We start from the raw sequence: 57,671 nt of genomic DNA, 5'->3' as shown, positions 1-57,671 counted from the left end.
AAAATTCACCAATATCACCACCTCCCCCAACGATATTGTCGTGACAACATCGTTTTTGATAGAGATTGGTAACACCATTGGTGAACTCAGTATCTGTATCCCGATAGCTATGATTGAACCTATCCGCGAACGGCTGATTAATCCGCCGATGGAACACGGTAATCAGGAAAATGAAGCCTGGGTGTCAAACCTGGTTACACAGGTAAAACATTCTGAGCTGGAGCTGGTGGCTAATTTCGCGGAAATGCCGATGCGCATCTCTAAATTACTGCAATTGCAAAAAGGGGATGTGATCCCTGTAGATAAACCGGATCGCCTGATTGTCAGTGTTGACGGCGTACCTGTATTGACCAGTCAGTATGGCACCCGTGATGGCCAATATGCGTTGCGTGTAGAACATTTGATTAACCCTGTATTAAACACTCTGGACGAGGAAAAAACCAATGAGTGAGGCGAATAACACTCCGGCTGTGAACCCTGAAAATAATGATGAATCTCTGTGGGCTGAAGCGATGGAGCAACAAAAAAAAGCAGAATCCGGAACTCAGAATCCGTTTGATAATCTTGACAGCCAGAATCCGCTGAGTCAGTTGTCTGATATCAATCTGATTATGGATATTCCGGTCCGTCTCTCTGTTGAACTGGGCCGGACAAAAATGACCATCAAAAAACTCCTGAATTTATCACAGGGGTCAGTGGTCGCACTTGACGGACTGGCCGGTGAGCCGCTGGATATCCTGATCAACGGCTATCTGATTGCCCAGGGCGAAGTCGTGGTTGTCTCTGATAACTACGGTATCCGCATCACGGATATTATTACCCCGTCTGAACGTATGCGTCGTCTGAGCCGCTGATATGACAGCAAACAGCGCCGGGCACGCCGCGTTACCGGCAACAGAAAAAACGGCAGACTCTGCCGTTTTTTCTCCGGTAATCACACAATCTGCTGTACCGGGCACACCGGCGGTCAGCAATACAGACAGTCTGATACAGGTTTCCGGGGCGCTCGGCGGAATTATCCTGCTGATCCTCGCATTAACCTGGCTTGTCAGAAAATTGGGATTTTCCGCAAAACTTGCGGGAAAAACAGCACTGCTGACAGTAAAAAGCAGCTGTTCCTTAGGTAATAAAGAACGGCTGGTGGTTGTGGAGATTCAGGATGAGTGGCTTATCCTGGGTGTCACTGCGCAATCAGTTAATTTACTCCACCGCTGCCCGGCAGACCCGGATGCGGTAACAAATACACCCTCTGCCTTTCATGCATTGCTGAAAACCAAACGGGCCGCGCCTGTTGATAAGCCAATCTGAGAATCCAAGATGTTATTTCACAAACGTGTAATCCCCGTACTGATGCTGCTTTTGCTTCTTCCGCAGGCGGCACAGGCATCTCTGCCCGGTGTTGTCAGCCATGTACTGCCGGATGGCAGTCAGAGTTGGTCGCTGCCGGTTCAGACACTGCTGTTTTTAACATTGCTGGGGTTTATCCCTGCGCTGTTACTGATGATGACCGGCTTTACCCGCATCATTATTGTACTGGGATTGTTACGTAATGCGCTGGGTACGCCTTCCGCACCGCCAAACCAGGTTCTGCTCGGGCTGGCGCTGTTTCTCACCTTTTTTGTGATGTCACCGGTCATCGATAAAGTGTATCAGGAAGCGTATCAGCCGTTCAGTGAAGATAAAATCAGCCTGGAAACGGCACTTGAACGGGGAACCGCGCCTTTCCGTACCTTTATGCTGGGTCAGACACGTGAAAGCGATCTGGCGCTGTTTGCCCGTATTGCCAAAACAGAGGATATTCAGGAAGCAAAAGATGTGCCGATGCGCATTTTAATTCCTGCCTTTATTACCAGCGAACTGAAAACCGCATTTCAGATTGGCTTTACACTGTTTATTCCGTTTCTGATTATCGATCTTGTCGTCGCCAGCGTGCTGATGGCACTGGGGATGATGATGGTGCCGCCTGCCACTGTCTCCCTGCCCTTTAAGCTGATGCTCTTTGTGCTGGTGGATGGCTGGCAATTGCTGCTCGGCTCTCTGTCACAAAGCTTTTTTAACTAGGAGACGTCATGACACCTGAATCCGTTATGGCTCTGGGTATTGAAGCCATGAAAGTGGCTCTGATGCTGGCAGCACCTTTGCTGCTTGCCGCTCTTGCGGCGGGTCTGCTGATCAGTTTATTGCAGGCCGCCACCCAGGTAAATGAAATGACATTGTCATTTATCCCGAAAATTCTGTCAGTTATCAGTGTCATCGTGATTGCCGGTCCGTGGATGCTCAACCTGCTCATCGACTATATGCGCAACCTGTTAAATAATCTGCCGTTTATTATCGGTTAATCTATGTTAACCATCACCAGCGAAACGCTCACTCTATGGCTGAGCCAGGGGTTTTATCCGTTTATCCGGATCCTGGCACTGCTGAGTACCGCACCCTTTTTTAATGAAAAACAGTCCATCGGTAAAGTCAGGGTAATGCTTGCCTTTTTTACGGTACTGATTGTTTCGCCACAGTTACCGGTTGTGAATATTCCGCTTTTTTCCGCGTCCGGTTTATGGGTTATTCTGCAACAGGTGGTGATTGGTGTGACCATGGGGCTGGCGATGCAGATGGCATTTGCCGCGGTGCGACATGCAGGTGAAGTGATTGGTTTGCAGATGGGGTTATCTTTCGCGACCTTTTTTGATCCGAGCGGTGGCCCGAATATGCCGATTATCGCGCGCATATTTAACCTGATCGTTGTGTTGCTGTTTCTCTCTTTTGACGGGCATCTGTGGCTGATTCATATTGTGGTTAACTCATTTGATCTGCTTCCCATACAGATACTTCCGCTGAACCGTGATGGTTTCTGGATCCTGGTGCAATCTGCCAACCATATATTTTTAAACGGACTGATGCTGGCACTGCCGTTTATTACCTTATTTTTGATTCTTAACCTGGCGTTAGGTATCTTAAATCGCATGACACCTCAGTTATCTGTTTTCGTGGTTGGTTTCCCGCTGACGCTGACTGTCGGGATAAGCATGCTCGGTCTGATTATTTCCGTTCTTCCGGGCTATACTGAGCGGGTGATTAATCAGGCGTTTGAACAGTTATCACTGATTTTTACGCTCTATGCCGGATGATGACAAAGCCTGAAAAGAAAAAACCGGTAACCACTGAGAAAGTGATTACCGGCTCCGGTAATTGGCGTAAAAAATAGCTTGCTGTGTATAATCCGGAAAACGACTTGAGAAATAACGCTGTTACCAATTTCCCGCTGAATAACCACCATCAACCGGCATAATCGTGCCGTTGATATAATCTGATGTCAGCAGAAAACGAATACTGTCTATAATATCTTTAATTGTTCCGACTTTATCTGCCGGAGAAACTAAATTAATAAAATCTTTATTCAGGCCGGCACATGCCGGTGACTCAATATACCCGGGAGCCACGGCATTAATCCGGATATTCTTTTTTGCATATTCCAGTGCCAGTGCCCGGACCAGGCCATGAACGCCTTCTTTCACTAAAACACTCAGTGCGGCAGGAATTTTCTGGGATGGTTGCAGCGCAATAGATGACGTAACTACAATAATTTTTCCACCGCCATTTTTCAACATGTTTTTAATTGCTAATTGACTCAGATTAAATAAACTATAAATATTACTGCTGACCAGATGCTGAAGATCATCTGATGTTGTTGTTTCAAATGATTTACTGACAAAGGCTCCGGAATTATGAATTACAACATCGATATTTCCGAAATGTATTATTCCCTGCTGGATAACTTCATTCGCAAAACCAGCTGAATGACTGTTACAGACGATGGGCAAAAATGCCGATTTGTTATCCGGCTCCTGCATAAAAGCCTGCATAGCCTGCTCATTGCTGAATATCCCAATCACTCTATAATGTTCATCAAGCAGTGTTCTGGCTAATTGTTTTCCCAGACAACCTTCTGCATCTGTGATGACGGCAGTACGTTGGTGTGGATTCATAAATAACCTGCGCTTATGCTTTTTATTAAATAATTGATGGTAGTTATTATAGATTTGACCTACGTAAAATAAACTACTCTCACGTTACTTCATTATTAACCCGAGGTTAACAATGCCGCGTCATTTTGATGATTTAATGCTGGGGACTCTGGAGTTATTTTGCCGTGCCGCAGAGTTGCAGAGTTTTTCACAGGCAGCAGCAGCGCTGAATATTTCTCCCGCTGCCGTCAGTAAAACAATCCAGCGGCTGGAGCATAAACTCGGTTGCACTTTATTTGTCCGCACGACCCGCCATGTCCGGCTGACAGAAGCCGGGGAGCATTATCTGAGCTATTGCAAAACCGCCCTGGGCGCCATGTATGATGCAGAAAATGCATTGCTGGATCTGAAAACGATCCCGGCGGGAAAAATCCGCGTCTGCCTGCCAAATGACTATGCTTACCTGAAAGTGTTTCCGCTGATGCCGAAATTTCGCCGGCGCTATCCACAGATTGAAATCGATTTCAGTCTCCGGTTTCGTATCCCGCGCCAGGAAAGCACTGATTGTGATGTGGTGCTGACCAGTTGGCTGAACTATCTGCCCGACTGGGTAGCAACAAAAATTGACTATTCTTTCTTTTGGGTGGTTGCGTCACCGGATTATCTGAAAAATGCACCGCCGCTGAATACGTTAGATGACCTGCGTAATCATAACTGCCTGCAAATGCATCTGCCTGAAAATACACATCCGCTGCGCTGGCCGTTTGTGCTGAACAATGACGTTGTGCATATTGAGACACATGGCAATATGGCATACTTTGAAGATGTCATGGCCGCTTACTATATGGCAATAAATGGTAACGGGCTGGCAATGATGCACGATTTCATCGCACAAAAAGCGGTGGATAACGGGCAGTTGGTCAGAGTGCTGGAACCCCTGACCAGGGTTTCACATTTCAATTATATTGCCAGTCCGTCAGATAGCCTGAAATCACCGCGTATCCGCGCCTTTACCGACTTTTTGGTCCGTGAACTGAAGCCTGAAAACAGCTTCCCGGAAAATGCGGTGATTATACCTGTCCGCTGATCCCGTAAGAATATCGCTATAAAAAAAGGCCGTCATAATGACGGCCCCGGAGAGGAATATAGCTATCAATAAATTAACGATTAAACAGCGACATACTGTTAAGATCTTTAAAAATGCTCTGGGATGCCTGGAACATTGACATCTCTTTCTGATAATCAGAAATCGTGCCGGTCCAGTCTGTCTCCATCAATTCGCTCATGCGGCTGTCATTCTGGATTTTCCGGGTATCTGACAGAAAATTCAGGCTGTCAATTTCCTGGAGCTGCAAGCCCTGCTTCGCTTCAATATTAGAGATTTTATCCATCCCGGCTTTAATACCGCGATTAGCTTCCCCCATCGCGGCAGTCGCTCTGTCCAGATCGGCCTGAGAGGCGTTTTGCTGTGGGATCTTCAGGCCTTCCAGCCCTTTATTGATCGCCGTAAACATATCCGCGACCTTTTCACCTTTTGCGTTTGTCGTGGTGGCAAATACCTCAGAGCCGGCAAAATAACTGATCATTTCGCGGTCACTGCCCACATTTTGGGTAATGGATTTATCACCGCCACTGTAGATAACTTCACCGGTCACCGGATCTTCTGCAAACGGAGGGGTATCTGATTTATAACCACCGAAAATATAACGTCCGTTACCATCCGTTGTGTTACCCAGGGAGACCAGTTGGTCTTTCAGTCCCTGTAACTGTGATGCCAGTGAATCGCGATCGACATCACTCAGTGTGCCTTGGTTGGACGCCTGAATAACGGTGGTATCCATCTGTGTGGAGACCTGATTCATCTGGCTGAGGATGCTCATTTGCAGCGTCATGCCTGTTTTTGCAAAGCCACGGGTGGATGCATACTGCTGATTACGGTTTTCAGACTGACTGACACGTACCGCCTGCGCCGATGCCTGTGCATCATCAGACGGTTTATTAACACGTTTGCCTGATGCCAGTTTAGATCCTGCTTCCATCCAGCGGGCAGTTGATTCATTCATGTCACTTACCCGCTGACTGAACATTAAATTGGTACTAAAACGCATGATAAATTCCCTTATTTACGCAATAAAAATCAGAATGCACGCATCAGTGTGTTAAATAATTCATCAACGGTTGACAACACTTTGGCATTGGCATTAAAGAATTGCTGCATTTTCTGCATCTGAACACTTTCTTCGTTAGTATTAACACCCGAAATACTCTGCTGAGATTCATACAAGCTGATTGTCAGTTTATTTTGTGTTTCAGAATTAATCTGAGCATCTTTGGTCTTACTACCCACATCATTGACCAGGGACGCATAGAAATCAGACAGTGTTGATGTTCCGCCCACCAGTTTTTGATCCTGCAGTTTCACCAACTCTTTAATGTTTTCGTTATTGCTTGCGCCGCCCGTACTATCAGCCGCTGCAAAGTCAGCCGGGTTATTGATCAGGGTATTCATACCGCCGATAACATTATCCACCGGTTTTAACAGGAAGCGATCCCCTGCCTGTGCAGTGTTATTGCTGATTTTGATGTCCATACCATCAAATTTTAAGGTTCCGGTTGCACTGTCAAAATTGGCATTAACTACTGTGCCTTCCGGTAAACGGGTGACATTCCAGTCAGTACCGTCAAAGCTGACATCATAATTATTGCCGGTGACATTGGAGACATCGCTGTATTTGATGTCAAAGTCCGCTTTTCCGTTGTTATGGGTATTACTCACCATGCTACCGCTGCCGACAGCAAAGAAATCGTTACCGGTCTTGCCGTTCGCATCATAGCCTTTGCGGTGAACTTCATTGAATTTTTCAGCAAAAACCAGCGCCATCTGATTTAATTTTTGTCTTGCCGGATCAATGATTTCACGACGTGAACGCAGAATACCGCTTAACTCACCACCGCGGATCTGCTCATCTTTAATTTCACGGACATTGCCTGCGGAATCGACAAATCCGATACTCAGACGGCTGTCATCACTGCCCGACGGAACCGCTTCCAACCGGTTTGCCCGGCTTCCGGTAACCAACGGCAGGCCATTCGCAAAAGAGAGATTGAAATTCCCGTTCTGCTCAATGACTTTGATGCCGATGACGGAATTCAATTCATTGACCAGACGGTCACGCACATCCAGTAAATCATTCGGCTCTGCGCCGTTTATAGAGCGGGAATTACTGATTTGCTCATTGAGCTTTGCGACTTTCTCAGCGTACGTATTAATGTCTTTGATTTTATTATCGAGCTGATGATTAATATCGTTGTCCATATCACGCAGACGACGGTCTGATTCTTTCAACTGACTGACCATGGATTTTGCTTTGCCGAGAAATACATCAACCAGGGTTTTATCACTCGCATCCGTCGCGGCCTGGTCCAGTGCGGTAAAGAAGTTACCCAACATACCGGCGATATCATCGGTACTGTTTGACAGTAAATTATCAACCCCGCTCGCATTTTTCAGATAGGCTTCATGATCACCGCTGAGCGAACGTGCACCGTTATATTGCGCATTCACAAATTCATCAAATTCACGGCGGACATGGCTGAAATACGTTCCGTTTCCGAAATAGCCATTTGTGCTCATCGTGCCCGGATTCTCACCAAATACTGCGCTCTGGCGGTGATAATAACCGACTCCGGCATTCGCCAGGTTGTTGGAAATAACGCTCAGCCCACCCTGGGCCGCATTAATTCCGGTTAATGCGTTATTCATTACATTATTCAGCATTCGCTTTTTCCTTTCTCTGGTGCCTGCTGTCCCGTCTTTGCGGTTAACTCACTGAAAACCTCAGGGCAGGTATCATCCGTTTAAAATTGTCTCTTACTTAGTTATCGGAAAGACGGCGTAAAAATTTAGTGTTTTATACCCTTATTCATTCAAACTGCAGGTGTGTTGGCTGCGCTCAATCAGCCGGGTCACATACTAATGTATGCTCCCCGTCTGTTTTCCCTTGCCGCCTTCCTGCATCTTGAATGACGTTGGGTATATACCCTTATTTATTCAAACTGCAGGTGTGTTGGCTGCAAACAGATTAGAAAATATCGCTTAAATCGAGGGAATAGGCCTGAACAGCACGGGAAGCAACCGGATTGGCGGGTGAGGTTCCTCTGATCTGGTTAATCAGCGTGATTAATTTGTCTGAATAACCGGGATCCGTCGCGTAACCGGCCTTATGCAGGCGTTGCGCTGCCAGTTCCGGGCTTGCTGCCTGCTTCACGCCGTGGTAGCGCGGATTCTCAGTCAGCAGCCGGGTATAATCCGCTATTGCTTCCTCGTAAGAGCCATAAACACGGAAATTATCGCGCATCTTAATCGTATTACCGTCAATAACTTCCGTGGTCATAATATTCGTGACCGGGCCTTTCCAGCTTTTCCCGGCTTTGATACCAAACAGGTTATGACTGGTTTTACCTTCTGCGGTCAGAATTTCCCGTTTACCCCAGCCACTTTCCAGTGCCGCCTGTGCGAGGATAAGCAGATGCGGCACCCCGCTTTTCTGTGACGCTGATTTTGCCGGTTCCGTCAGTTTTGCAATAAAGTTCTGGCTGTTCAGTCCCAGTTCGCGAACTTTTTTCAGCGGCGCGCCTAATACATCACCGGCCGCGCTGAATTTACGCATCAGTTGTGCCATTGCCTGCTGCGGCATGGATTGCATAACAGTGACATCATCCAGCGACATCATTGATGAATTAAGCGGAACCTCCTGATCCTGTTGGCCGGAAAGCTGCTGATACATCATTTCACCGAACCCCAGTCCCTTCTGTGACAGGTTTTGTGCGATTTGCTGATCGTACATACTGGTCATCATCCGGGTCTGATCACTGGAAAACATGCCGTCCTGCGGCAGTGCGGCACGCATGCTTTTAAGCATCATCTGAACAAAGGTGGCTTCCAGTTGCTGCGTCACCTGACGCAGCCCCTCTTCCGGTTTTTCATTCAGCTGCTGCTTCAGGCTGCCCAGTGACTGCACGTCATAGGCCGCACTCTGCATTAACTGCACGTCACTCATCAGATAATCTCCAGTTTAGCCCGCAGACAACCGGCACTTTCCATTGCCTGTAAAATAGACATCAGGTCAGTGGGTGTTGCGCCTAACGTATTCAGCGCCTGAATAACCTGATTCAGATTTGCCCCGGCATTCACTTTTTTCAGCGTGCCGTCCTGCTCGCGGATCCCGACATTGGTATTACGTGTCACGACGGTCTGACCGCCGGCAAATGGCGTATCCGGCTGGCTGACCTGCGTTTCACGATCGACCGTAACTGCCAGGCTGCCGTGTGCGACGGCACAACTTTCCAGCGTTACCGTGCGGTTAATCACCACCGAGCCGGTACGGGAATTGAGAATAACTTTAGCGTCAGTCTGTGGCGGACGAATATTCAGATCCTGCACCCGTGCCAGAAAACGCACCTGAGCACTGTTGCTTTGCGGAACCAGTAACTGAACCGTGCGTGAATCCAGCGCTGTCGCAGTACCCTGACCGTTCATCCGGTTAATGGCATCCGTGATATCCTGTGCCAGGGCAAAACTGTCTTCATTCAGCTGGAGATTGATAACGCCGCTCTGACCAAAACTGCCCGCCAGTTCCCGCTCAATACTTGCCCCGCCGCTGATGCGACCGCCTGCTAACTGATTGACTTTAATACTGCTGCCACCGGCACTGACACCGGCTCCGCCGACCAGGATATTTCCCTGTGCAAGCGCATAAACCTGTCCGTCCACGCCTTTGAGCGGCGTCATCAGCAGTGTTCCGCCGCGCAAACTTTTGGCGTTACCCATGGAAGAGACAACCACATCAATTGCCTGTCCGGAGCGGCCAAACGGCGGCATTTTTGCCGTAACCATAACGGCCGCCACATTTTTCAGCTGCATATTGGTGCCCGGCGGAACCGTTACCCCCATCTGGGATAACATATTGCTCAGGCTCTGTGTGGTAAACGGTGTCTGCATGGTCTGGTCACCGGTGCCGTCCAGCCCCACCACCAGCCCGTAGCCAATCAGGGCATTTTCACGGATCCCCTGAACCGTCGTCAGGTCTTTGATCCTTTCACTATGAACCGGCGCACTTAATACACCCAGAACCGCAACCAGCAGACCAGCCAGTACTTTTTTCATTATCATTACCTCTGCTCAGTACGGTGATACATTCAGGAAGAAGCGCTGTAACCAGCCCATATTCTGTGATTCATTAATATAGCCATCGCCGACATACTCAATACGGGCGTCTGCGACCTGAGCCGAGCTGACGCTGTTATCCGCACCGATTGTGCGCGGATTGACCACACCGGAGAAACGGATAGATTCCGTTCCCTGATTGATAGCGATCTGTTTTTCACCCACAACATGCAGGTTACCGTTTGCCAGAAGCTGATCCACCGTGACGGTGATCGTTCCTTTAAAGGTGTTTTGTGCATTTGCACCACCTTTGCCGGAAAACTCACTGTTGCCTTTCACATCCAGTTCAGTGTTACCGCCGCCGAGCCAGCCGCTCATAAAACCCGGCAGTATTGAGGCGAGGAATCCGCTTTTTCCGGCACGGTTTGCATTCGCGGAGGAGTTTTTACTGGCGCTGACATTTTCCTGTAAATTAATTGTCAGGATATCCCCGGTATTACGCGGTCGTCTGTCCTCAAACAGAGGCTGATAGCCATAAAAAGCCGGTTGTGCGCTCTGGAAAATCGCACCATTGGGTGCAGGTGCTGTTGGTGCTACCGGTAAGGCGGTTGTTTTCGTATCCACCAGAGGTTTTGGCTTGATGTAAGCACAGCCGCTGAGTGAAACAGCAATCACTGCCGCCGCCACCAGCCCGCGCCCGGAAACAGACATGGCAGGAGAGCTCGCGCAATCCTGCTGCTGTGGAACAATGCCGTTTTCTGTCATCTTTTTACTCTTGCTGTTCTGTGCGTGTCTCGGTAAAAAAGCCCTGCCCGCGATACCGTCGCAGACAGGGCGGGGAATTACAGCTGAGTCAGACGTTGTAACATCTGGTCAGAGGCAGAAACCGCCTTACTGTTAATTTCATACGCGCGCTGAGTCTGGATCATATTCACCAGTTCTTCGGCTACGTTGACGTTGGAAGTCTCTACCATTCCCTGATAAATACGCCCTGCGCCATTGGTTTCGGGCGCACTTTCAGTCGGCGCACCGGAGCTGGCGGTTTCCATATACAAGTTTTCACCCATACTTTCCAGACCGGCGTCATTGATGAAGGTGGTCAGCGTGATTTGTCCAATCTGCTGTGGCTGGCTCTCACCATACATGGTGACAGAGACAGTACCGTCACGACCGATTTCCATCTTCTGAGCCCCTTCCGGGATCATAATGGCAGGCACAACCTGATAGCCGGATGATGTCACCAGCTGACCATTTTGATCAGGATGCAGAGAGCCGTCGCGGGTATAGGCATCAGAGCCGTCCGGCATCTGAACATGGATAAAGCCCTGTCCGCTGATCGCGATATCAGTCGAGGTGCCGGTTTTATTCAGACTCCCCTGTTCATGAATACGCGTGGTCGCCACAGGACGGACACCCGTACCCAGTTGCAGACCGGTCGGCAGAGAGGTTTGTTCGGAACTCAGCGCACCCGGCTGGCGGATGTTCTGATAAAGCAAGTCTTCAAACACAGCGCGCTGGCGTTTAAAACCATTGGTGCTGACGTTTGCCAGGTTGTTGGAAATCACATCCAGGTTAGTCTGCTGGGCTTCAAGCCCGGTTTTTGCAATCCATAATGAACGGATCATGGTAATTCCTTACTGAGTATTAACTTACAGCCAGCAGCTGATTCGCCCGCTGGGCATTTTCATCCGCGCTGTGGACGACTTTCATCTGCATCTCAAAATGGCGTGCGTTGGCAATCATCTCGACCATTGCCTGCGCCGGGTTGACATTACTGCCTTCCAGCACACCTGCCATCACCTTGCCGCGTTCACTCATAGGTAACGTGTTACCGTTGGTGTTACGGGCAAGCGGTGTCAGATGAAACAGTCCGTCTTCACCGCGCAGAACATCCTGCGGTTTGGCTTCCACCACTTTCAGACGACCAATCTGCCCGAGCATCGTCGGCGGATCTGTCGGGATGAGTGCGGTAATCGTACCGTCGGCCCCGATAGTCAGCTGCGAATGTGGCGGAACATCAATCGCGCCGCCGTCGCCCTGTAACAGGTTTTCACCCAGCATCAGCTGACCATCGGCTGAAACCTGAAGATTCCCGTTACGGGTGTAGGCTTCGTCACCGCCGGGCAGTGCAACCGCCAGAAAATGCCCGTCGTTAAGCGCCACATCCATTGATCGCCCGGTATAATTGAGCGGTCCCTGACTCATGTCAGCCCCGGGTGTTGAGGAAACCACCAGTGTCCGGGTTTGTTCCGTGTCACCATTGACAGGTACCGCGCGCATTGCTGATAACTGCGCTTTAAACCCGGACGTTGAGACGTTGGCAATATTGTTCGAGACAATGGCCTGATTTTCCAGCGCATGTTTAGCGCCGCCCATTGCCGTATAAATGACGTGATCCATGACCGCTCCCTATACTCAGCGTAAGTTAACCAGCGTTTGCAGCATCTGATCCTGCGTTTTGATGGTCTGGGAGTTGGACTGATAGTTACGCTGCATAACAATCATATTGATCAGTTCCTGGCTCATATCCACGTTGGATGCTTCGAGCGCGCCACCGGTCAGGTTACCGAACTGACCCGTTCCCGGTACGCCGTCCATCGGGTTACCTGATGCATTGGTTGCTTTCCAGACGTTACCGCCCTGAGAGGCCAGTCCGTTCGGGTTAGCAAATGAAGACAGTGCCATTTTGCCGACAGTACGTTTCTGCTGGTTTGAGTAGCTGGCCGTGATTGTGCCGTCATTTTCGATTTTGAAGTTGGTGTATTCACCAGACTGATAACCATCAACATCAATTTTGCTGACTGATGATTCAGTCACTTTCTGCTGGCGGGTTTTGTTCAGACTCAGATCAATCGTGCCGGGATCAGCACCGTTTAATCCTTTATAAGCGACTGTAAAATCCGCCGTTCCTTTCAGTTTACCGTTACCATCAAACTCCATTGCACCCAGGTCCTGAATTACCGATGTCTTATCAGTGCTGTCCTTTGCCTTGACATCCCACTTGTTATCAGCCGTTTTGACAAAATAAACCGCGACTTCATGGGTATTACCCTGGCTGTCGTAGGTGGTCATCGTGGTACTGAAGTTGTAGCTGTCCGGATTATCAGGGTCGAACGTGGTAACCGCAGGCACTTTGTCATTAGAGTTCAGGTTAATGGTTAATTCACCTTTGGCTGATGCCTTTGCATCCATCATATCCGTCGGGATATTCAGTATCTGCGGTATACCACCGGTCTGGATAGTCGCATTGCCGTTAGCATCCATTCCTGCCGGAAAACCGCTGACCATCATGCCCTGGTTATTAACCAGATTTCCGCTCTTGTCGCGGTGGAATTCACCGTCACGGCTGTAAACCACATCACCGTTGGTATCCAGTAAACGGAAAAAACCGTTACCGGAAATCGCCACGTCTGTTGCGCGGTCAGTACGGGTAATCGAACCATCTTTAAAGTTCTGGGAAATCGCCGCAACGTTTACCCCCAGACCCACACCGGAGCCGGCAAACATATCGGAGAAAGAGGCATGCGCGCCTTTAAAGCCGTTGGTTGCTGAGTTGGCAATATTGTTACCTATCGAGTCAAGCCCCGATGAAGCGGCATTCAGACCGCTGACTGCTTGTGAAAAAGACATGTCACCTCCATGACAATTGGGTTTGCTTATTAATTAGACGGATACACTTTAAATATTTCAGATAACAGCACACTGTGGCCGATGCCCACATCCAGCAGCGGTGCATCCGCCCCCGGGGTTACTCCGTTAACTTTCGCGTATTTCAGCCGGATAAGATTGCTTTCTGCGATCTCTTCGCCTTTCATGCTGGCTTTGATTTCAAAGGTATATTTGCCTTTTGTATCAGCAACCAGTTCACCATTATCATTGCGGCCATCCCAGGTCCGGTCATAAAGATCCGGTTTGGTTTCGCCCTCAATCGTAATGGTCCGGACAATGGATTTGTTTTTATCACGGATAGTGATGTCAATTTTGTCGGCTGTTTTAGCGAGGAAGAAACCGAATGGTGAGGACTCATAGCCTGTGTTGCTGCCTTCGTCATCCGGTTTATCATCAGCAAACGGCAGAACAGATTCATCAGTACCTGCCAACGGATTGGTTGGTTTCACTAATTTCTGCGTACCGTCAGTATTCAGCGGAGTCAGAACTAAATCACTGCCCGGGATCAGCACATTTTTCCCGACCAGATTCGTCGCCTGCAATGACTGACCGGAATTAATCTGCTTAGAAATACCCGATACACTGTCATTGAGCTTGTTCATGCTCTCAAGTGATGCGATTTGTGCCAGCTGGCTGGTGAGATCCGTGTTATCCATTGGTTTGGTCGGATCCTGGTTCTGCATCTGCGTGACGATCATCTGTAAAAACGTATCCCGCATATCATCGCTCTGGCTTTTCTGCGGCTTTTTCTGAGCGTCGATATCGTTATTCGTTGATTCGTTGTTCGTGGCATTAATTCCCATGATTTACTCCGTTACTGCCCCAGTGTTAGTGTTTTCTGCAACAGGGTTTTCGCGGTATTCATCACTTCCAGGTTCGCCTGGTAGCTGCGGGATGCTGAAATGGTGTTGATCATTTCGCCGACCGTATCCACATTCGGCATACGCACATAGCCTTTTTCATCTGCCAGCGGGTGCCCGGGTTTATACTCAAGGCGGGGTTCTGACGGGTCTTCAATCAGTTGACTGACTTTTACACCACCGATGTCATAACGCCCCTGCGGAGAAGTCTGAAACACCACCTGCTTCGCGCGGTACGGCTCACCATCCGGGCCCGCCACGCTTTCGGCATTCGCCATATTGCTCGCACTGACATTAAGACGCTGAGATTGCGCGGTTAATGCTGAAGCGGAGATATCAAAAATACTCAGTAATCCCATGCGGATTATCCTTGCTGTAAGACAGCCAGCATGCTTTTCACGCGACTGTTTATAAAGGTCAGGTCGGCCTGATATTTCAGGGTGTTGTCAGCAAACTGGCTGCGCTCAACATCCATATCCACGGTATTGCCGTCCATAGATGTCTGATACGGAACGCGGTATTTCAGATCAACAGCCGAAGGCACCGCGGCACTCTGTCCGCTGATGTGCCCTTTTGCCGTGACCGCCATCGTCAGGCCGCCGCTTTTGACTGTGCCGTTATTCATTGCCTGTTTCAGCTGATGGCTGAAATCAATATCCCGCGCCTGATAACCCGGGGTATCCGCATTTGCGATATTGGATGCCAGAACAGTCTGACGCGTTTCCCGCAATGAGAGCGCCTGCTGCTGGAATGCAAACGTGGCATTTAACTTATCAAGCATGTCTGTCCTCAATTGATATGGAACGCCTGTTTTAGTGGTAGCTATATTAGCTGCCCCTGAAAAATTCTAATGGCAGGATAAACGTGAAATAACCGGGCTATTTACCGGATTCAATGGTATTGAAAGTGCGTAAACTGCGGACATCAGAAATGGGCTGGTTTACTGTACCCGACGTCATTCAGGATGCAGGCGGGCTTTGCCGGCCAACGTACCTGCCGTTTGAAGAAATAAGGGTATATGAGGAAAAAGTATGTCCCCCTGCCACCGTAAATTACTCATCAGCGGCTTACTGGTCTTTTCCGCCTCTGTGCAAGCCGCATTGCCGGAAGATATCAACCAGTATTTCCGTCAGTTGCACCCGGAACCGCTGAAAGTGTCAATAGAGATAAAAACACCTATCGACCGCTGGCCAGAATGTAAAAAACCGGTGTTACAATTGCCTGCCGGCGGGCGTAATACGGGCAATGTGTCACTGCCTGTACTGTGCGGAAAGAAACGCACCTTTATTCAGTTGACCGTCAATGTCACCGGACAATATTACGTTGCCACCCGGCAAATAATGCGTGGTGAAACTATTCAGTTTGTGGATATCGGTGCAAAACGGGGCTTATTACATAAGTTACCTGCGGGTGCGATAACAGATAAAATGGCACTGCGCGGAGGCGTTGCGCTGCGTAGTATTGAGGCCGGACAGACATACATCAGTTCAATGTACCGTCAGCCCTGGGCAATTAAATCAGGACAAAATGTATTTGTTGTGGCGGACGGTGACAATTTCTCGGTAAAATACGAAGGCCGCGCCATCAATAACGCGGCAACAGGTGCCACAATCCGGGTGCGTCTGGTTAACGGACAAATCGTCAGCGGCGAAGCACTTGAGAACGGCAGTGTAAAAGTATCACTTTAGTTATATACCCCGCGTCATTCAGGATGCAGCCAATGAGCCTGTCCTCTGAATGAATAAGGGTATAAATTTAGTTATAAAGTTTCAGGTAAAATTGCCGATATGTAGTGGGTATAAGGGAGAGACCCTCTATCACCGCAGATCGGGAATAAGGAAAACAGATATGGCAATTGAGCAAACATCCGCGATTTCAGCACTGACTAAAGTGACCAACCGCGACCCGAAAGAAATGACCGCGGCACCGCGTGATAAAAAAATTCAGACGGCTGAAGCCGTCCGCGAAAGTGCATTTTCACCAAGTGAAATTCAGAAACAACTGCTGGCACCGAATAAGAATGACATCAATACGGTAAAAGTGGCTGAAATAAAGCAAGCCCTGAAAGACGGAACACTGCGAATGGATGCCGGTAAAATTGCGGACGGTCTTCTGCGTGATGCACATGAATGCATGTTATCAATAAACAGTGCTGATAAAGATGACTGAACAACTTCTTCCGCTGCTTGAGCAACAACTCTCTCATTTACAATCACTGCATCAGGTGATGAAAAATGAGGAGCTGTTACTCGGCTACGCGCGCGTTCCGCAATCCCCGTATCAGGAAGCAACGGAACAAAAACGGTTTCTGGTGGCTGCCATCGGTCATAATGAAACCCGCCGCCTGCAACTTGAGCAGGGATCCGGGATATGCCCGCCTTATGAAGATGATGAAGGCATTCATGTTGTCTGGAACAGTATTAAAGATCTTACCATCTTGCTCAAAGAGATGAATTACCGTAACCATCAGATGCTGAAACTGCACATGCAGATTAATCAGGAGCGGCTGGATTTTATGAAAAAGCATAATAACCAGGCGACCTATGGTGCTGATGGTCAGGAATCCGGCTCCCGCCTGCTGGGTAAAAAAATTATTGTCTGATAATTAACTGCTTTATCTCCGGCAGTTAATTATTCTGTTTTGATATTCCCTATCCCTTATCTCTGTTCCCGTTCTCACTTCTGTTTTCTGATCCGTCCTGTATCCCTCTTTACGCCCATATTATTGACTGCCGCCCGGCGGCATCCTGAATAACATCAGATATACAGCCATTCCTATATGAAAATATAAATTCATAATTTAAATCTATTATTACCACATGGAAAATAAAATCATTTCTGCTTTAAAAATCAAATAAATAAATAAATTTCCACAAAATCAGCACATCCTGTCAATAGATCTATTTGACTCATTCTCAACGGTCAATAAATATGTTCGTCGGTTATATACCCTGAAAAAGAAACCTTTATTGAAATAAAGACCTCTTTATAACCAGATATTCAGTGTATTAACTCAACAAATCAGCCCACTTTATGTGAATTGCATATTTATAAGGCCATTATCGATGGATAAAATAACCCGAATTCTCGAAAAGCTGAATCAGGGTCGCAGCGACCAGCAGCTAACCCTGGCAGACTTTATGCCGATGTCCCTTGCCGAAGTTCGCAACCTGGCGGGCGGCCGCCTGTCCCGTGAAGAAGCGCAACTACTTCACCGTGCCGCGATAAAAGAGAAACAGAACAACATTCTGTATACTGCCCGCGCACTGACCCGCGCCAACCCGCTGCTGAGAAAAGAGATGGGCAGAGCCCGTCATCACAGTGCCGCGCCGTATGGCTATAATGATATTATTGTACCCCGCGCCGATGAATTTGCCGCACCGGGTGCAGTTTCTTCCATGTTCTCACCCGCCGGCTATCTGACTGAGCTGTATCGTGAAGCCCGCAGCCTGCATCAGAAAGACAGCACCCGCAATCTGGACACACGCCGTCCGGATCTGGCGAAGCTGATGCTGACCCAGGAAAATCTGGATAAAGAGATCTCCACCCTGTCACTGGCTAATGAGCAGTTGGAGACAGCGCTGATGGCGAAAGCCGGTCAGACAGACAAAAGCAAATACGATGAAACCCTGGCAACCTCCCGCCGCAGTGGTGTAACCCCGTATAACGCGCCGTTTGAGGGAATTCGTAACGCCCTGATGCAGCAGGATTTTGTTCTGCCGGATCATGTACTGAGCAAAGGTGCGGAATCTGCCGCACAGATGGCGTTATACGCCGGTATCTCACCAGAGTTATATGCGATTCTGACCGAAAAAACCGATGGGTTAAATGAAGCTGACACAAAAAAACTGCTGGAGAAAAACTTCCCGGGGGTAAATACCGACAGCCTGATGAACCTTGATGCGCTGGCCAATTATTATGAGCTGCCAAGGGATGAGATTCAGGAGATGCTGGAAAAACGCGGCGCTGAGACACCGAATGCTTATCGTAATGACAAATTGGTATCCCATACCCTGGATAAAAACGGAAAAATATCAATTTCCTCGATAACCAGAACACCCAAGGGAAATTCGGAACTATATAATTATGTAGATCTTATCCCTTTGGAAGAAGGACATTTTTTACTCAATTTTTCTGTAGTGACCACACAACCCACGTTCCATTTTTTTAGTATCGGCAGAAATAGCTCTAGCGATAGCAATATCTTCCTTAAAAAAAAACTTTTCTCCACTCGCTAACCAACATTACAGTATTCCGTTTACACTCGATACATCTCTGGATCAAAATAATTTAATTGTTATAAGACGGCATAAGAAAGTAAGTACATCAGATGGTTGGGATTATGCATATTTTTATTTTCTCCCTGCTCAAGCATCCGCAACCCCATGGCTCCTCGCCCTCAACAAACTCCTGCGCCTGGCCAAAGCTACCGGTATAACTCCGCTGGAAACCCAGCGTGCATTAACCCGCCTGGGAAGCGCTTTAAACAAAGATGTATTACACCGCTTCTGTGAATTCCTGCTCTACCGTAAACGCTACAATATCGGCAACGATGATGCTTTAATTCTGAGTGGTGCCACTATCAGCACCGTCGGCTATGACGGGCAGCTCAGCCAGTTTGACCGGATGTTTAATAACCCGCCGCTTAATGGTGAGGTTTATTCACTGGGGGGAAAACAATTATATATTTTTTACCCTGATAAAAAAGATGACAGAATTAAAAATCTCCTCAGTGCGTTACAGGTAACCGAAACTGAACTAAACAGTATTCGTTATCTGATGAGTTATACCACTCCTGAAACTGATAATAGTATCCAAAGAATCAGTGAAATGTATTTTATTAAATTACTTGCAGATACGTGTGGCAGTGGAATTCTTCAATTCTATCACCTGTGTATTTATTCACCATTCTCAAATATGCGTATTCGTGACCTGTCAGACAGCAAACGTCGCGATTTCATTAATTATGTATGGCAAACCACGGCATGGCTGAATACACACAATATATCTGCAGATACGCTGTATTGGCTGCAAATAAACTCATACGCTAAAAAACCAACCAGTGAAATGAAAACGCTGCTTGATACCCTGCGTAACGGCGGTATTGACAGCAAAAATGATGACACATTACGTGCAACGATGGCCCCGCTCATTGCCGCAGCGATGCAACTGGAAAACCCTGAACAGGGTGAGGCGTTATTGCGCTGGCTGGATAATCATCATCGTGACGGAGTTCCGCTGACCCGCGATTTATGGACGATGTTAATCGCTGATAAAACCCCGGATTTGCAGGCAAAATGGTGTGAGGCACTGGCACAGCGGGCATTGCTTATACGGGTACTGGCACTCAGTGGTGCAGAGCTTCAGGTACTGTCAAAGGGTGCACCGGTCACTACGGTAGCTGAACTGCGCGAAATCAGTGCATTCCATGATATGATCAACCGTTGTGGTGAAAAAGCCGGTGAAGTACTGGAACAACTGTCCGCCGGATATTTATCTGACAGCCTTCTCTGGCGGTCCTTAAATCTGTCTTACATTACAATCCGCAGCGCCCTGAAAAGTATCGGCAGCGACGAAACCATCAGAACCTGGCAGCAACTGGCAAAATTAGCAGTTTATATTGATATCGCCGATACACTGAATATTCTGCCTGAGGATTTTGTCAGTCTCCTCACCATCACAGAAAAAACCGCTGCAGCCTACAGTGAACTCACTACCCTGTCAGGGCTGTTACAGGCCGGTCTGAACGAACAGCAGACAAAACAGCTGCAGGATCAATCTGAACCGCGCCGCAGTGAAGCCCTCAGCGGGGAGTACCGCTCTCTGATTATGGGTAAACCACTGGCAGACCGTGATGATATCTGGCGTAATCTGCTGGTGGACGGCAAAGTCAGTGCTGCCATCACCACCACACGGCTGGCCGATGCGATTGCCGGTATTCAGCTCTATATTAACCGCACCATTGCCGGTGATGAGCCGGGTGCAGACAGTGCGGTACTGGCGCGTCAGTTCTTTAAAGACTGGGATACCTATAATAAACGCTACAGCACCTGGGCCGGCGTGTCTCAGTTAGTCTATTACCCTGAAAACTACATTGACCCGACCATCCGTATCGGTCAGACCGGGATGATGAACACCATGCTGGAGCAGCTTTCACAAAGTGAGCTTAACAGCGACACCCTGGAAAATGGTTTCCGCCAGTATCTGACCGCCTTTGAACAGGTCGCTAACCTGAAAGTGGTCAGTGGCTATCATGATGCAATTGATATTGATCAGGGTAATACCTGGTTTATCGGCACCAGCCAGACTGAGCCGAAAAAATATTACTGGCGCAAAGCCGATCACAGCAAATGTCAAAACGGCCGTTTTGCCGCCAATGCCTGGAGTGACTGGAAAGAAATTACCTGTGCTGTTAATCCGTATCAGGATATGGTGCGTCCGGTTATTTACCGTTCGCGTCTGTATCTGTTATGGGTAGAAGAACAGATCCGTAAAGATGACGAAGGCAAAAAAGAGATTTCCACTTTCAGTGTCAAACTCACTCATATTAAATATGACGGAAGCTGGGCATCACCGTTCAGTTACAACGTTACCGGCAAACTTAACTCAACATCAAAAAAACCGGGCCTCTATTGCAGTGCAAACCCGGATAACAATACCCTGACGATTGGCTGTTATCAAAAAAAAGTCAAGATGGATACCACAGATCAACATCTATATTTCGGTTTATACATTCAGCAGAATATGACCGGTACTGATGCTCCCGGAGTGGCAAGTACCTTGAATATTGTAAAAACACAGTTGGATACCGAATCCGTCGTTAAAGTGAATACACTTATGAGCGGAAATTATCATATGGAATTTTCGAAGGTATCCATGGATGGAAATAAATCACTGCAGCTGACTTTCTCTCCCGATAGTGTTCCACTTTATAATGACTCTATACTGACGCTCAAACCGAAAGCCTATATTACAATTAATCCAGATGATTTTTTCTCATATATTGGTGACAAAGTCAGGGATATGTGTATTAGCAGCTTGAATGATGGCAACATTATCTACACACCGCAAAGCATAAAATACAAGCCGCTGAAAGCGCCTTTTCCGAACGGTAACGTCACCTTGACTATGCTCGAAGAAAAGAGAAATGGGGGGTATACAGCGTACATGACTATTGCAGGTGAAAGCAGCTGGAATCCGCCTGAAACGTTTTATTTAGTTAATTCCCAAAAAACCGCTGCTTTCCCGATGCAAAGATATGAGTATGATATCAAGGAGAAGTCTCAGGGATATGAGTCTGATGAATCTATCTCTGTATCTGAAGTTTCTTCTGATACGCCACAATATACTCTTCATATGGGTTCATTTAATAACCCCGATGCTGAACTAAATACCGGTAAATTAATCAAACGAGCCGAACCCTTCAGTGCCGATAATATTCGTATAGACTTTATCACCAGTGACGGACAGACATTCAAAACCGTCAAAGGCAGTGATACAGGGATGACGGCGCCGGAATATCCGGCGCGGTCAACAGAAACGCTGTCTTTTGACTTTGGCTCTCTGTCTCTGAAACTACCGGGTGGGAGCACTAAACAGACCATCACTGTAAAAGTCAGTTATACCGGCATAGATCCACTGATTGCCAGCACTACTTATCAGTTAACGCTGGAAACACCAAAAATCAGTGACACTGTTATCACCCTGCATACCACCGACGACGGCGCCCAATACATGGAATGGGATGCTTACCGCACCCGTCTTAATACTCTGTTTGCACGGCAGTTAATTGAGCGTGCCAACCGCGGTATTGATGCGGTACTGTCACCGGAAACCCAGAACCTGCGGGAACCGAAACCGGGACAGGGGACTTATGTGACGCTGACACTGAAACCGTATGACAAGGCTATTCATGGCAATGACCGGAGATTTACACTTGAACAGAGTAATATTTTTGATACCCAGCCATCATTCTACACCATATACAGCGGAATGCTCAGTACAGTAAATACTACAGTAACACTGTTTATTCCGCGTCTGGAGAGTGCCTATGGTGTGAAAGAGAACCTTTATATAAGGGCAAATTACCAGAGTGGCAGGACAACTGAAATCAGGCTTGAGCGTCCGGAGGCGGAGTCTTCTAATCCGCATGGCTGGATATTGGATACGACTTCTGAAGTTCACAACGGCACTTTCCCCGGACTGGAATCCGTCTCCGGTCTGTCACAACCCGATGAACCGATGGACTTCAGCGGCGCCAATGCCCTCTATTTCTGGGAGCTGTTCTATTACACCCCGATGATGGTGGCCATGCGTCTGTTACAGGAGCAGAACTTTACCGAAGCCAACCGCTGGTTAGGCTATATCTGGCGTCCTGCCGCAAGCGATGCCGGTGACTGGCGCGTGCGTCCGCTGAAAGAGGATACCTCCTGGAACGCCGATCCGCTGGATTCGGTTGACCCGGATGCCGTCGCCCAGAATGACCCGATGCACTACAAAATCAGTACGCTGATGAAACTGCTGGATCTGATCCTTGCCCGTGGTGACAGCGCTTACCGCATGCTGGAGCGCGATACGCTCAATGAAGCCAAAATGTGGTATATGCAGGCACTGGGGCTGCTCGGGGATAAACCACTGACGCTGATCAGCAGCGACTGGGGTAATCCGTCACTGAATGATGCCGCAGACAAGACTAAGACCAAACAGCGGCAGGATGAAATCAGCCGTCTCCGCAGCGGCGGTCTGCTGCCGGAGGTCCGTACTGCCAATACCCTGACCGGGCTGTTCCTGCCGCAGCAGAACGAAAAACTGCTCGGCTACTGGCAGACCCTGGAAATGCGCCTGTTTAATCTGCGCAATAATCTCTCCATTGATGGTCAGCCGTTATCGCTGCCAATCTTTGCCGCGCCGGCAGACCCGGCTGCTCTGCTCAGTGCCGCAGCCGCAGCCTCCGGCGGCGGCAAATCGTTACCGTCTGCTGACATCCCGGCAATGCGCTTCCCGCAGGCGCTGGACAGTGCGCGTTCACTGACCGGGCAACTGATGCAGTTCGGTTCCACCCTTCAGGGGCTGATCGAGCGCCAGGATGCGGAAGCGATGAGTGAGCTGCTGCAAAACCAGGCCGGTGAACTGATGCTCTCCTCTCTGCGGATGCAGGCGCAGGCGCTCGCCGAGCTGGATGCCGAGAAGAAAACACTGGAACAGAGCCGCACCGGCGCGCAATCCCGCTTTGACAGCTACCGCAAGCTGTATGATGAAAATGTCAGTGCGGAAGAAAAACGCACCATGGATCTGTATTTATCTTCTTCAGTACTGAGTACATCCGTTGAAGTACTGAATATGGCTGCCGCCGCTGCCGATATGGCACCGAACATCTTCGGCGTGGCCGTGGGGGGCAGCCGCTGGGGCGGTATCCCGAAAGCCATTGGTTCCGGTATCGCACTGGCAGCCTCCGCCACCAAAACTACCGCGGATAATATCAGCCAGTCTGAGGCATGGCGCCGCCGCCGTCAGGAATGGGAAATCCAGAAAAATAATGCAGAATCTGAAGTGAAACAGATTGATGCACAACTGGAAGCCCTGGTTGTCCGCCGTACAGCCACAGAAATGCAGCGCGAACACCTGGAAATCCAGCAGGCACAGACTCAGGCACAACTGGAATTCCTGCAGCGCAAATTCAGCAACAAAGCACTCTACAGCTGGCTGCGCGGCCGTCTGGCATCCATCTATTACCGCTTCTACGACCTGACCGCCGCCCGCTGCATGATGGCTGAAGCCGCCTTTACATGGCAGACCGGGGAGACTACCCGCTACATCAAACCGGGTGCATGGCAGAGCAGTAATGCCGGACTGATGGCCGGGGAATCCCTGCTGCTGAACCTGACAGAAATGGAACAGGCGTGGCTGAAGTGGGATCATCGCGCGCTGGAGGTCACCCGCACCGTTTCCCTGAGTAAAGTGTACAAGGGATATGAGTCACCTGTTATCCTGGCTGATGCCATCGCTGAATTGCTGAAAAAAGGTGGTTCCGGCGATACACCGGCAGCAACCGGGCTGTCCATGACCAAAGATGGACAGTTGCATGCCGCGTTCAATCTGAGTGCGCTGAACATCATGAAGAACTATCCTGCCACGCTGGGTAACACACGCCGTATCAAACAGATCAGTGTGACCTTACCGGCGCTGGCCGGTCCGTATCAGGATGTGCGCGCCGTGCTCAGTTACGGCGGTGGTGAGAAACTGGCGAAAGGCTGTAAAGCGATTGCCGTTTCCCACGGGATGAATGACAGCGGTCAGTTCCAGCTCGATTTCAATGACGGCCGCTGGCTGCCATTTGAAGGTATCCCGGTGAATGATAATAACAGCCTGACTCTGAGCTTCCCGGAAGCAACAGAGGATGAACAGAAAACACTGCTGCTCAGTCTGAGCGATATTATCGTCCATATCCGTTACACCATCCGTTAATTTTTATCCTAATCCGGGCAGCCTGCGGGCTGCCCGTTCAGGAGTTTATTATGCAAAATTCAGACAATATCAGCCCTCAGGCACCGTCTCTTCCGAAAGGCGGCGGTGCACTGACAGGACTTTCCGGACAGGCGGGCGCTGCCGGTCCGGACGGCGCGGCGTCGTTATCCCTGCCGCTGCCCGTCAGTGCCGGACGCGGCTATGCGCCTTCTCTTTCACTCAGTTACAGCAGTCAGGGCGGTAATAGTACTTTTGGTATCGGCTGGGATGTGAATCTTCCGGCAATCAGTCGCCGCACCCGCAAAGGCGTTCCTTCTTATACGGCTGACGATGAATTTCTTGATCCTGCCGGTGACGTGCTGGTGGTTATCCCCGGAACCGCTGATAAACGCCAGACCCTGTTTGGTGTGAAACTGGCCATTTCTTATCAGATAACCACTTACCGCGCCCGTGTGGAGAGCAATTTCAGCCGACTGGAATACTGGCAGCCGCAAGGCAGCACCACAGAGCCGGATTTCTGGCTGTGGTATACCGCAGACGGTCAGGTACATTTGCTGGGTTATGAATTATCGGCCCGCGTCAGTGACGGCAGCAATACCGCCCGCTGGTTACTTAACGCCTCGGTCTCCGCCACCGGTGAACAAATTTATTACCGTTACCGCGCGGAAGACGATGTAAATTGCAGTGAGCAGGAAAAAACCACGCATACAGGCAGTCACAGCCAGCGCTATCTCAGTGAAGTTCATTACGGCAATATCACCGCCGGACGCACATTCCCTTGTTTTAACGGCAACGATGCCACAAAAGCCGGCTGGCTGTTTGTGCTGGTATTTGACTATGGTGAGCGTTCCGTTAGACCGGCTGAAAAACCACTGTTTAAAGCCGGTTCCGGCTGGCTTTGCCGTCAGGATCCGTTCTCCGGTTATGCTTACGGGTTTGATCTGCGCACCCGCCGGTTGTGTCGCCAGGTATTAATGTTCCATCGCCTGAAAACCCTGGACGGACAAGCAAGTGGCGAGGATGAACCGGCTCTGGTCTCCCGCCTGCTGCTTGAGTATCAGGAAACCGCGTTTATCACCACACTGACTGCCGCACGACAGATGGCGTTTGAGGATAACGGCAAAGTACAGTCCCTGCCGCCGCTTACCTTCGGTTGGCAAACCTTTGACATCCCCGGCTCCCCGCAGTGGTCTCAGCAGGAGATGGGCAAACTTAATCCGTATCAGCCGTGGCAGTATATTGATCTGCACGGCGAAGGTATTGCGGGTGTTCTGTATCAGGACAGCGGTGCCTGGTACTACCGCGCACCGGTTCGTGATACCAAAAGTGATGATGTCAATGCGGTGATATGGGATAAACCACAGTGTCTGGATAATATCCCCACACTGAAAGATGGCGCAATGCTCACCGATCTGGATGGCGATGGTCGTATGCAGTGGGTCGTCACTCAGCCGGGTGTACACGGGCAATATGTTCAGCAAACCGATGATCCGGCAAAGTGGCTGAACTTCACGCCACTCAGTGCCCTGCCGCTGGAATACAGCCATCCTGCCGCGCAAATGACCGACATTAACGGGATCGGCGCGACAGATCTGGTGCTTATCGGCCCGCGCAGCGTGCGCATCTGGCCGGGCAGCAAAGACGGCTGGTTAGCGGCACAGAATATTCCGCAGGCAGAGAAAATCGTGCTGCCATCACCGGACGGCGATGCGTCCACCCTGGTGGCATTCAGTGATGTTCTCGGTTCCGGTCAGCAGCATTTAGTGCAAATCAGTGCCGACGGCGTGGTCTGCTGGCCTAACCTGGGTCACGGGCACTTTGGTCAGCCCCTGGCACTGGACGGCTTCAGTAAAACACAGGCAGAATTTAATGCCGGTTATGTTTATCTGGCAGATATTGATGGCAGCGGCACCGCCGATATTCTGTATGCCCGCAGTGATTATATTGAAATTTACCGCAACCGCAGCGGGAACGGGTTTGATAAACCACAAACCGTCAAACTGCCGGCCGGTGTGCGCTATAACCACACCTGTCGTTTACAGGTAGCCGATGTGCAGGGACTGGGTGTCGCCAGTCTGCTGCTGACCGTACCGCACACTACACCGCGCCATTATCTGCTGCATCTGACCACCGAAAAACCGTGGCTGCTTAATCAGATAAATAATCAGATGGGAATGTCACAAAAGCTGCATTACCGCAGCTCTGCGCAGTTCCGTCTGGATGATAAAACCCGCGAGCCGGTTTCTTATCTGCCATTTCCGATCCACACCTTATGGAAAACAGAAACCAGCGATGAAATTACCGGCAACAAACTGGTGAGTGAAGCGCGTTACCATCACGGTGTCTGGGATGCCCGCGAGCGGGAATTCCGTGGTTTCGGTTGTGTGGAGGTGCAGGATACCGATACTGCTGCCGCCCATGATACCAGCGGGGTACTGACTATGCCTGTACTCACCCGTAGCTGGTATGCCACCGGTTATGAACCTGTCGATACATTGCTGAAAAATGAATACTGGCAGGGCGATAAGAATGCCTTTGCCGGGTTTGTTACCCGTCTGACAACCGGCAGCGGAGATAATGAAACACTCTGTACTGATGAACAGCAGAAAAAACAGGCGTTCTGGCTCGCCCGCGCCCAAAAAGGCATGCTGTTACGCAGTGAAATTTACGGCAAAGACGGCAGTCAGCAACAGGATTTACCTTACAGTGTCAGTGAACAACGGTTGACTGTCCGTCTGATTACGCCGGATGCGGCCGTGCCGGTTATCCATCCGTCTGTATCAGAAAACCGTGAATATCACTATGAACGCATGAGCGCAGATCCGCAGTGTTCGCAATCCGTTGTATTGAGTGCGGATGAGTACGGTTATCCGCTGCGTGAGGCGCAAATTCACTACCCGCGCCGTCCGAAACCCGGAACCAATCCGCTGCCTGATACGCTGCCCGCCTCACTGTTTGAGTCCGGTTATGATGAACAGCAGTTGCAGTTAATTGTGTCGCTATCACGACATACACGGCACCACCTGACCAACCTGAAACTGGAACAGTGGCTGACCGGTCTTGCAGGTACTGACCGCAGTGACATTTTTATGCTAAAAGCCGGACAGCAACCCGCCAAAGGTTTTACGGCAGAAACACTGCAACCACTGCTTACCGGCAGCAGTTCAGCACGTATCTTTACCGGGCAACAGCAAACATACTGGCTCAACACGGATAATCAGTCTCCGGTCGCGGTACCGGTCTGGCCACCACGGCTGGCTCACACTGAAACTGCAGAGCTGGATGAAACTATCATCTCCGCACTGGGATCCGGCATCAATATTAAAGAACAATTGCAACAAGGTGCTTACAAGGAAGCCGGTTATCTGTTTGCTGACAGCACTGAGCAGAAGAAAAAAGTGTGGGTTATCAACTCCGGCAGCACTACTTTCGGTAATGCCGCGCAATTCTGGTTGCCGCTGCGTATCCGCGATAATCCGTTGGTCGGGGAAAGTCTTCTGACCCGTGATAAACATCACTGTGTGGTCACAAAACATACCGATGCCTCCGGGCTTGTCACTGAGGCAAAATATGACTGGCGTTTTCTGTCTGTCCGGGAAGTTACCGATGCAAACAATAATATCAGTCAGGTACAAACCGATGCACTGGGACGGGTGATAAGCAGCCGTTTTTACGGCACCGAAAATGGTAAACAAACCGGGTACAGCCAGAAATCCCTGACTCTGCCTGACTCGGTACAACAGGCTGTTGATATGAAAAAACAATTGCCGGTTGCGCAATGTTTTGTCTATGCCACAGACAGCTGGATGCGCAGCGGTGCTGATAAACTGCCGCCACATGTACTGATGCTGACAACCGATCGCTATGATGATGAACCGGCGGATAAACACACGCAGCAAATCCGTCAGCAGGTCACGTTCAGTGATGGTTTCGGGCGGATTTTACAGCAGTCTGTCCGTTTTGAAGAGGGCGATGCATTCCACCGTAACAAAAACGGTTCACTGGCAGCCGGAAACCGGAAAAGTGAGAAAGGCGCCGCCCGGTGGGCAGTGTCGGGCCGTACTGAGTATGATAACAAAGGACATGCAGTCCGCACGTATCAGCCTTATTTTGTCAATGACTGGAAATATGTCAGTGATGACAGTGCGCGACAGGATCTGTATACCGATACCCATTATTACGACCCGCTGGGCCGGGAGCATAAAGTTGTCACAGCGAAAGGTTATCAGCGGCGGGTTCTGTTTACGCCGTGGTTTGTCGTCAGTGAGGATGAAAACGATACGGCGGAGTAAGCCGCATCTGTATGAAATGAAATATGCCGATCATTATTTGACCGGCTCATAATCCGCAGTACCGCGCCGGTGGCAGGCAATTTTACGTGCCGCCAGAAACGGCATCCTGAGTGACGCCGGCTATAAATATATTGTTATACAAAAAAACGGACGCCTGCTTTCACAGGCGACCGTTTTTATTTTAGTGCAGCAATAATGGCTTAATTAATGATTAACCGCCAATCATCGACGTCATTCTTATCTGGCGACGGTCATTCAGTTCCAGGTTTGACATCACAACCAGTTGCGGCAGACTGCGGCGCAGGAAGCGGGATAAAATCAGACGCAGAGAGTGATTCACCAGCAGCACTGTCGGCGCACCCATTGCTTCCTGATGTGATACCGCAGCAATTGCCTGCTGTTCAATGCTCTGCGCCAGGTTCGGCTCCAGTCCGCCGCCGTTTTTCGACGCCTGCAACAGGATCTGCTCCAAACCTGCATCCAGCCCGATAACCTGAATCTCACCAGCAGAGCCAAACCACTGCTGTGTGATAGCACGCCCCAGCGCTATCCGTACCTGAGAGGTCAGAATATCGGTATCTTTCTGTTCGCCGTTCTCACCCACCTGCTCGGCCAGCGTTTCAATAATGGTGCGCATATCGCGGATCATGACATTTTCAGCCAGCAGATTTTGCAGAACACGGTGGAAAAGTGTCAGCGACAACGTATCCGGGATCAGGTCATCCGCCAGTTTCGGCATCTCTTTTTTCACGCGGTCATACAGCATTTGTGCTTCCTGACGCCCGAACAAGTCACTGGCGTACTCCAGCAGGATCTGATTAAAGTGCGTCGCCACCGCTGTACTCGCGGATACCACGGTATAACCCTGGATTTGCGCCTGCTCACGCAGGTCATCATCAATCCACACCGCCGGTAACCCGAAGGCGGGTTCCTGTGTCGCATCCCCTTCCAGAGAGCCTGCCGCATTACCGGGATCAATCGCCAGCCAGCGACCCGGCTGCGCTTCTCCGCGCCCGGCTTCCGCACCTTTAATCAGGATGCGGTACGTGGTCGGAGTCAGTTCCAGGTTGTCACAAATATGCACCACCGGCGGCAGATACCCGACTTCCTGCGCAAATTTCTTACGCAGCCCGCGGATACGCCCGAGCAGTTCACCCTGCTGGTCATTATCGACAAGCGGGATCAGCCGGTAACCGACTTCCATTGCCAGTAAATCTTCAGCGACAACATCGTCCCAGGTGGCTTCCGTCACTTTATTGGCTTCACGGAAGTGTTTATCCTGCACGTTGGTTTCTGCCGTTTTTTCCGGTGCCTGTGCTTTTTTCACCAGATACCAGCCGAGACCGGCAAGTGCTGCGGTGAACAGCAGGAAAACAAAGTTAGGCATCCCGGGTATTAACCCGAGCAACCCGAGTACCCCGGCGCTGAGCCACATAACACGCGGATTATTGAACAGCTGGGAAATCATCTGTTCGCCCGCATCTTCATCTGTCGCCACGCGGGTCACAATAACACCGGCAGCCGTTGAGATGATAAGTGCGGGGATCTGCGCGACCAGACCATCACCGATGGTCAGCAGTGTATAGGTACTGGCGGCATCGCCCAGCGGCATCTGATGCTGGGCGACCCCGACAATCAGCCCGCCGATCACGTTAATTACCATGATCATAATACCGGCGATAGCATCACCACGGACAAACTTACTGGCGCCGTCCATCGAGCCGTAAAAATCGGACTCCTGAGTGACTTCAGTACGCCTGCGTTTAGCTTCTTCATCCGTGATAATACCGGCGTTCAAATCGGCATCAATCGCCATCTGTTTACCGGGCATACCATCGAGGACAAAGCGTGCGCCCACTTCCGCAATACGCCCCGCCCCCTTGGTAATAACCATAAAGTTGATTAATACCAGGATAATAAAGACCACAATACCAATGGCAAAATTACCGCCGACCAGAAAGTGACCAAATGCTTCCACCACCTGACCGGCAGCAGCCGGTCCGGTGTGTCCGTCCATCAGAATGATACGGGTCGAGGCCACGTTCAGCGACAGGCGCAGCAGGGTTGAAAAGAGCAGAATGGTAGGGAATGCCGCAAAATCCAGGGTACGCCGGGTAAACATGGCGACCAGCAGAACCATAATGGACAGCGCGATATTAAACGTAAACAGCAAATCCAGAATGAAGGCCGGCAGCGGCAGGACCATCATAGACAGGATCATCAGGATGAGCACAGGTCCTGCAAGTAACTGCCATTGTGCTCCCTGCATGTTTTTCGGTAATCTTAAAAGTGCAGCCAGATTAGCCATTTGTGTTATGTTCTCCAACAATATCAAGTGCCTGCGGCACCGGTAAATTCTTCGGTTTCTTCGGTTTCAGCCCGCCTTCACGACGCCAGCGACGTAACTGAAACACCCATGCCAGCACTTCAGCCACGGCAGCATACAGTGCCACCGGTATTGACTGACCCACCTCGGCATGGCGGTACAACGCACGCGCCAGCGGCGGTGCTTCCAGCAGTAAAATGCGGTTTTCCGCACCAATCTCTTTTATCCGCAGTGCCAGCACACCGGCACCTTTTGCCAGCACTTTCGGGGCACTCATTTTTTTATCGTCATACCTGAGTGCAACCGCATAATGTGTCGGGTTAGTCACGATAACATCAGCAGACGGCACATCCGCCATCATGCGGTTATGCGCCATTGCCCGCTGTTGCTGACGAATTTTTGCTTTGATCTGCGGGTCGCCTTCCTGCTGTTTGTACTCATCCTTGATATCCTGACGGCTCATCCGTAATTTTTTCAGATGAGAGCGTAATTGCCAGAACACATCAAACGCCACCATCGGGATCAGCATGAAAATGATGAGATAACCGGCAAAAATAACTTTTTGCATCGCATTACCCATAGCGGTTCCCGGTGATTCCATTGCCAGATGCAACAATGACGGCCACGCCTGCCATAAAAAAATCCAGGCTCCAAGGCCGATAAATGCGGATTTGAGAATAGCTTTGAACAACTCAGCCAGCGCATTCATGGAAAAAATGCGTTTAAGCCCCTTTAACAGGCTGAGCTTTGACAAATCAAATTTGATGGATTTCGTATTGAATGCCAGCCCGCCAACCAGTGCTGATGCTGAAATACCCACCAGTGCCAGCCCGCCGACAACCGGCAGCAACGCAAACAGCGCTTCCGTTATCACTTTGCCCAGATAGCTGAGCATCAACCCGGAGTTTTGCAGATAAAAACTGTCAAAAATAAATCCCTGGCGAAAAATAGTACGCAGCTGTGCAGCAAGGTGATCGCCGCTCAACCACAACAAACTAACCCCCGCCAGCATCATCATCAGTGAACTGAGCTCTTTTGAGCGGGCTATCTGTCCGTCTTCTTTCGCTTTCTGTTTTTTATGGGGGGTGGGATCTTCTGTTTTTTCTACATCACTTTCATCAGACACGCACGCCTCCGCCGTCTGCAGGTATTTTGCTTATGGCTATAGCATGACAGAGTACGGCTGATTCAATGGTGGAAAATGACTGCTCTTAACGGGGTAATTCCCTGATTAAAGCTCCCTTGGTGAATTTATCAGCAGAAAATCACTTAGCGGTAAAACAAATCATACTTTTCCCATGCTTTATCTGTATGAATGCGCCAGACACCCCACGAAACCCCGAATTTCACCTGGATCATTAAATTAGGAATAGTTCCGATAGGCATAGTTGCTGATTTATTTATAATCTCCGACGGTTTATTCCACGATAATCACAAGCAAGGTATTCACTACATGAAAAAAACAATTTTAGCCTGCTCTCTGGGTTTGATGGCTCTGGCACTTACTGCATGTTCCGGCGAAGAAAAAACAGCATCCGCCGTTCCGGGTGCAACTGAAACCTGTAATAAATATTTTTCTGAAGTTGATGCTTTAATGAAAAAAGCCAGCGAAAACGAAGCGGCTAAAGCACAGTTAGAGCCAATGATGAAGCAGTACGATGATGCTAAAAAGCAAATCGCTGCAATGCCTAAAGACCAGCAGGATGCTGCATGTAAAGCCGGCAGCGAAGCACTGGCTCAGGTTAAACAGGCAATGGGTATCTAATATCCTTCCCTTGTGGAAAGGTATTTCGCAACCGCAGTATCCTTACTGCGGTTTTTTTACAACTAAAATCCGAGTTCATCCAGCAAGTCATCAACCTGTGACTGAGATGCCACCACATTTGAGCCTTTCGGATCAATCTGCGGCCCGTTCTTGAGGCTGTCGACCGGGTGTTTTGCACGGATATCCGCCGGGGTATTTTCCATCAGCAGGAATAACAGTTGTTTCTCTGTTTCTTCCACCACTTCCATCATTTTTTTCACAACCTGGCCGGTCAGATCCTGAAAGTCCTGCGCCATCATGATTTCCATCAGCTCACTTTTGGTCACCGCACTGCCGTCAATCACACGGCGGATAAAGGCCATGGTTGATTCCTGCAATGACGGATCACTCTCCGGTGACGGGGACGATTGCCAGCGTTCCTGCAGATCCAGCGCCTCATCATGCATCTTCACCTGTAACGGCTTGATGGTGTCTATCCCGTTGAGTGTTCTTTCAGCGGCCTGTGCTGTCATCTGAGCGATGTAACGCAATCTGTCTTTTCCGTCCGGAATTGTCGCGACCGCTTGTTGCACGCCCTTTTCTAATCCCAGTTCACGCATGCTTTCTCTCAACATCCTCGTTAAAAAACCAACCCGGGTGATGATCTGTTTTAAATCGTCATCACTGTTTTTATTTCTGTCCGTTGATATGTTTTCCGTCATCCTGCTTTCCCTCTGCTGATACTTCTCAGTTCAGACCCATCTTTTCAAACACCTTGTTCAGCTTTTCCTCAAGAATGGCTGCGGTGAACGGCTTAACGACATAACCACTGGCACCCGCCTGGGCTGCGGCAATAATGTTCTCTTTTTTAGCTTCGGCGGTGACCATCATGACCGGAATATGTTTAAGTGCATCATCCGCACGGATGGTTTTCAGCAGCTCAAGCCCGTCCATATTCGGCATGTTCCAGTCCGCCACCACAAAATCAATCTGTCCCGCACGGATTTTTTCCAGTGCATCCACACCGTCTTCCGCTTCTTCAATTTTGTTGTATCCCAACTCTTTTAACAGGTTGCGAACAATACGGCGCATTGTGGAAAAATCATCAACAACCAGAAAATTTAAATCTTTAGCGGCCATAACCACTCCTGCATCAATACAATGAATAATTACTGTTTCCGCTATGCGGAAACAGCGGCAAGTCTTTCCAGCACGCTCGGTGCTATTTTGAGGAGATCCCGGATTTCATCGACGGCATCCAGTTCAATTGCGGCTCTCGGCATACCAAACACCACACAGCTGCGCTCATCCTGCGCGTAAGTTACCGCGCCTTTCTGGTGCAGATTAAGCATTCCGCGTGCGCCGTCCATGCCCATCCCGGTCAGTAATACCGCGATACATTTACGCCCGGCACTCTCTGCCACTGAGTCAAACAACACATCCACTGACGGACGGTGACGATTTACCGGTGGCGTCTGTTGCAGTACGACCTGATAACCATGCCCTTTGTCTGCGATCAGCATGTGTGCATCACCGGGAGCGATATACGCGTGCCCTTTCAGCAGCGTATCGCCGTGTTCTGCTTCTTTTACCGTAAGCGCACACAGTTTGTTCAGCCGCTCAGCAAACGAACGGGTGAAACCGGCCGGCATATGCTGGGTGATAACCACCGGCGGGCATTCCGGCGGCAGCATTTCCAGGAACTGGCGGATAGCTTCGGTGCCGCCGGTTGATGCCCCCACAGCAATGATGCGGTTGTGGCAAACATACGATGACAGTGGTTTACTGACAACGGCCGGTGCTGCGGCTGTTTTTTCCTGACGCGGAGTGCGGCTTCCCCGTGTGACTTTTGACATAGCTGCCGCACGGATTTTTTCACCGATAAGATCACGATAGCTCATCATCGTTTCACGGATGCCTATCTGCGGCTTGGTGACGAAATCCACCGCACCCAGTTCCAGCGCCTTTAACGTCACTTCCGAGCCTTTGGAGGTCAGTGTGGAAACCATCACAACCGGCACAGGATGCAGACGCATCAGTTTTTCCAGAAAATCTATTCCGTCCATACGCGGCATTTCGACATCCAGCGTGACCACATCGGGCTCGTGCTGTTTAATCAAATCACGCGCAACATACGGATCCGGTGCAACATCCACAACCGTCATATCCGGATGACTGTTAATGATTTCACGCATTAACTGGCGCATCAGCGCGGAGTCATCAACGCAAAGTACTTTTATTTTTTTCATCACCTCTCCCGGCAGCCTGAACGCTGTATACGGTTTGTCCTCTGATGACATAACGCTGGGATAACTGAGATAAATTCTCTGAGTGTCCGATAAACAGCAGTCCGTCAGGCTTCAGTAGCGGAATAAAACGTTCCAGCAGTTGTTTTTGCATCTCTTTATCAAAATAAATCATGACATTACGGCAGAAAATGGCATCAAATTGCCCCTGAAACTGCCAGTCTGTATCGGTCAGATTCAAAAGCCTGAAATCGACCATCCGGCCGAGTGCCGGTTTTATCCGCGCGTAACCTTCATATTCCCCGACGCCTTTCATAAAATAGCGCTGACGCTGGAGGGCATTCATATTTTTCAGCTCTTCAAGGCGGTAAACACCTTTACGGGCTTTTTCCAGCACTTCGGTGTCGATGTCGCTGGCGATCACTTTGGCATTCAGTGCATTTTGTCCGAGGACATCACTGAGCGTCATCGCGATAGAATAAGGCTCTTCCCCGGTTGACGAGGCCGCACACCAGATATTGATCGGCTGATCACGGCGGGAGCGGATAAATTCCGTCAGTGTCTGAAAATGGTGCGGCTCGCGGAAAAAAGCCGTTAAATTTGTCGTCAGTGCATTAATAAAAGCCTGCCATTCAGGGTGCAACGGCTCCCGTTCCAGCATGCGCAGGTATTCAGCAAATGTGCCCGTATTGCAGTCTCTCAGCCGCTTTAACAAGCGGTTGTAAACCATATTTTTTTTATTCATGCTAAGGACGATGCCTGACTTTTTATAAATAAACCGGCACACCCGACCAAACTCATCATCTGTGAGTGGTGCTATCTGTGGCGCAAAAAGCATCGTACTTGTTGTCCTTTCTGTAAAAATAATCATACAACTCCGGTCCGGTCATCCTGCGATAGGGATGGCCGGGACCGGGGAGTCACTAACCGACAAAGCCGGCTTTAGATCCTTTATTATCCGGTAATTCAAAGAACGACACTGTTTCCACGAGGTTATTAGCCTGATCTTCCAGTGCAGCAGTGGCGCTGGTCGATTGCTCAACCAGTGCGGCGTTTTGCTGGGTAACGAGATCCATCTGACTGACGGCAGTTGCCACCTGTTCAATTCCGCGGCTCTGTTCATTGGATGCCGAGGCGATTTCACTCATTAATTCCGTCACCTGATTGACCGCAATCACCAGCTCTTCCATGGTCTTACCGGCGCTGTCCACCAGTTGAGTACCCTGTCCGACCCGGTCAACCGACTCATCAATCAGTGATTTGATCTCTTTCGCCGCTTCCGCACTGCGTTGTGCCAATGCACGAACTTCACCTGCCACCACCGAGAACCCGCGTCCCTGCTCTCCGGCACGTGCAGCTTCAACGGCTGCATTGAGCGCCAGAATGTTAGTCTGGAATGCAATGCCGTCGATTACGCTGATAATGGCGCTGATTTTCTGCGAACTATTGGCAATCGAGGTCATGGTTTCAATCACACTGTCTGTGATTTTCCCGCCGCGCCCGGCCGTTTTCGATGCGGTTACCGCCAGCTCACTGGCCTGGCGCGCATTATCCGCATTCTGTTTCACAGTGGCGGTCAGCTCTTCCATACTGGCTGCTGTCTCTTCCAGAGAGGCCGCCTGCTGTTCTGTACGTGATGATAAATTATTATTGCCCAGCGCAATCTCACGAATTCCGGTATACATTTGGTCTGTATTCAGACGAACGTTTGATATCGATTCTGCCAGTGATGTCTGCATAAGCTGTAACTGCCCGAAAACAGTACCGATTTCATCACGGGACGTAACATCTATCTGCTGATTCAGTTTTCCTTCTGATACCATCATAAAATGTTCACTCATGCTGGTCAGCGGATTGATAACCTTGTAGCGCATCCAGAAATGTGCAAGCACAGAGATAAACAGGATAGTACCGGTCACGCAGAAGAACATAATCCACGCCAGGCGGTTATAGAAGGTGCCGGACTCAATGGCACTGCGGCTTTCATCGTCGAGTAATGCAAGATAATCGCTGACAACCGCCCCCATTCTGTCCTGATACATTTGCGTCGGATGCTCAACGTAAGCAGGAATATTACCGGCATCAATATATCCGCGCAGCTCTTTCACCACTCCGAGGTAAGACTGGTACTGCTCCTCGATACCGGCGAAATCCTCTTTCTCACTGAGAACCGGTTGCGCTTTAAACTGGTTATAATCTTCAGCGGCTTTGTCCAGCAGCAAATCAAAGGCGGTTTTCACCTGACGGATATCACTCTCTTCAGAGCCGACTTTGATATGGATAACAACCTGAGTCAGCAGGTTACGTGCCTGCATCAGATCTTCATAAGATGAAACCAGTAATGCACGCTTTTTAGAGCCGAGATCGACCCGTTCCAGCGACGTTAGCTCTGATGAAACAATTCCCAGCGATAAGCCGCTGGAAATTATCTGCATGCCACAAAAGAAAATGAGTAGCAGATATAAACTGACAGAAATCCGAATTCTCTTACCAAACATATACCATCCCCAATTGCGTCCGCTCAGAGCTCACCTGCTTCAATTATTGTTATCGCTGTGATGCACAAAAGCGCCGTCAGGTATCACCCTGACAGCGCAAAGCTGAGACGCGTTGTTAGAAAGTTTCCCAATTGTCATCATCTTGATGATTCTTCGATGATATCTTACTGAGGTCCGGGGTTTTCACGACGTTTGAAATCGTTCTTGCCGCCGGTTCAGTATACTTATCGTCCCTGTGTTTCAAGGCCGGTAAGCGGAAAATAGCTATCAGTTGTGACAGTTTTGCCACCTGTTCTTCCAGCACATTTGCCGCCACCGCAGACTGCTCAACCAGTGAGGCGTTCTGCTGCGTCACTTTGTCCATTTCAGCCACTGCAATACTGACCTGTGAAATTCCTTTGCTCTGCTCATCAGAAGCGGTTGCGATATGGGCCATGATGTCAGTAACACGTGTGACGGATTCCACAATCTTAGTCATGGTTTCACCGGCATCTTCTGCCTGACGGGCGCCTGTTCCGGTACGGGATACCGAGTCTTCAATGAGCGTTTTAATTTCTTTTGCCGCATTCGCACTGCGCTGGGCAAGATTACGGACTTCATCTGCAACGACCGCAAATCCGCGGCCGTGTTCACCGGCACGTGCCGCTTCCACAGCAGCATTCAGCGCCAGGATATTGGTCTGAAACGCGATACTGTCGATAACTGCGGTGATATCAGAGATTTTCTGTGAACTGTCAGCGATATTCAGCATGGTATTCACCACGTTAGACACCACTTTCCCGCCTTCACGGGCAATTTCAGATGCCTGACCGGCAAATTCACTGGCCTGGTGGGCATATTCGGTATTCTGTTTCACCGTGGCAGTCAGTTCGCTCATACTGGCAGCGGTCTGCTCCAGACAGGCAACCTGCTCTTGTGTGCGCGCAGATAAATCATTGTTTCCTGCTGCAATCTCACTGGTGCCCTGATAAATATTTTCACTGCCATCACGCACACCGCGCACGGTATTGATAAGCTCCTGCTGCATGTGCTGAACACCACGCCCCAGATCCGCTATTTCATTATTACCATCAACCTGTACTGTCGGGGTCAGATCACCGGCAGCAAAGATATTGATGCGTTCCACCAAATTATTCAGAGGGAAAATGATGCCGCGTTTAACATAGCGATAGCTGATAATCCCGGTCAGTGCCAGAATAATCGCAAGCGCAATCAGCATATAAAGTGACTGGCTGAAATTGTTCTCTGCGTTATCGACTTCACCACGAAAAGCAATTGATATGCTGTCAAAATACGCATTAAATTGCTCTTCGAACTTCATCTGGTAACCGGATGTCGCATAGGTATAGAACTGTTCCAGTTGGTCGCCCTGCACATAGGTTGCCAGACGGGTCAGGGCATTACGGTAAGTTTCATAGGTTGAAAGCAGTTTTTCAAACTTAGCCTTATCGTATGACGTCCCTTCCATCATTTTTGTGTAGCGGGCGTAGGCGTTATCTGCATCCGCTAACTGACGGTGTGCTGTTTTGATCAGATCTTCAGCACTGGCATCATCCTTAAACGTATGTTCTTTGAGCAAAAAGCCGTTCGCCGCGCGGTTTAAGTTCGCACGGGCCTGCAACAGATTGACCCAGCTCTGGGTTAATACTTGTCTCTGGCTCTGGAGTGAATCCAGAAAATGTATGCTGTCACGATTCTCACCCAGCTTGCTGAACATCAGCCCGCTGGATGCTAATTGCAGCAGTACAAAAATAAGAATGACGGATAAAAGCCCTGATACAATTTTAATTCGACTATACATAATTTTTTACTGACATAGTTTTATTGTATTTTTGATATCGGTCACATCAAAAAAAACTTTAGTGCAGGATGTACCGAAACCATTTGTCATAGTTATCATTCAGCCATGCTGTCGATAAGCGCCATTTCATCGCTGGAAAGCAGCTTTTCAATGTCCACCAGGATAAGCATCCGCTCACCAATGGTGCCAAGCCCTGTCAGATAACGGGTTGATAATGTCACGGCAAAGTCCGGCGCCGGGGCAATCTGCTCATCTTTGAGAACCAGCACGTCCGATACGCCGTCGACCACAATACCCACCACGCGATCTTTGAGATTGACCACGATCACCACGGTGTTGTCGTTATAGGTCACGTTCTGGTGAGAAAATTTCACCCGCAGGTCGATAATCGGAATAATGACGCCGCGTAAGTTAGTGACACCTTTGATAAAGTCAGGCGTATTCGCAATGCGGGTAACTTGTTCATATCCGCGGATTTCCTGTACTTTCAGGATCTCAATGCCGTACTCTTCTTCGCCTAAGGTAAAAATCAGATACCCTTCGCCGTTTTTTTCTTCATCAAGTTTGTTAAAATCATCATCCATCATAGACATGGTCATTTACCTTTATTTATTGCATCACGACGTGTGACGTATTCTGTTTTTTGCTGCACAAAATTTCGTTGTTCATCCGCTGTAGCTCCGCCACATCAACAATCAGTGCGACAGAGCCGTCACCCATGATAGTGGCGGCAGAAATGCCGGGAATTTTGCGGTAGTTACTTTCAACGTTTTTCACCACAACCTGCTGCTGACCAACCAGTTTGTCGACGAGTAAGGCGTAACGGTTGCCCGCATTCTGAACAATCAGCGCAATACTTTTTGCAAGGTCGCGTTCCGCACCATCAATACCAAATACCTGATGCATTTCGACCAGCGGCAGATATTCTCCGCGCACCAGCAACATTTTTTCTTCGCCCGCCAGCCGGTAAATATCTTCCTGACGCGGTTGCAATGTGCTGATAATGGCGCTGAGCGGTACGATAAACACATCGTCTGCAATTTTGACGGACATACCGTCCAGGATAGCCAGGGTCAGCGGCAGCAGAATACGGGTGATGGTTCCCTTGCCTTCCGTAAAGCCAATCTGAATACGTCCACCCATGTCCTGGATGTTCCGTTTCACTACATCCATACCCACGCCACGCCCGGACACATCAGTGATAACCTCTGCGGTGGAGAACCCCGGTGCCATAATCAGCATCGCGATATCATCGTTGGTCATGTTGTCGTGGACATCCATTCCCTGCTGGCGGGCTTTCGCCAGAATGCGTTCACGGTTCAGCCCCGCGCCGTCATCGCGAACTTCAATGCAGATGTTGCCACTCTGATGCTCAGCGGCCAGCGTCAGTGTCCCGGCTTCCCGTTTACCGTTTGCCGCACGGACTTCCGGTCTTTCGATGCCGTGATCAAGACTGTTGCGCACCAGGTGCGTCAGCGGGTCAATAATGCGTTCGATCAGGCTCTTATCCAGTTCGGTCGAACTACCTTCCACTTTCAGTTCGATTTTCTTGTTCAGTTTGGAGGCGATATCGCGCACCATGCGCGGGAAGCGGCTGAATACGTAATCCATCGGCATCATCCGGATGGACATAACCGACTCCTGCAATGCCCGTGAATTGCGCTCAAGCTGAACAATCGAACTGAGCAGATCGGCATATTCTGACTGTTCAACCTGCTGACTGTGCTGTGTCAGCATCGACTGAATAATCACCAACTCACCCACCAGGTTAATCAGTTGATCGACCTTTTCCACCGCCACACGGATACTGCCGCTGTCGCCTTTAGTTTTAGCTATCGCGGCTTTGCGTGCAGGCTCTGCCTGTTTTTCCACAGGAGCGGTCTGCGGGGCTTGCACAACATCCGGCTCTTCCTGCTCCGCCGGTTTTTCTTCTGCGGCCAGAATAGCGGCTAACTCTTCCGCCGGTGTTTCTTCGTGCGCTATCTGCGATTCATCCACCACAAAGCAGAGCACGCCGCAAACATCTTCAATATCGGTATTCGTTCCGAGCCAGATCCGCAGTGTGTCTGTGCCCTCTTCTGTTTTATAAACCGTTCCGAACAGTGCCAGCTCATCTGCCAGCAGAGGCACTTCCGTGGCTTTTAACTGACTGAGCGTAAAGGTGATGTGATGTGCAAAACCGGTTCCCGCTGCAGCAGAAACAGCGGTTGTTTCCGCCGGTTCATCACCGGCGCTGTCCTGCACAGACACAGGCTGAGTGGTGACAACCGCAGCGTCGGCAATACTCTGCTCCACATGACCCAGTACTTCACAGATACGGTTGAAGCTCTCTTCATCCGGCAGCCGGTCACTTTTGTAAGCATCAAGTTGTGAGCCCATCACATCTTTTGTGTCCAGGAAGATATCGATAATGTCAGGCGTCAGTGTCAATTCATCATGACGCGCTTTATCGAGCAGATTTTCCAGGGTATGCGTGGTTTTTTGCAGCAGTGTAAATCCGAATGTCGCAGCACCGCCCTTGATAGAGTGTGCGCTGCGGAAGATGGCATTAAGCTGTTCGCTGTCCGGGTCATGAGGATCGAGCTCCAGCAGATGCTGCTCCATATCAAGGAGCAACTCGTCAGCTTCATCGAAGAACGTTTGATAAAACTCGGTTATATCCATCGCTGTTATCCAATTGGCTTGTGTTACGACTGACAGGTACTGCCGGAAATCCGGCAGTACCTGTGTTTCATATTTATTGTTGAATGTCCGCCGCCGGGGCGGCATCCTGTGGCGGTGTTACGCCGGGTTCTGCCGGGATCACCGGTTGTTTTTCCGGCTCCGGCGGTATGACGCTGATTTCATCCGGATTTTTTTGCGCAGGTATCGCAGGTATCATAGACGGAGGCATCTCCAGCGCATTCAGTTCCTGTATGCTGTTAATGGGTACAGCCCCTTCATATTCATGCAGGATACTGGCCCTTTCTGCTTCATTCAGAACAATGATACTGATACGGCGGTTTATCGGCGCCAGCCCGTCTTTTTTGTCCAGATGAACAGATGACGCCATCCCGACCACCCGCAGAATTTTGTGTTCATTCATACCGCCACGAACCAGCTCACGGCGGGATGCGTTTGCACGCTCTGCGGATAACTCCCAGTTACTGTAGTTCGCACCATTCGCGTACGGCAGGTCGTCCGTATGACCGGAGATACTGATGCGGTTCGGCACGTTATTGAGGATCGGTGCAATCGCCCGCAAAATATCCCGCATATAAGGCTCAACGTGTGTTGAACCCACCATAAACATCGGGCGGTTGGCACTGTCCACAATCTGAATACGTAAACCGTCATCAATCATGTCTATCAACAAGTGCGGCTTCAGTTCATTCAGACGCGGGTCATCTAAAATTGCCTGCTCCAGATCCTGCTGCAGTTTTTCAAAATTACCTTCCGCATCCTGATCATCGGTCATGCCGTTCGGATCCGGCATGACATCACCTTCCTGATAGATGATGTCCTTGCCGCCACCCGGGATAGGGTTTGTCGCATCACCGGTTTTTGAGCCCGGATTAATCGCCGTTCTCAGTGGTGTACGAAAGTATTCCGCTATTTGTGTCAGTTCCTGCGGACTGGAAATTGAAATCAGCCACATCACCAGGAAGAACGCCATCATTGCGGTCATGAAATCCGCATAGGCAATCTTCCATGAGCCCCCGTGTCCGCCGCCGTGCGAGTGCCCACCCCGCTTTTTGACGCGGATAATCTGCGTAGTACCCGGTTTCATCGTCTGATTACTCCTCGTCCTTCGCTTCTGTGCGGTGACTGACTTTCACCTCACGGACTTTATCTTCCAGTTCAGTAAATGACGGACGGTCTGTGCTGAACAGCACTTTACGGCCGAATTCAACAGCAATTTGCGGAGGATAACCCTGAAGTGAGGAGAGAAACGTCACCTTGATGCATTCCAGCATTTTTAACTGCTCGCCGCTGCGCAGACGGATAAGAGAGGCCAGCGGTAAAATAAAGCCGTAAGCCACAAGTATTCCGAGGAATGTTCCGACCATCGCATGAGCAATCAGCGCACCCAGCTCTCCGGCGGGACGATCGGCTGAAGCCAGGGCATTGACCACACCGAGAACCGCGGCAACAATACCGAATGCCGGCATGGAATCGCCCACCATATTCAGGCCGGATGCAGGAACTTCACTCTCCTGGCGGAAAGTTTCCAGTTCTTCTTCCATCAGCGCTTCAATTTCATGGCTTTGCAGGTTACTGGTAATCATCAGGCGCAGATAATCGACGAGGAACATCAACGCAACGGGATCTTTGAGAACGCGGGGATACTGGGAAAAGATATCGCTCTCCTGCGGATTTTCGATATCTTTTTCCAGTGCCAAAAGCCCCTGCTGGCGGGATTTGTTCAAAAGTTGAAACAAAAGTGCCATCAGATCCATTGACATTGTTTTGTTATAAGCCGAACGCCGGAACAGGCGTGGCAGCACTTTACCCAGGGCAATAATGGATTTTCCGCTGTTACCAACGATAAACGCACCAAATCCGGCACCTAAAATAATAACAAATTCAGCGGGTTGGTAAAGAGCACCCATATGACCGCCGACCATCAGATAGCCGCCGATGACCGTGACTGTAACAATGATGTATCCAATGAGTATTAACACGCTATTCCCTTTAACTCAGTTAGGTATCGGATGGCAGTCAAAGGGAGTTTTCAGGAAGGACAGGCAAAATATTTTTGCCTGTTTACCAAATCAATCCAATCACATTACCGCTTTGGCAATGCCATCCTGTCGATATAGCGTAATATCGGCGGGATGAGCGGAAAGTTTACGTTTTTTTATTGCCCGTGACGGAGGCTGGCACAGACTACAGGTAAAACTGTTTTCAGGAATGTGTGCATAGGTGATAAATGATCCTTTGCACCCGTTACAGACAGAGCATTGCAACATGCCGCTGTCCACAAATCTGACCAGTGTCCATGCCCGCGTCAGCGCCAGCAAAGGCTCTTCACCGGGTGCGGGCGGACACTGTTCCAGGTAAAGCCGGTAGGCCTTTACTATCACATCAACACCGGAGCACTGACCGCTGTTCATTAAAAACTGGTAAGCGTTATAAAACATGGAGGCATGAATATTTTGCTCCCAGGTCATAAACCAGTCGGTCGAAAACGGCAGCATGCCCTTAGGTGGCGGGCAGCCACGCAGCTCTTTATATAACCGAATCAGTCGTCCCCGGCTGATTTGTGTTTCACTTTCCAACATCTGAAGACGGGCACCCAGAGTGATTAATTCCATCGCGAGACGGATATCCTGAGCCTCTTTGATGATACTTTTTTCAGCCATGATACTTATCTTTTTCTTGCATGTGAGTCAGTGTCACCCGCGCCATGTGTCTGTAACAGGCGGGTTGACAGTAAAATTCCGGTATGAATTTGTTGTAATTCATCCACGCGGGAATCGCGTGTGAGTCGTTCAATCGTTTCGCTGTTTTCAAATCTGAACTGACAGATTAGCTGGTTAGTTTCTGCTAATTTGACTAATTGATGGAGGGAAAGATTTGCTAATGTAGTTGCCATGTCGTCACTTACACCCAACCGGAACATGGCAGTGGCTTTTTCCTGAGCGATAAGTTTTTGGGCAAGCAACAAATATGAGAGATTAATGTCATAAATATGCTTCAGAAAATCAGTCGTCGGGTTCATTTTTTTTTCCTTTCCGAATATTAGCAGCATCAATGTAGCGCAGAAACAAACCCCGGGTTTGAGTGATGCCTGAGAACCTGTTTTAAGTAATGTTGTAATTACCGGAGAAGTTCATTCCATTGTTTGGTCTGTCTGTCCATATATGTATATCCGGCATGCGTGTGCAGTACACAAAAGTAAACTTAAATTAAATATATATCAGGAATACCTGTAAACAATAAAAGTACCGATGCAGATCAGTACTAGCTTATTTAATGCCTGAGTCAGCTTATATCATTTATGGGCGTGATTTATTATGCACCACAAAATTAACTATTCAAGCCACTGATGTTTGTTTTTACCCTCCTGATATAAACAACCCATTATGCATTAGTACAATTTTACTATTTATTATATTTTGTCTCTTCATATCCCAAATAGCCACCGCACTTATAACTGACATAAGCCAAATGTCAGTAATCTTCAGGTAAAACCGACTCTTTTTACGTTCCCGGCTCGCTCAATACACCAATCACATTACGGAATAAAGAATATTGATCCACATCAAGATGTTTTATTCGGAAACCAGCTATTACAATAAATAATGCAGTAACACTTGATTAAAATGGCGGTTAAAACCACTGATTTTGCTTATTTCACATGATTAAAGCCATATTTTAGTATTTTTTCGTCATGAGAATAGCCATGTCATGACAAAATGTAACGGTATTACGCATGATCAGGGTTAAGATCAATGTTAAGGGTTTTTTATTAAAAAATAGTCAATATTAGTACGTATTCATTAATTTAATTTATAGTTAGTTGTGTTTCTAATTTTCTCTGAGAGGCATTTATTATTTAATATATTTAATTATTGGCAGGTTTTTTATATTCATTTCAATTACTGTTTTTTATAAAAAACATCATTGTTTATTTTCATCTCTTCTTTTATTTTTCTTTTAAAAGCGAATACCATCACGTATATCCGTTCAGGAGGTACTTTTATAAATCCGGCTCCCTCTTTGCGCCCCCTGCCGGCTATAGCTGTCTGACCATGAGCCGTGTTTTTTTGTTATTTGTTACACCCCGGCTGCGTGCGTCACAATCCCGGCATTTTCCTATTAGCAAAAGCGTTAATTAAATGTAGCATACAGAGGTTAAACAGAAGGATCATGATCGCGGGGAGATATGGTAACCGGACGTTACTATATACTTTTGTTTTTACAAATTAGACGAGTAAATCGAAATCGACGGAATAATAACTAACCATTTACCGTATTAATACACGCATTAGACGAGAATTTTCAGCGACCAGCCCCCCAAACAATACGCAGATCAAAATTGAGCTTTTCCTTACTTATTTTTCCATTCAAATAATTTCCATTATTTGCGCCTTATATCACAATATACAACAAATTTTCTGAAAAATTTCCAAATCAGCAGCCCATTTTTGTGATGAAAATCACGTATTTATCGCAGATAAGACTCCGTTTATTCCTCAGTATGATTACTATATCCCGGTATCATCATTTTGATGTTTATCCTCTGTATAACTTTTTTCTGGTTCTTTATTCTTAATAAAAGAGCAAAATCATACTCCTGTCCCGCTATTAATTATTGCTATGTTTCAATATTCTGTTGGTACGCGAAATAGAGCTAAAAGCCATCAGGCTAAGTAAATATCCGGATTTTAAATTGATGGCAGACATAGCGGCCGCCACCAATCGCTCCCGAAAAGATCTAGACAGGTTGCTCTGACGAAATAATCCAGTTCACCGCACTGACACTTTTCTCCAGACTTACCCTGCAAACGATGCCTTCCACCTCTTTTTGCTCTGCCGGTGTAGCCTCAACTTCAGCACATACCTCCAGTAATCCCTGTTGAATATCTGCACTACTGAGTGATTTAAGACGAACATGTAACCCATTCAGAGCCTGTAAAATGACAGTACGGACTAAAATTTCATCTTTTTCATGGCAGGTAACACGAATTTTATAGTTCTGCACCAGGTCTGTAGCCTGGCTTTTCGGCTGTGCATTAATCCTTAGTGCGGCTTCCCGCAACAGAATGTTAGCGCATAAAATAACCAGCGTAGCAGTGGCGGCAATGGTAAATTCACCCAATCCGCACAACACGCCAATCCCCGCAGAACACCACAGTGTCGCCGCCGTATTTAATCCGCGGATATTCATGCCTTCACGCATAATGACGCCGGCACCTAAAAACCCGATACCGGAGACAATTTGTGCCGCGATCCTGCCGGGGCTGTTCGGCGAGGTACTGACTGAGCTTAAAATAAAGACAGTCGCACCAATTGCCACCAGAGCATTAGTCCTCAACCCGGCCATGCGCTGACGCCACTGGCGTTCCGCACCAATTAATGCACCGAGTGCAAGTGCAGCAAGTAAATTCAGTAAATAAGGAATTGCAAACATAGTAACCTCCACCTGTATGACGCAATGACGTCAGGTGTTAAAACAGAAAAAATGGAAAATAACGGGGATTTCTGCTCAGTAACCGGGAGGAAAAAGTGTATGAAAAATAATGATCATGCTGCATACCTTTGGCAATGAGTTACCCTTAAAGAGGATCACGCGTGATTATTGCAGTACATGATAAAGATGCACCGCCGCCGGGATTCCGGCAGGCAGTTCAGAAAGGAATGCAGGCCGGATTACGACAATATGTCGCTACTGTGACTGTCCAAATCCGGATCCTCTGCTTAAAATTAGTGCGCAAAGTATAGGTTGCACGGCAAGGTAAGTAAAGTCAGATATTATTACCCGGCGTTACAAATACCCCGTCGCCCCCTTCTTTCTCATTAAAAAACCAGATACCTTCGGGGTATTCCGGCAATGAAACCAGATACATAATGCCTTCACTAAAAGGTTCAATCAGTAAAATCTTACCTTCACGCGGAATATCTGAGTCCGTTTTGACATACACAGTGTCATTTATCCGCATCATGTGCCCCTTTGTGTCCTGTTTCGGATAACGAAACAAAAAACGAACAAAAAAAAAGCCCGCCACTTACATGGCAGGCTTGGAATTTGGTTTGGCTATATCTTACAGCGGAGTTACGTTAGCTGCAGCCGGGCCTTTAGCACCATTCTCGATGGTGAATTCTACTGCTTGGCCTTCGCCCAGGGTTTTGAAACCTGCGCCCTGAATGGCAGAGAAGTGTACGAAAACATCTTTGCTGCCATCAGCTGGAGTGATGAAACCAAAGCCTTTAGATTCGTTGAACCACTTAACTTGACCTTTCATTTTGTCAGACATGTGTCTTTCCTATATATATAATAAATGCATTGCCATATTGGCAGGTACTGGCCGGAAGCAAAAACTAAATGGAGGCACACAGCAGATGAAACGGTCAAAGGCTATCCAGGATAACACTCAACTACACGCTCAAACTCAGTTGTCATACATAAAGCTGCTCTTTTTATCGGGCCGCAAACATTAACTCATGGCAGACACTGAATAGCAACTGATTTATCACGGCAATTTCTGTAAAAAGTGAATGAGCTCATAAATATCCGTTTTCATTCTGGTTATTTTTCGCAATTTCAGTCAATTGAGTGCTGCATATCACATTTTTTGCGGGGTTAAGATTATTCTTATTTGCCCTATGGGCATAACACTTCCCGCCAACAAATCAGGCAACTGATCTACTCTGCCGGAATATGATTATGTTAATATAATGTATCATAAAAGTATCTTCAGAGGTCACTATATGGATATCGTCAAATCGCTTATTACCAGCGCTCTTGATAATATTAATCAGCGCGAAAAACGGGACGGAAAGCCCCGTTTTAACAGCCATTTTCTACGTACATATCCTTATTTGTGCCTGGCAATGGTGGTGTCTTATCTCTTTCTGGGTGTTCTTATTTATTACGCCCCGTACTTCGGATTTTACTGGCTGCTTGGTTTCAGCGCCCTGTTTCTGGTCATGGCCGCAGTGCTGCTCTTTGAAATCAAACCTGTCTATCATTTCGCAGATATCGGCGTTCTGGATTTGCGTGTGTGCTATAACGGTGAATGGTTTGTCAGTGAAATTGTCCCGCCGGAGACGATTAATGCCTTACTGTCACACCCGCAGGTAAGTGACGCTCTTAAACAGAACATCCGCCGCACCGCCGAAACCAAAAACGATCTTTCTTTTTATGATCTGTTCCTTATTGCTTATCCGGAGAAACACCCGGAAAAACAAGCCTCTCACTGGATGAAAGGGGCGGCTTAACCCGCTGTTTATGCGACTTTTTTGCTCATAGCGTTCACTTGGTGAGCAAACAGTGCAAATTTGATTTTTCCCCATTGACACAACGCAGGCGCCCCGCTAATATGCGCCTCGTTCCCAAGGGAACAACGCTTCCTCCATAGTTCAGTCGGTAGAACGGCGGACTGTTAATCCGTATGTCGCTGGTTCAAGTCCAGCTGGAGGAGCCACATTTTAAGGCCCGCTCATTGAGCGGGCTTTTTGCATTTTATCAGGCATCAGTCCGGGTGCCGCCGTGCGGATCCATCCCTCCGGCTTTATCCTTTTTTATCTGATACAGGCACAATGATCAGAGATATCCGCAGGCAACAGGCAAAATTACATTAAATCGCTCACCCCTTGACCACTCAGACATTTTTTTGCATTTTGTCCTTTACAACCCGGTATCAGCCCGCTATGATTCACCCCGTTCTCACAGAGAACTCGCTTCCTCCATAGTTCAGTCGGTAGAACGGCGGACTGTTAATCCGTATGTCGCTGGTTCAAGTCCAGCTGGAGGAGCCACATTTAAGAAGCCTGCTCAATGAGCAGGTTTTTTTTCGTCTGTAATATTTCTTCCTTTCGTTCCCCTGCCTTATACCTGTCTTTGCCACTGATCTTCCGGACACCCCGGCCGTTTTGTTACCACAAACGCACTCCCGTAGAACATGAAAAAAACCCGAAATCACTGTTAACACCGTGATTTTGATGATTATTCCACCGCAATGCTCAGAAGTCCGGCAAACAGAACATCTTCTGTGATTTTCGCTTTGACAATCCGCTCTGCCCGCATTATTATCCACCCCGTTCTCACAGAGAACTCGCTTCCTCCATAGTTCAGTCGGTAGAACGGCGGACTGTTAATCCGTATGTCGCTGGTTCAAGTCCAGCTGGAGGAGCCACATTTAAAGAAAGCAGACGTTCACTGACGTCTGCTTTTTTGCTTTTAATCAATTGGTTATTCCCTTCTTCAGGTTCACCCTCGTTCACCAAAAAACACTCGAAACCATACCCTTTTGCTGGTAAAAATACTGGTAAAGTTGGTTCGATTTCGTTTTTACCAGCAATCGGAGGGAGCCGTGCTAAATGCACCCTTTAGCTAAACAGTTTTGACTCGCTCCCCTTAGTCTAGTAGAGCGGCTATGTCCGGAATTCGCTCGTTGCCGACTGTCATGCTGAATCGTGTTCTAAAAGAGAATACGGCCAGATCAAGTCTGAGCCAAAACATCTAAAGCGATGAGCGGGCTCTTTGCCGCCCGCCCCCACAGCCTGCGAATCTCGACACACAGTGCCACGAAAAATTCGCAGGGAGATTATACCTTTAACACCACCACGACTCTGCCCGCAAAAATATATGGTCAAAGCGGCACTCCGTTGCGGCTTCTTAGGCTTCCTCGTGGCTGACAATGTAGCGAATAGTGGGATCAATCAGGGGCAGAAGCCGGATATTCCTGATTATGAATGGATCATATTAGGGGTCAGGGTCAGGGTCGCGTATGCCAAAAACTTAGCCGTTGTCACAACTAACGAATTGTCGCCGGAACGCTGGCAGCGTATTGTAGTTATGCTTTCCTAACGTTATGAATGTTAGTTGATCTTACATTCAAAAATTATAGTTACAGGTGGAACTATGACAATATTGCAGGAAATCTTGACTTGGACGCAGGGACTTCCTGCGTGGCAAAGCGATGCAGTTTCTCGCTTATTAGTAAAACAGGCGCTTACACCACAGGATCATGAGGATTTGTATGCGTTACTTAAACTTAATTTTGGGATTCCTGACCCAAAAAATCGACAAGCTAAGCCACTAACTGACGATCAAATTCCAGTACAGGCTAAGAAAGACACAGATATCAAATTATCCACCATCAAAAATCTTCACAATGTTAATGCTATTGCAGAAAATCAGCAGTTGGTGATAAGCCCAACAGGCATGACTGTTATTTATGGCGATAATGGATCTGGTAAATCGGGATACTCACGAGTTCTGAAACAAGCCTGCCGTGCTCGCGATCAGTCAGAACCTGTTCATCCAAATGCTAATTTACCAGAAGTAAAAGCTGGCAATGCTCAGGCATCATTCAACATCACTATTGATGGTACTGACAAGGAGGTAACTTGGTATCAAGGAAAAGAAGCACCACCTGAACTTTCTTCTTTAGCTATCTTTGATACGCGTTGCGCTCGTGCCTATTTAGATAATGAGGATGACTTTTCTTATGTGCCATACGGTTTGGGTGTATTCGAAGCTCTTGCAAAAGTATGTCAACAACTAAGAACCGCTATTGAGGCAGAGCAAAAACAATCAGCAGTAGATCTCACCTCATTTGCTCACCTACATGGTGAAACTGCTGTGGGCAAGTTGATCTTCGCGCTCTCTGCGAAATCCAACATTGTACAAATTGAAGCCCTCGCAACTCTCAAACCAGAAGAACTTACATTACGAAATACACTAGAGAAAAGCCTCAAAGAGAACAACCCAAAAGAAAAAGCTGGTTTATTGCGCTTACGCGCACGCCGCGTTACAGCGCTTGCCACAAACGCAATCGAAAAAGAGCTTATCGTCGGCCCAGAAGCTATTACAAAGTTTAAAGCCCTTGCTGATAAATTCCGTACAGCTCAAGCAGCCGCCGCTCTAGCCGCAAAAAACTTTAAGGAGGGGGAAAACCTTTTACCCGGGACGGGTGGTGAAGCATGGCGAGAACTATTCGATGCAGCACGAAAATTTGCTTTAGAAGCCCATCCAAATAAGCCGTTCCCTAATCTTGGACATGACGATGCGTGCCCGTTGTGCCAGCAACCACTGGCTGAAGGTGCGGAAAGATTGCTTCGATTTGAGTCTTTTATTCAAGCAGAGGCTGAAAAAAATGCTCAGACATGCCGCAAGGCACTCGCTGATGAATATCGCCCATTCATAGCCGCAGTTATCACGTTAAATTCTGATGAAATAACACAGTCTGAGATAGCCGAAATTGCCCCATCATTAGTAGTCGATATTAAGTCTTTCGAATCCGCATTGGCAGTTCGGCACGAAGAAATCAAAACGGCTATTGTTTCGCATAACTGGACTGGACTAAATACAGTATTAGACTCTCCGGTAAGTGAGTTAAAAGAGTTAGCAAGCAAACTGAATACCGAAGCAGAATCCTTGGAAAAAGCTTCGAATGAAGAAGCTCGCGCTGCTTTGGTGAAACAATTTGGAGAATTGGATGCGCGACTAAGACTCAGCCAAGTCAAGGAACCCGTACTTGCTGCAGTGACGAAACTTGGACACTTAGCAAAGCTTAAAAGCTGTCTTAGCGCGGTCAGAACAAATGCTATATCCAATAAAGCATCCGAACTAGCGGAAAAGGTCGTATCCAAACAACTAGCCGACGCATTGAACCATGAATTTAGAATATTGGGAGTTGGTAGTTTGAGTGTTTCCCTGCAAAGCCGTACAGATCGAGGGAAAGCACTACACAAGCTTAAACTTCATTTGCCACAAAGTCGCTCTCCTGGAGAAATATTGAGCGAAGGTGAACAACGAGCCATTGCACTCGGATCATTTCTAGCTGAAGTAGGGTTAAGCGGCAGCAAAGGGGGTGTAGTCTTCGACGATCCTGTATCTTCTCTAGACCATCGCCGACGTGAACGCGTTGCCAAACGCCTCGCAACCGAAGCGTTGCAGCGACAAGTTATTATTTTCACCCATGACATCTACTTCCTCTGTTTGTTGACCGAAGAAGCAAAGCAAGCTGGTGCTACAGTGTTTACACAAAGCCTTACTCGCCGCGCAGAAGGCTTTGGTATTGCAGATCCTGAGTTGCCATTTGAGGGAAAAAATACAAGTAAACGCGTTGGAGCGTTGAAAGCGCAGCAACAGTTAATCGCCAAACTATATAAAGAAGGCAATGAGCAGGAGCACCAACGACAGACAGTTGACGCGTATTTTCGCTTACGCATGGCATGGGAACGAGCAGTAGAAGAAGTTCTCCTGCGCGAGGTTATCCTTCGCTTCCGCAAGGGCGTAGAAACACAAAGGCTGATTGGAGTTATTGTAGACGATAATGACTATGCACAAGTCCATGCGGGGATGAGTAGATGCTCCAACTACGCCCATGACAAAGCCATGGCTGGCGGCGTTGCAGTTCCTGACCCAGAGGAACTTCTTGCTGATATTCTCGCTCTAGAGAATTGGCGTACCCAAATACACAAACGCTCAGAAGACACAGCCAAGAAGCGTAAAATGGGACCAATTGTTACTGCGGTGTAAAGACATATACCCGATGAGCCGGCTGTTCAATCTTTCCTGCATTTGCTCTCTAACAGCCGTTCACATCTTTTAACATTACATACGACAAAGGTCGTTTAGAAACTAAGGCTGGGAACGATCTGATAGCATACTCCCAGCCACGGATAGGAAACCTGCACTCAATTTCCTATGATATACCCAGCTTGAATACGTAAAAGGTATGTAGCAACCATAGCATACCAACATTTTTTGAGGCTCATTGCTGTGTTGTACAAGTGGTTTTATTCTAGTAACTAGCTTCGTCGAAGCACCTTGCATAATTGTGAGTAATACCCGTACTCCAGACCGAGTATTAAAAAATTAATCTAAAATTAATATACGGATAATATAAATATTTTTTCCATTTTATTAGCTGACAGAGACACTAGTAAGGACAAAAGTCATGCTCAAGAATACGAGAAGCTCAAAAAAAAAACGCACAGCATACTTTAACTAATGCAGATCGAGTTGATATCCTAACCTTTGGTGTCGGCCACGGAGATTGTCAGCTTATTGAGTTTTGGCTGCGGGATACGCTCACTTTCCGTCTTCTATACGATGGAGGCTTAGCTATGTCTTCAGCCCTTGTTTCTCATCTAGAAAATAAGCGTTCTGATGGCAAAAACGATCTCGATATTGTCGTATTGAGCCATGTTGACGCAGACCATAGGAGAGGGATAAATGAGCTGCTCAAAAACCTTAGTATTTCTATTGGAGAAGTATGGTTACCTTGTCTGCCTGCCTTTCGGCGATTAAAGTGGCTTTTTGCACCGCATGTACAAAGTGCAGTGACATTAGCTGAAGAGATTGAAAAGCTGGCCATCTCACGCGATATACGTGTTATCTATCCTCTCCAAGATCATATTCACCGTACAGAAACCGGTTCCGTAAGTGTCATATCTCCTGCGAGAAAGCTGATGAAAAAACTCTATAGCGCTCCTCTATCAGAGCTTCAGCCACTACTCACCCATACAACTTTGCCTCTGGAATGGTTAATCCGCTCCCAAATACAGCCCGATGATGAAAATACTATTCAGCAAGATGTAAAGCTTTTCGACAGCCAAAATGCACTATTGCCCAATCAGTTACAGTTTAATGGCCATGAATTTAAGAGCGATCAAGCCGCACTCCGCGTATTGAACAAATATAAAAAATCAATGGATGAACCCGATTTTTTCGGTCAGCATCTTGTAAATAATACTTCTCTTGTTCTGGTGATAGATATATTGCTTGAAGAGCACCATCGTCGACGTATCGTTCTTACTGGTGATCAAGAGAATTGGGTGTGGATCGCTTCAGAACATCCGATGGGGTTGGCAGCCGACGTTATGAAGGCTCCGCACCATGGAGGACAGGTATACCTGTCAGACAAAAGTGACGAAATAAGCGATGTAGAGCAATTTTGGCTATGGACTCGTCCACGTATTGTCACAGTCAGCGCCAATGGCAAGCACTCGCTACCGCACTGCCGTTTTCGCGAATCGGTGCGTATGATTGGTGCCACACTAGTTTGCCCCAACAAGCGCAATAAAGAGTTGTTTTTTTCAGACACACAGCCTGAGGGGAAAACCTCTTGTGCACAGCATTTTGATTGCAACACCACAGATCAGCATCCTGTTCAGCGGATTAGTCTTTCAGCGCGCTGTGAATCACTGAACGCTGCAGCCTGCCTGAGCGGCAACGGACACCGTAGCCCGGCGCCGATCGTGGTGATGCAGCAAAAACTAATAGAACCAGATGAATCCTTCATTCGATGGACGCAAACTGAAGTAAGAAAGCATGCGCAGTGGTTGAACAAACAGCTTATCCGAAGAAGAACCGAGCAATTGAAAAAGCTTTCACTTGCTGAACGTGCAAATAGTTGTTTCGAAAAATATAGTCTTGATGAGATTATAGGAATATTTAACGGTCATGAACGTTTTGAACTTATTAATGATCCTGGTCCTGTAGTGCTTTATGCGCAATCACATGGGCTGCTATGGGCAGAAACACCTTACCGACAGATCGATAAAAGCGTAAAAATTGTTGCACCATTGACAGGCAAAGAGTACCAAGCGGCGCTAAAGCGCATCACGAAATTTGAGCATCTAATTTTTACTTCCGATGAAAAAATTGATGATCGAACTTTGCATTTGCGCGATAAATACGATTTTTTGAAGAGTGTTAATACTGAAGCATTACTAACATTGTTTGCACGTTGGGCTGGCATCCCCGACGGGGATTTTGCAAAGTATCTTGAATCACAATTATTTCATGATTTGATCAGTCAGTATGATTTCAGAGCAGTGAAATGGAACTATGGCCGTTATAATGAACCTCATTTAATTTTGCACATTTATAAAAAGGATAGCTTCTCATTACCAAACTTCCTGCCAAGTGAATGGGGGATTAAACGGTTTTCTACGAACGATTATGAAAACGAAATAATTACTCTTGACCCAGCTAAGATGGTTCGTCTTTTTGATGATACATCCCAGTCAGTAATCCCACCAATAAGCTTCGGGTATGATAAAAATTCCTTTTGTTTACGCACGAATAACTTAATGTGTTTCTATCAGAAAACAACAACAATAAAAGAAGATGGAGAGCTCTATAAACAACTCAATTTTATGACAGATGAGAAGCACCTTGCGTGGTTTGAACTCTAGGTTATGTTAATATGAATATCTGTGATGCAGATAGTTTAAAACTATCTGCATCAATGCAATTTGGTGACGAAGTGGAACATTTACAATAACAGTCAGACAGTCTGCAACTATCCATTGTTCTTTATAAAAATTCTTATATTTGTAAATCTAAATTTTATATCTGTCAAATCAAAACCCTTATACCCCAGTTCATCTAATATGTGTTCCTGAATTTTATCCAGACAAAATCTGGGCACTTGTTTTAATACCCATTTCATTAGCGATGAGGGTTCTGTTTCGCCACTGGTAAAACTGAACGGTATATTTACTCAGTATGGAAGTCTGGGGGAAATCAAATCGTGCACCAGTTTGATACCTGATCCTCCAATCACTCTGCTTAGCTAAACACTTTTCTGGAACAGGCTTCCCTATTGCCTTTGATGCATGCTCCTACAATCACCCGGTGTCCATGTCCACTCCCCCTTATCTGAAACAGTCCTGATTAGAGTTTTCCAGTTGCTTCCGATAAATCTCAGGCGGAAGATTATTCAGGCTTTCATGTGTCCGGTTCCGGTTGTAATCCTGCATCCAGAACCAGGACATTTCTTTCACCTGACTCAATGATTCAAATAAATATGCATTTAAAAACTCACGACGGAATGAACCGTTAAATCGCTCAATAAACCCGTTCTGCTGCGGTTTTCCCGGTTGAATATAATTCAGTGCCACTCCGTTTTCTGTACAAAACTGAACCAGTTTATCCGATATAAATTCTGGTCCGTTGTCCACCCGGATATATTC

At 48.2% G+C, this 57,671-nt stretch carries 48 protein-coding genes and 3 tRNA genes (1 of these 51 running past the window's edge); 21 read left to right on the top strand and 30 right to left on the bottom strand.

Features of this window, described 5'->3' with window-relative positions; genetic code table 11:
* The 6 genes in view from fliM to fliR are tightly spaced (at most 9 nt apart) and all read left to right on the top strand, a layout consistent with a single transcriptional unit that may run on beyond the window.
* Positions 1-451: the final stretch of a flagellar motor switch protein FliM gene (gene fliM / locus AYY17_RS14085; protein ID WP_067424583.1), read on the top strand. It extends 563 nt beyond the left edge of the window; the window shows 451 of its 1,014 coding nt (coding positions 564-1,014); its start codon lies off the left edge, out of view; it ends in the stop codon at positions 449-451.
* A complete protein-coding gene (fliN, locus tag AYY17_RS14080) occupies positions 444-854 on the top strand; it encodes a flagellar motor switch protein FliN (protein ID WP_067424581.1) in 411 nt (136 codons plus the stop codon). The genes fliM and fliN overlap by 8 nt, the downstream gene beginning before the upstream one ends.
* A gap of 1 nt (position 855) precedes the next feature.
* A complete protein-coding gene (gene fliO / locus AYY17_RS14075; protein ID WP_082981400.1) occupies positions 856-1,308 on the top strand; it encodes a flagellar biosynthetic protein FliO in 453 nt (150 codons plus the stop codon).
* Between the two features lie 9 nt (positions 1,309-1,317).
* Positions 1,318-2,061 carry a flagellar type III secretion system pore protein FliP gene (gene fliP / locus AYY17_RS14070; protein ID WP_067402304.1) on the top strand — a complete coding sequence of 248 codons (744 nt, stop codon included), beginning with the start codon at positions 1,318-1,320 and terminating at the stop codon, positions 2,059-2,061.
* An 8-nt stretch (positions 2,062-2,069) separates the two neighbouring features.
* Entirely contained in the window at positions 2,070-2,339 is a 270-nt protein-coding gene (fliQ, locus tag AYY17_RS14065) for a flagellar biosynthesis protein FliQ (RefSeq protein WP_067402307.1), read from the top strand.
* Positions 2,340-2,342: 3 nt separating this feature from the next.
* Positions 2,343-3,125 (top strand): flagellar biosynthetic protein FliR, encoded by a 783-nt coding sequence (gene fliR, locus AYY17_RS14060; protein WP_067424579.1) that lies wholly within the window; start codon positions 2,343-2,345, stop codon positions 3,123-3,125.
* 120 nt (positions 3,126-3,245) lie between these two features.
* Here the strand turns inward: fliR and AYY17_RS14055 are convergent, their stop codons facing one another.
* Positions 3,246-3,983, bottom strand: coding sequence for an SDR family NAD(P)-dependent oxidoreductase (locus AYY17_RS14055; protein WP_067424577.1), 738 nt, complete (start codon positions 3,981-3,983; stop codon positions 3,246-3,248).
* Positions 3,984-4,095: 112 nt separating this feature from the next.
* On the opposite strand from AYY17_RS14055, the gene AYY17_RS14050 reads away from it, so the two are divergent.
* Entirely contained in the window at positions 4,096-5,049 is a 954-nt protein-coding gene (locus AYY17_RS14050) for a LysR family transcriptional regulator (RefSeq protein WP_067424575.1), read from the top strand.
* A gap of 73 nt (positions 5,050-5,122) precedes the next feature.
* On the opposite strand, the gene flgL is transcribed toward AYY17_RS14050, so the two are convergent.
* The 11 genes from flgL to flgB form a co-directional block, all read right to left on the bottom strand.
* Positions 5,123-6,070 carry a flagellar hook-associated protein FlgL gene (gene flgL / locus AYY17_RS14045; RefSeq protein WP_067424573.1) on the bottom strand — a complete coding sequence of 316 codons (948 nt, stop codon included), beginning with the start codon at positions 6,068-6,070 and terminating at the stop codon, positions 5,123-5,125.
* 29 nt (positions 6,071-6,099) lie between these two features.
* A complete protein-coding gene (gene flgK / locus AYY17_RS14040) occupies positions 6,100-7,740 on the bottom strand; it encodes a flagellar hook-associated protein FlgK (RefSeq protein ID WP_067424570.1) in 1,641 nt (546 codons plus the stop codon).
* Between the two features lie 304 nt (positions 7,741-8,044).
* The gene (gene flgJ, locus AYY17_RS14035) at positions 8,045-9,022 is read right to left on the bottom strand and encodes a flagellar assembly peptidoglycan hydrolase FlgJ (protein ID WP_067424568.1); all 978 of its coding nucleotides are present in this window, start codon (positions 9,020-9,022) and stop codon (positions 8,045-8,047) included.
* Positions 9,022-10,128, bottom strand: a complete 1,107-nt coding sequence (locus AYY17_RS14030; protein WP_067424566.1) for a flagellar basal body P-ring protein FlgI — start codon at positions 10,126-10,128, stop codon at positions 9,022-9,024. Before AYY17_RS14030 ends, flgJ begins: the two co-directional genes overlap by 1 nt.
* A gap of 15 nt (positions 10,129-10,143) precedes the next feature.
* Positions 10,144-10,839, bottom strand: a complete 696-nt coding sequence (locus tag AYY17_RS14025) for a flagellar basal body L-ring protein FlgH (RefSeq protein WP_067403143.1) — start codon at positions 10,837-10,839, stop codon at positions 10,144-10,146.
* 131 nt (positions 10,840-10,970) lie between these two features.
* A complete protein-coding gene (gene flgG / locus AYY17_RS14020) occupies positions 10,971-11,753 on the bottom strand; it encodes a flagellar basal-body rod protein FlgG (protein ID WP_067361527.1) in 783 nt (260 codons plus the stop codon).
* 19 nt (positions 11,754-11,772) lie between these two features.
* Positions 11,773-12,528, bottom strand: a complete 756-nt coding sequence (locus tag AYY17_RS14015; protein WP_067424564.1) for a flagellar basal body rod protein FlgF — start codon at positions 12,526-12,528, stop codon at positions 11,773-11,775.
* Positions 12,529-12,543: 15 nt separating this feature from the next.
* Entirely contained in the window at positions 12,544-13,758 is a 1,215-nt protein-coding gene (flgE, locus tag AYY17_RS14010) for a flagellar hook protein FlgE (RefSeq protein ID WP_067424562.1), read from the bottom strand.
* Between the two features lie 29 nt (positions 13,759-13,787).
* Positions 13,788-14,600, bottom strand: a complete 813-nt coding sequence (locus AYY17_RS14005; RefSeq protein ID WP_067424560.1) for a flagellar hook assembly protein FlgD — start codon at positions 14,598-14,600, stop codon at positions 13,788-13,790.
* An 11-nt stretch (positions 14,601-14,611) separates the two neighbouring features.
* A complete protein-coding gene (flgC, locus tag AYY17_RS14000) occupies positions 14,612-15,016 on the bottom strand; it encodes a flagellar basal body rod protein FlgC (protein WP_067361521.1) in 405 nt (134 codons plus the stop codon).
* Between the two features lie 5 nt (positions 15,017-15,021).
* Positions 15,022-15,438, bottom strand: coding sequence for a flagellar basal body rod protein FlgB (flgB, locus tag AYY17_RS13995; protein WP_067402351.1), 417 nt, complete (start codon positions 15,436-15,438; stop codon positions 15,022-15,024).
* Between the two features lie 250 nt (positions 15,439-15,688).
* Here flgB and flgA point away from each other — a divergent pair, with 250 nt between their 5' ends.
* The 6 genes from flgA to AYY17_RS13970 all read left to right on the top strand — a co-directional run bounded on the left by flgA (position 15,689) and on the right by AYY17_RS13970 (position 29,413).
* Positions 15,689-16,345 carry a flagellar basal body P-ring formation chaperone FlgA gene (flgA, locus tag AYY17_RS13990; RefSeq protein ID WP_067424559.1) on the top strand — a complete coding sequence of 219 codons (657 nt, stop codon included), beginning with the start codon at positions 15,689-15,691 and terminating at the stop codon, positions 16,343-16,345.
* A 160-nt stretch (positions 16,346-16,505) separates the two neighbouring features.
* Complete coding sequence (gene flgM, locus AYY17_RS13985) at positions 16,506-16,826, top strand: flagellar biosynthesis anti-sigma factor FlgM (RefSeq protein ID WP_067402356.1); 321 nt, start codon at positions 16,506-16,508, stop codon at positions 16,824-16,826.
* Positions 16,819-17,259 carry a flagella synthesis protein FlgN gene (locus AYY17_RS13980; protein ID WP_067424557.1) on the top strand — a complete coding sequence of 147 codons (441 nt, stop codon included), beginning with the start codon at positions 16,819-16,821 and terminating at the stop codon, positions 17,257-17,259. Before flgM ends, AYY17_RS13980 begins: the two co-directional genes overlap by 8 nt.
* A gap of 463 nt (positions 17,260-17,722) precedes the next feature.
* Positions 17,723-18,895: a Tc toxin subunit A gene (locus AYY17_RS22355; RefSeq protein WP_235845394.1), complete on the top strand. Its 1,173-nt coding sequence runs from the start codon at positions 17,723-17,725 to the stop codon at positions 18,893-18,895.
* A gap of 679 nt (positions 18,896-19,574) precedes the next feature.
* Positions 19,575-25,121 (top strand): Tc toxin subunit A-related protein, encoded by a 5,547-nt coding sequence (locus AYY17_RS13975; RefSeq protein WP_235845393.1) that lies wholly within the window; start codon positions 19,575-19,577, stop codon positions 25,119-25,121.
* A gap of 50 nt (positions 25,122-25,171) precedes the next feature.
* Entirely contained in the window at positions 25,172-29,413 is a 4,242-nt protein-coding gene (locus AYY17_RS13970; protein ID WP_067424555.1) for a SpvB/TcaC N-terminal domain-containing protein, read from the top strand.
* A gap of 211 nt (positions 29,414-29,624) precedes the next feature.
* Here AYY17_RS13970 and flhA read toward each other — a convergent pair whose 3' ends face one another.
* Positions 29,625-31,721 carry a flagellar biosynthesis protein FlhA gene (gene flhA, locus AYY17_RS13965; protein WP_067424553.1) on the bottom strand — a complete coding sequence of 699 codons (2,097 nt, stop codon included), beginning with the start codon at positions 31,719-31,721 and terminating at the stop codon, positions 29,625-29,627.
* Entirely contained in the window at positions 31,714-32,865 is a 1,152-nt protein-coding gene (gene flhB / locus AYY17_RS13960) for a flagellar biosynthesis protein FlhB (protein ID WP_067424552.1), read from the bottom strand. The genes flhA and flhB overlap by 8 nt, the downstream gene beginning before the upstream one ends.
* Positions 32,866-33,192: 327 nt before the next feature.
* Here flhB and AYY17_RS13955 point away from each other — a divergent pair, with 327 nt between their 5' ends.
* Positions 33,193-33,504 carry a DUF5339 domain-containing protein gene (locus AYY17_RS13955; protein WP_067402370.1) on the top strand — a complete coding sequence of 104 codons (312 nt, stop codon included), beginning with the start codon at positions 33,193-33,195 and terminating at the stop codon, positions 33,502-33,504.
* 62 nt (positions 33,505-33,566) lie between these two features.
* On the opposite strand, the gene AYY17_RS13950 is transcribed toward AYY17_RS13955, so the two are convergent.
* The 15 genes from AYY17_RS13950 to cspE all read right to left on the bottom strand — a co-directional run bounded on the left by AYY17_RS13950 (position 33,567) and on the right by cspE (position 48,991).
* Complete coding sequence (locus AYY17_RS13950) at positions 33,567-34,205, bottom strand: protein phosphatase CheZ (RefSeq protein ID WP_067402374.1); 639 nt, start codon at positions 34,203-34,205, stop codon at positions 33,567-33,569.
* Positions 34,206-34,230: 25 nt separating this feature from the next.
* A complete protein-coding gene (cheY, locus tag AYY17_RS13945; protein ID WP_004236857.1) occupies positions 34,231-34,623 on the bottom strand; it encodes a chemotaxis response regulator CheY in 393 nt (130 codons plus the stop codon).
* A gap of 41 nt (positions 34,624-34,664) precedes the next feature.
* Positions 34,665-35,732, bottom strand: a complete 1,068-nt coding sequence (locus AYY17_RS13940; protein ID WP_067424550.1) for a protein-glutamate methylesterase/protein-glutamine glutaminase — start codon at positions 35,730-35,732, stop codon at positions 34,665-34,667.
* A complete protein-coding gene (locus AYY17_RS13935; RefSeq protein ID WP_067403146.1) occupies positions 35,704-36,567 on the bottom strand; it encodes a CheR family methyltransferase in 864 nt (287 codons plus the stop codon). Before AYY17_RS13935 ends, AYY17_RS13940 begins: the two co-directional genes overlap by 29 nt.
* Positions 36,568-36,652: 85 nt before the next feature.
* Positions 36,653-38,227 carry a methyl-accepting chemotaxis protein gene (locus tag AYY17_RS13930; RefSeq protein ID WP_067424548.1) on the bottom strand — a complete coding sequence of 525 codons (1,575 nt, stop codon included), beginning with the start codon at positions 38,225-38,227 and terminating at the stop codon, positions 36,653-36,655.
* A 115-nt stretch (positions 38,228-38,342) separates the two neighbouring features.
* Complete coding sequence (locus AYY17_RS13925) at positions 38,343-40,028, bottom strand: methyl-accepting chemotaxis protein (protein ID WP_067424546.1); 1,686 nt, start codon at positions 40,026-40,028, stop codon at positions 38,343-38,345.
* Between the two features lie 95 nt (positions 40,029-40,123).
* Positions 40,124-40,621 (bottom strand): chemotaxis protein CheW, encoded by a 498-nt coding sequence (gene cheW, locus AYY17_RS13920; protein ID WP_067361474.1) that lies wholly within the window; start codon positions 40,619-40,621, stop codon positions 40,124-40,126.
* Between the two features lie 16 nt (positions 40,622-40,637).
* Positions 40,638-42,692, bottom strand: coding sequence for a chemotaxis protein CheA (gene cheA / locus AYY17_RS13915; RefSeq protein WP_067425067.1), 2,055 nt, complete (start codon positions 42,690-42,692; stop codon positions 40,638-40,640).
* A 73-nt stretch (positions 42,693-42,765) separates the two neighbouring features.
* The gene (motB, locus tag AYY17_RS13910) at positions 42,766-43,797 is read right to left on the bottom strand and encodes a flagellar motor protein MotB (RefSeq protein ID WP_067424544.1); all 1,032 of its coding nucleotides are present in this window, start codon (positions 43,795-43,797) and stop codon (positions 42,766-42,768) included.
* A gap of 7 nt (positions 43,798-43,804) precedes the next feature.
* Entirely contained in the window at positions 43,805-44,692 is an 888-nt protein-coding gene (motA, locus tag AYY17_RS13905) for a flagellar motor stator protein MotA (protein WP_067424542.1), read from the bottom strand.
* 99 nt (positions 44,693-44,791) lie between these two features.
* A complete protein-coding gene (gene flhC / locus AYY17_RS13900; protein WP_067424540.1) occupies positions 44,792-45,373 on the bottom strand; it encodes a flagellar transcriptional regulator FlhC in 582 nt (193 codons plus the stop codon).
* A 5-nt stretch (positions 45,374-45,378) separates the two neighbouring features.
* Positions 45,379-45,732, bottom strand: a complete 354-nt coding sequence (gene flhD / locus AYY17_RS13895) for a flagellar transcriptional regulator FlhD (RefSeq protein ID WP_067402398.1) — start codon at positions 45,730-45,732, stop codon at positions 45,379-45,381.
* 1,719 nt (positions 45,733-47,451) lie between these two features.
* Positions 47,452-48,147, bottom strand: a complete 696-nt coding sequence (locus tag AYY17_RS13890; RefSeq protein ID WP_067424538.1) for an MgtC family protein — start codon at positions 48,145-48,147, stop codon at positions 47,452-47,454.
* 334 nt (positions 48,148-48,481) lie between these two features.
* Positions 48,482-48,676 (bottom strand): protein DsrB, encoded by a 195-nt coding sequence (dsrB, locus tag AYY17_RS13885; RefSeq protein ID WP_067424531.1) that lies wholly within the window; start codon positions 48,674-48,676, stop codon positions 48,482-48,484.
* Positions 48,677-48,778: 102 nt separating this feature from the next.
* Positions 48,779-48,991, bottom strand: a complete 213-nt coding sequence (cspE, locus tag AYY17_RS13880) for a transcription antiterminator/RNA stability regulator CspE (protein ID WP_067361438.1) — start codon at positions 48,989-48,991, stop codon at positions 48,779-48,781.
* Positions 48,992-49,445: 454 nt separating this feature from the next.
* Between cspE and AYY17_RS13875 the strand changes: the two genes are divergently transcribed.
* The 7 genes from AYY17_RS13875 (at position 49,446) to AYY17_RS13845 (ending at position 56,891) form a co-directional block, all read left to right on the top strand.
* Positions 49,446-49,955 carry a YlaC family protein gene (locus tag AYY17_RS13875; protein ID WP_067425064.1) on the top strand — a complete coding sequence of 170 codons (510 nt, stop codon included), beginning with the start codon at positions 49,446-49,448 and terminating at the stop codon, positions 49,953-49,955.
* A 130-nt stretch (positions 49,956-50,085) separates the two neighbouring features.
* Positions 50,086-50,161: transfer RNA gene (locus AYY17_RS13870), tRNA-Asn, on the top strand.
* A 258-nt stretch (positions 50,162-50,419) separates the two neighbouring features.
* A tRNA-Asn gene (locus AYY17_RS13865) sits at positions 50,420-50,495 on the top strand.
* A gap of 301 nt (positions 50,496-50,796) precedes the next feature.
* Positions 50,797-50,872, top strand: a tRNA-Asn gene (locus AYY17_RS13860).
* 494 nt (positions 50,873-51,366) lie between these two features.
* Positions 51,367-51,546 (top strand): hypothetical protein, encoded by a 180-nt coding sequence (locus AYY17_RS21755; RefSeq protein WP_162271119.1) that lies wholly within the window; start codon positions 51,367-51,369, stop codon positions 51,544-51,546.
* A 54-nt stretch (positions 51,547-51,600) separates the two neighbouring features.
* Positions 51,601-54,225, top strand: coding sequence for an AAA family ATPase (locus AYY17_RS13850; protein WP_067424527.1), 2,625 nt, complete (start codon positions 51,601-51,603; stop codon positions 54,223-54,225).
* A 431-nt stretch (positions 54,226-54,656) separates the two neighbouring features.
* Positions 54,657-56,891 (top strand): MBL fold metallo-hydrolase, encoded by a 2,235-nt coding sequence (locus tag AYY17_RS13845; protein WP_328585542.1) that lies wholly within the window; start codon positions 54,657-54,659, stop codon positions 56,889-56,891.
* Positions 56,892-57,353: 462 nt separating this feature from the next.
* Here AYY17_RS13845 and AYY17_RS13840 read toward each other — a convergent pair.
* A partial coding sequence (locus tag AYY17_RS13840; protein WP_156656712.1) for an integrase core domain-containing protein occupies positions 57,354-57,671 on the bottom strand: 318 nt, incomplete at its 5' end.

Origin of the sequence: Morganella psychrotolerans (genome assembly GCF_001676055.1) — a bacterium.
Classification (GTDB): domain Bacteria; phylum Pseudomonadota; class Gammaproteobacteria; order Enterobacterales; family Enterobacteriaceae; genus Morganella; species Morganella psychrotolerans_B.
This window is presented reverse-complemented; position numbering and strand designations above follow the sequence as displayed.

What these genes read in the sequence shown, in the direction of transcription:
- AYY17_RS13875 (WP_067425064.1), top strand. Translation starts at nt 49,446, where the DNA reads ATGGATATCGTCAAATCGCTTATTACCAGCGCTCTTGATAATATTAAT.
- AYY17_RS13955 (WP_067402370.1), top strand. Translation starts at nt 33,193, where the DNA reads ATGAAAAAAACAATTTTAGCCTGCTCTCTGGGTTTGATGGCTCTGGCA.
- AYY17_RS13940 (WP_067424550.1), bottom strand. Translation starts at nt 35,732, where the DNA reads ATGAAAAAAATAAAAGTACTTTGCGTTGATGACTCCGCGCTGATGCGC.
- AYY17_RS14030 (WP_067424566.1), bottom strand. Translation starts at nt 10,128, where the DNA reads ATGAAAAAAGTACTGGCTGGTCTGCTGGTTGCGGTTCTGGGTGTATTA.
- fliO (WP_082981400.1), top strand. Translation starts at nt 856, where the DNA reads ATGACAGCAAACAGCGCCGGGCACGCCGCGTTACCGGCAACAGAAAAA.
- flgG (WP_067361527.1), bottom strand. Translation starts at nt 11,753, where the DNA reads ATGATCCGTTCATTATGGATTGCAAAAACCGGGCTTGAAGCCCAGCAG.
- flhD (WP_067402398.1), bottom strand. Translation starts at nt 45,732, where the DNA reads ATGAACCCGACGACTGATTTTCTGAAGCATATTTATGACATTAATCTC.
- fliQ (WP_067402307.1), top strand. Translation starts at nt 2,070, where the DNA reads ATGACACCTGAATCCGTTATGGCTCTGGGTATTGAAGCCATGAAAGTG.
- AYY17_RS14055 (WP_067424577.1), bottom strand. Translation starts at nt 3,983, where the DNA reads ATGAATCCACACCAACGTACTGCCGTCATCACAGATGCAGAAGGTTGT.
- AYY17_RS13930 (WP_067424548.1), bottom strand. Translation starts at nt 38,227, where the DNA reads ATGTTTGGTAAGAGAATTCGGATTTCTGTCAGTTTATATCTGCTACTC.
- AYY17_RS13950 (WP_067402374.1), bottom strand. Translation starts at nt 34,205, where the DNA reads ATGACGGAAAACATATCAACGGACAGAAATAAAAACAGTGATGACGAT.
- dsrB (WP_067424531.1), bottom strand. Translation starts at nt 48,676, where the DNA reads ATGCGGATAAATGACACTGTGTATGTCAAAACGGACTCAGATATTCCG.
- AYY17_RS13975 (WP_235845393.1), top strand. Translation starts at nt 19,575, where the DNA reads ATGCGTATTCGTGACCTGTCAGACAGCAAACGTCGCGATTTCATTAAT.
- AYY17_RS13850 (WP_067424527.1), top strand. Translation starts at nt 51,601, where the DNA reads ATGACAATATTGCAGGAAATCTTGACTTGGACGCAGGGACTTCCTGCG.
- flgC (WP_067361521.1), bottom strand. Translation starts at nt 15,016, where the DNA reads ATGGGATTACTGAGTATTTTTGATATCTCCGCTTCAGCATTAACCGCG.
- fliP (WP_067402304.1), top strand. Translation starts at nt 1,318, where the DNA reads ATGTTATTTCACAAACGTGTAATCCCCGTACTGATGCTGCTTTTGCTT.
- AYY17_RS13890 (WP_067424538.1), bottom strand. Translation starts at nt 48,147, where the DNA reads ATGTTTGCAATTCCTTATTTACTGAATTTACTTGCTGCACTTGCACTC.
- AYY17_RS13935 (WP_067403146.1), bottom strand. Translation starts at nt 36,567, where the DNA reads ATGCTTTTTGCGCCACAGATAGCACCACTCACAGATGATGAGTTTGGT.
- motB (WP_067424544.1), bottom strand. Translation starts at nt 43,797, where the DNA reads ATGAAACCGGGTACTACGCAGATTATCCGCGTCAAAAAGCGGGGTGGG.
- AYY17_RS13925 (WP_067424546.1), bottom strand. Translation starts at nt 40,028, where the DNA reads ATGTATAGTCGAATTAAAATTGTATCAGGGCTTTTATCCGTCATTCTT.
- AYY17_RS13970 (WP_067424555.1), top strand. Translation starts at nt 25,172, where the DNA reads ATGCAAAATTCAGACAATATCAGCCCTCAGGCACCGTCTCTTCCGAAA.
- cheA (WP_067425067.1), bottom strand. Translation starts at nt 42,692, where the DNA reads ATGGATATAACCGAGTTTTATCAAACGTTCTTCGATGAAGCTGACGAG.
- flgE (WP_067424562.1), bottom strand. Translation starts at nt 13,758, where the DNA reads ATGTCTTTTTCACAAGCAGTCAGCGGTCTGAATGCCGCTTCATCGGGG.
- cheY (WP_004236857.1), bottom strand. Translation starts at nt 34,623, where the DNA reads ATGGCCGCTAAAGATTTAAATTTTCTGGTTGTTGATGATTTTTCCACA.
- flhA (WP_067424553.1), bottom strand. Translation starts at nt 31,721, where the DNA reads ATGGCTAATCTGGCTGCACTTTTAAGATTACCGAAAAACATGCAGGGA.
- flgA (WP_067424559.1), top strand. Translation starts at nt 15,689, where the DNA reads ATGTCCCCCTGCCACCGTAAATTACTCATCAGCGGCTTACTGGTCTTT.
- fliN (WP_067424581.1), top strand. Translation starts at nt 444, where the DNA reads ATGAGTGAGGCGAATAACACTCCGGCTGTGAACCCTGAAAATAATGAT.
- AYY17_RS22355 (WP_235845394.1), top strand. Translation starts at nt 17,723, where the DNA reads ATGGATAAAATAACCCGAATTCTCGAAAAGCTGAATCAGGGTCGCAGC.
- AYY17_RS13980 (WP_067424557.1), top strand. Translation starts at nt 16,819, where the DNA reads ATGACTGAACAACTTCTTCCGCTGCTTGAGCAACAACTCTCTCATTTA.
- AYY17_RS14005 (WP_067424560.1), bottom strand. Translation starts at nt 14,600, where the DNA reads ATGGGAATTAATGCCACGAACAACGAATCAACGAATAACGATATCGAC.
- AYY17_RS14015 (WP_067424564.1), bottom strand. Translation starts at nt 12,528, where the DNA reads ATGGATCACGTCATTTATACGGCAATGGGCGGCGCTAAACATGCGCTG.
- flgK (WP_067424570.1), bottom strand. Translation starts at nt 7,740, where the DNA reads ATGCTGAATAATGTAATGAATAACGCATTAACCGGAATTAATGCGGCC.
- AYY17_RS14050 (WP_067424575.1), top strand. Translation starts at nt 4,096, where the DNA reads ATGCCGCGTCATTTTGATGATTTAATGCTGGGGACTCTGGAGTTATTT.
- cspE (WP_067361438.1), bottom strand. Translation starts at nt 48,991, where the DNA reads ATGTCTGACAAAATGAAAGGTCAAGTTAAGTGGTTCAACGAATCTAAA.
- flgB (WP_067402351.1), bottom strand. Translation starts at nt 15,438, where the DNA reads ATGCTTGATAAGTTAAATGCCACGTTTGCATTCCAGCAGCAGGCGCTC.
- flgL (WP_067424573.1), bottom strand. Translation starts at nt 6,070, where the DNA reads ATGCGTTTTAGTACCAATTTAATGTTCAGTCAGCGGGTAAGTGACATG.
- AYY17_RS14025 (WP_067403143.1), bottom strand. Translation starts at nt 10,839, where the DNA reads ATGTCTGTTTCCGGGCGCGGGCTGGTGGCGGCGGCAGTGATTGCTGTT.
- flhC (WP_067424540.1), bottom strand. Translation starts at nt 45,373, where the DNA reads ATGGCTGAAAAAAGTATCATCAAAGAGGCTCAGGATATCCGTCTCGCG.
- flgM (WP_067402356.1), top strand. Translation starts at nt 16,506, where the DNA reads ATGGCAATTGAGCAAACATCCGCGATTTCAGCACTGACTAAAGTGACC.
- cheW (WP_067361474.1), bottom strand. Translation starts at nt 40,621, where the DNA reads ATGTCTATGATGGATGATGATTTTAACAAACTTGATGAAGAAAAAAAC.
- flgJ (WP_067424568.1), bottom strand. Translation starts at nt 9,022, where the DNA reads ATGAGTGACGTGCAGTTAATGCAGAGTGCGGCCTATGACGTGCAGTCA.
- fliR (WP_067424579.1), top strand. Translation starts at nt 2,343, where the DNA reads ATGTTAACCATCACCAGCGAAACGCTCACTCTATGGCTGAGCCAGGGG.